This window comes from Mucilaginibacter sp. P5_A6 (genome assembly GCF_056400585.1).
In genome coordinates this window covers 173,014-230,684 of record NZ_JBFUKZ010000005.1, presented here as the reverse complement: position 1 = coordinate 230,684, position 57,671 = coordinate 173,014, and the positions used below count along the sequence as shown (strand labels likewise).

General features: G+C 42.4%; 33 protein-coding genes (2 of these 33 only partly in view). 17 read left to right on the top strand and 16 right to left on the bottom strand.

From position 1 onward, the window contains the following. From AC1DO4_RS07575 to AC1DO4_RS07560, 4 genes are all read right to left on the bottom strand, one after another. On the bottom strand, positions 1–896 hold the 5' portion of the coding sequence (locus AC1DO4_RS07575; protein ID WP_477414445.1) for a M20/M25/M40 family metallo-hydrolase. Its footprint begins 664 nt before the window's first position; only the first 896 of its 1,560 coding nucleotides appear in the window; the start codon lies at positions 894–896; the stop codon falls past the left edge of the window. Positions 897–1,109: 213 nt separating this feature from the next. Next, positions 1,110–1,493: a LiaF domain-containing protein gene (locus AC1DO4_RS07570; RefSeq protein WP_477414443.1), complete on the bottom strand. Its 384-nt coding sequence runs from the start codon at positions 1,491–1,493 to the stop codon at positions 1,110–1,112. A gap of 157 nt (positions 1,494–1,650) precedes the next feature. Continuing rightward, positions 1,651–2,601 (bottom strand): GNAT family N-acetyltransferase, encoded by a 951-nt coding sequence (locus AC1DO4_RS07565; protein WP_477414441.1) that lies wholly within the window; start codon positions 2,599–2,601, stop codon positions 1,651–1,653. Beyond that, on the bottom strand, positions 2,588–3,595 hold the full coding sequence (locus AC1DO4_RS07560) for a polysaccharide deacetylase family protein (protein ID WP_477414439.1): 1,008 nt from the start codon (positions 3,593–3,595) through the stop codon (positions 2,588–2,590). Before AC1DO4_RS07560 ends, AC1DO4_RS07565 begins: the two co-directional genes overlap by 14 nt. A 229-nt stretch (positions 3,596–3,824) precedes the next feature. On the opposite strand from AC1DO4_RS07560, the gene AC1DO4_RS07555 reads away from it, so the two are divergent. Then, entirely contained in the window at positions 3,825–6,191 is a 2,367-nt protein-coding gene (locus AC1DO4_RS07555) for an ABC transporter permease (RefSeq protein WP_477414437.1), read from the top strand. A 460-nt stretch (positions 6,192–6,651) separates the two neighbouring features. Here the strand turns inward: AC1DO4_RS07555 and AC1DO4_RS07550 are convergent, their stop codons facing one another. The 3 genes from AC1DO4_RS07550 to AC1DO4_RS07540 all read right to left on the bottom strand — a co-directional run bounded on the left by AC1DO4_RS07550 (position 6,652) and on the right by AC1DO4_RS07540 (position 10,624). Further along, positions 6,652–7,380, bottom strand: a complete 729-nt coding sequence (locus AC1DO4_RS07550) for an MIP/aquaporin family protein (RefSeq protein ID WP_477414435.1) — start codon at positions 7,378–7,380, stop codon at positions 6,652–6,654. 117 nt (positions 7,381–7,497) lie between these two features. Then, entirely contained in the window at positions 7,498–9,012 is a 1,515-nt protein-coding gene (gene glpK / locus AC1DO4_RS07545; RefSeq protein WP_477414433.1) for a glycerol kinase GlpK, read from the bottom strand. A 31-nt stretch (positions 9,013–9,043) separates the two neighbouring features. Then, a complete protein-coding gene (locus AC1DO4_RS07540; protein ID WP_477414431.1) occupies positions 9,044–10,624 on the bottom strand; it encodes a glycerol-3-phosphate dehydrogenase/oxidase in 1,581 nt (526 codons plus the stop codon). A gap of 123 nt (positions 10,625–10,747) precedes the next feature. Between AC1DO4_RS07540 and AC1DO4_RS07535 the strand changes: the two genes are divergently transcribed. Further along, positions 10,748–11,515 (top strand): DeoR/GlpR family DNA-binding transcription regulator, encoded by a 768-nt coding sequence (locus AC1DO4_RS07535; RefSeq protein WP_477414429.1) that lies wholly within the window; start codon positions 10,748–10,750, stop codon positions 11,513–11,515. Positions 11,516–11,565: 50 nt separating this feature from the next. Here AC1DO4_RS07535 and AC1DO4_RS07530 read toward each other — a convergent pair whose 3' ends face one another. The 9 genes from AC1DO4_RS07530 to AC1DO4_RS07490 all read right to left on the bottom strand — a co-directional run bounded on the left by AC1DO4_RS07530 (position 11,566) and on the right by AC1DO4_RS07490 (position 25,671). Further along, positions 11,566–13,203: an amidohydrolase gene (locus AC1DO4_RS07530; protein ID WP_477414427.1), complete on the bottom strand. Its 1,638-nt coding sequence runs from the start codon at positions 13,201–13,203 to the stop codon at positions 11,566–11,568. Next, on the bottom strand, positions 13,204–14,547 hold the full coding sequence (locus tag AC1DO4_RS07525) for an aspartate aminotransferase family protein (RefSeq protein ID WP_477414425.1): 1,344 nt from the start codon (positions 14,545–14,547) through the stop codon (positions 13,204–13,206). A gap of 25 nt (positions 14,548–14,572) precedes the next feature. After that, positions 14,573–15,232, bottom strand: a complete 660-nt coding sequence (locus tag AC1DO4_RS07520) for a GNAT family N-acetyltransferase (protein ID WP_477414423.1) — start codon at positions 15,230–15,232, stop codon at positions 14,573–14,575. A gap of 12 nt (positions 15,233–15,244) precedes the next feature. After that, the gene (locus tag AC1DO4_RS07515) at positions 15,245–16,615 is read right to left on the bottom strand and encodes a Na+/H+ antiporter NhaC family protein (RefSeq protein WP_477414421.1); all 1,371 of its coding nucleotides are present in this window, start codon (positions 16,613–16,615) and stop codon (positions 15,245–15,247) included. 173 nt (positions 16,616–16,788) lie between these two features. Next, complete coding sequence (locus AC1DO4_RS07510) at positions 16,789–18,219, bottom strand: NAD-dependent succinate-semialdehyde dehydrogenase (protein ID WP_477414419.1); 1,431 nt, start codon at positions 18,217–18,219, stop codon at positions 16,789–16,791. Between the two features lie 100 nt (positions 18,220–18,319). Further along, positions 18,320–19,618 (bottom strand): aspartate aminotransferase family protein, encoded by a 1,299-nt coding sequence (locus tag AC1DO4_RS07505; RefSeq protein WP_477414417.1) that lies wholly within the window; start codon positions 19,616–19,618, stop codon positions 18,320–18,322. 10 nt (positions 19,619–19,628) lie between these two features. Continuing rightward, a complete protein-coding gene (locus AC1DO4_RS07500) occupies positions 19,629–21,200 on the bottom strand; it encodes a flavin monoamine oxidase family protein (protein ID WP_477414415.1) in 1,572 nt (523 codons plus the stop codon). 15 nt (positions 21,201–21,215) lie between these two features. Continuing rightward, entirely contained in the window at positions 21,216–22,583 is a 1,368-nt protein-coding gene (locus AC1DO4_RS07495) for a RagB/SusD family nutrient uptake outer membrane protein (RefSeq protein ID WP_477414413.1), read from the bottom strand. Between the two features lie 10 nt (positions 22,584–22,593). Next, positions 22,594–25,671 (bottom strand): SusC/RagA family TonB-linked outer membrane protein, encoded by a 3,078-nt coding sequence (locus AC1DO4_RS07490; protein WP_477414411.1) that lies wholly within the window; start codon positions 25,669–25,671, stop codon positions 22,594–22,596. Between the two features lie 329 nt (positions 25,672–26,000). On the opposite strand from AC1DO4_RS07490, the gene AC1DO4_RS07485 reads away from it, so the two are divergent. The 15 genes from AC1DO4_RS07485 to AC1DO4_RS07415 form a co-directional block, all read left to right on the top strand. Further along, on the top strand, positions 26,001–27,023 hold the full coding sequence (locus AC1DO4_RS07485; protein WP_477414409.1) for a hypothetical protein: 1,023 nt from the start codon (positions 26,001–26,003) through the stop codon (positions 27,021–27,023). Positions 27,024–28,067: 1,044 nt separating this feature from the next. Next, positions 28,068–30,896: an FAD-binding and (Fe-S)-binding domain-containing protein gene (locus AC1DO4_RS07480; protein ID WP_477414407.1), complete on the top strand. Its 2,829-nt coding sequence runs from the start codon at positions 28,068–28,070 to the stop codon at positions 30,894–30,896. Positions 30,897–30,978: 82 nt separating this feature from the next. Beyond that, positions 30,979–32,694, top strand: coding sequence for an IlvD/Edd family dehydratase (locus AC1DO4_RS07475; protein ID WP_477414405.1), 1,716 nt, complete (start codon positions 30,979–30,981; stop codon positions 32,692–32,694). Between the two features lie 6 nt (positions 32,695–32,700). Next, a complete protein-coding gene (locus AC1DO4_RS07470; RefSeq protein WP_477414403.1) occupies positions 32,701–33,474 on the top strand; it encodes an SDR family NAD(P)-dependent oxidoreductase in 774 nt (257 codons plus the stop codon). Between the two features lie 287 nt (positions 33,475–33,761). Then, entirely contained in the window at positions 33,762–37,943 is a 4,182-nt protein-coding gene (locus AC1DO4_RS07465) for a hybrid sensor histidine kinase/response regulator transcription factor (protein WP_477414400.1), read from the top strand. A gap of 533 nt (positions 37,944–38,476) precedes the next feature. Further along, entirely contained in the window at positions 38,477–41,620 is a 3,144-nt protein-coding gene (locus AC1DO4_RS07460) for a SusC/RagA family TonB-linked outer membrane protein (RefSeq protein ID WP_477414398.1), read from the top strand. A gap of 17 nt (positions 41,621–41,637) precedes the next feature. Further along, a complete protein-coding gene (locus AC1DO4_RS07455) occupies positions 41,638–43,260 on the top strand; it encodes a RagB/SusD family nutrient uptake outer membrane protein (protein WP_477414396.1) in 1,623 nt (540 codons plus the stop codon). Between the two features lie 31 nt (positions 43,261–43,291). Continuing rightward, positions 43,292–44,536 carry a glycan-binding surface protein gene (locus AC1DO4_RS07450; protein ID WP_477414394.1) on the top strand — a complete coding sequence of 415 codons (1,245 nt, stop codon included), beginning with the start codon at positions 43,292–43,294 and terminating at the stop codon, positions 44,534–44,536. A gap of 180 nt (positions 44,537–44,716) precedes the next feature. Further along, entirely contained in the window at positions 44,717–46,456 is a 1,740-nt protein-coding gene (locus tag AC1DO4_RS07445; RefSeq protein ID WP_477414392.1) for an alpha-L-arabinofuranosidase, read from the top strand. A 383-nt stretch (positions 46,457–46,839) separates the two neighbouring features. Then, a complete protein-coding gene (locus AC1DO4_RS07440; RefSeq protein ID WP_477414390.1) occupies positions 46,840–47,439 on the top strand; it encodes an RNA polymerase sigma factor in 600 nt (199 codons plus the stop codon). A 65-nt stretch (positions 47,440–47,504) separates the two neighbouring features. After that, positions 47,505–48,701, top strand: coding sequence for a FecR family protein (locus AC1DO4_RS07435; protein ID WP_477414388.1), 1,197 nt, complete (start codon positions 47,505–47,507; stop codon positions 48,699–48,701). Positions 48,702–48,875: 174 nt separating this feature from the next. Further along, on the top strand, positions 48,876–52,214 hold the full coding sequence (locus AC1DO4_RS07430) for a TonB-dependent receptor (RefSeq protein ID WP_477414386.1): 3,339 nt from the start codon (positions 48,876–48,878) through the stop codon (positions 52,212–52,214). A gap of 21 nt (positions 52,215–52,235) precedes the next feature. After that, positions 52,236–53,828, top strand: a complete 1,593-nt coding sequence (locus AC1DO4_RS07425; RefSeq protein WP_477414383.1) for a RagB/SusD family nutrient uptake outer membrane protein — start codon at positions 52,236–52,238, stop codon at positions 53,826–53,828. Between the two features lie 85 nt (positions 53,829–53,913). Then, complete coding sequence (locus AC1DO4_RS07420; RefSeq protein WP_477414381.1) at positions 53,914–55,443, top strand: glycoside hydrolase family 28 protein; 1,530 nt, start codon at positions 53,914–53,916, stop codon at positions 55,441–55,443. Between the two features lie 55 nt (positions 55,444–55,498). Further along, positions 55,499–57,671 carry the 5' portion of an alpha-N-acetylglucosaminidase gene (locus AC1DO4_RS07415; RefSeq protein ID WP_477414379.1) on the top strand. It continues 38 nt past the right edge of the window, so only the first 2,173 of its 2,211 coding nucleotides appear in the window; its start codon is at positions 55,499–55,501; its stop codon lies beyond the right edge, outside the window.

Below are 57,671 nucleotides of genomic sequence, written 5' to 3'. Positions count from 1 at the left end.
TCGGTGCCTTTTATTTCGGCAATGGTGTTAAAAGTTGGCACCACGCCAAGTTCTTTTGATTCGGTATGCATACTGATCTTCGGCTTACCGCCCGATTCACTTAAGCGGTAAAGCATGCCGTAATCTTCCAGCGCTATGTCAACTGTTGGTACTATTTTAGTATAAGCGCCAAAGATCTTGTCAACCCCAAAACCTGCCGACCAATTATTGGTGATGATGCCGGCAGCGCCAGCGTTTTCGAGCGCAACAGGTAGTGTTTTGTTGGTAAAGCCGGTTTTGCTGATACGTTTTTTCCAGGCATCTGTTTGCGCGGTACGCGAGGCTTTCATTTTATCGAACGATTCCTTTGTGGCAAATTCCGTCCAGTTATAATCGGTTCTGCCGGTTGGCTGACACATAGAGATCATCACAAATTTACCCTTAACATTGGGCAGCCATTGCTGAAAAGCAAGGGAATCGGCCACATCAGGCAGAATAATTACTTCGGCGGTAACTGTTTTTTTGCCCATACCCGGGCTCCAGGCCAGTTGAGTGCCTTCTAATGATTTTACACGCGGCGAAACCATATCTATATGTGAGATACCGCGTTCCCAGCCACGCCACTCGCCCCATTTTTCGTTATGAGCCGGGATATCCCAGCTTTTATATTTGGTTACTGCCCAGTCGTTAGCCTGTTTCATTTGCGGTGTGCCTACCAGCCTTGGCCCAATACCATCAAAAAGCTCATGCGCCAGTTTTTTCAGCTGCGAGTTGTTGGTTTCCTCGGTCATGATATTATTAATAACAGGATTTGTTGATTGCGCATTGGCAAGGCAGCTGCAGAGCATTGCACTTAAAATAAATGGCCTTGCCTTGTGCCACATATTCAGGTTAAAATTTGTGTTAAAGTTTTTCATGAACCTAATTTATGGAAAAGCAGGGAGGTTGAGGCTAAACAGGTTGCAGGTAGAATAATTGTTACAGAACGAGGAAGTTTTAAGAGATATTTTGGATATCCCACAGCAGAAAGTCCAGGTTAACTTTTAGGAAAGAAAACCCATGTCGGGATATAGCTCTTTATTGAATTTATAGCGTTGTAGTTTTATAACGAGGCTTATTTAGCAAGTACCTTATTCATCCAGTTTATGCACAATATCAACAGCGGCAAAAACAGAAAGTCCTTTAAGCACCAGTATTTTATCTGATTGTCTTGTCCGGGCTAAATAACTCCTGTCATCATCCATTTCCGAAGCGATGTGCGTAATATCTGTCACAATCCGCCAATCAGCAGGTATAGCTATCGTTACCTGGCCAAATGCCTGTGAAATATTAAGGAGAGCTGTCCCGGTAAGGCCGGCATTGGTAAAATCCAGCTCTGTATCGCCAAAAACATTTCTGACATTGCCACCCTTAAAATCTTTTGAAAGTACAGTTCTTTTTATTCCGCCAAAAATAGTTGTTGTATTGATGCTGTCATCGGCGTTTTGTGCGATTGTTCCTGATAAAATGTTCATAGGTTTGATTGTATTGGTACTCAAAAATAAGTATTTGATAACCAGGAAGAAATAAATTTCTACAAAATATTAAAAATTATCGGTAAAAGCAGGGATTATGTCGGTAAAATAAAAACGCTCCATGTTTATCGAACGATTTTATGAAGAGGGTAACCGTTTAAAAAATATCAATATCAGCAAACGTAAACTTTATCCTACCTGTAGGTACCCCGCTGCCCAGGTCCTTAAATATAACCGGGAACGAATCACCCGCCTTATAATGAAGGGCAAATAGCCGATGGGTTGGCGTACCCCTGCTTGTATGAAACTGAACCTGGCTTAAACCCAGTTTGCGGGCAATGTTTACCAGTTGGTCAACAACCAGGATAAATTTTTCTGCAGTTACCAATATATCACCTATCAGTAAGCCATTATTTATTTTAATCCAAATATCGGTCCCATTAATTGATATTACCCGGGTGGCCGAGTATGTTTTATTTTGTAGGTAACCCTGGTTACGTAACAGTCCATCGTACCCGGTGGTTAAAGCGGAGCTGGAAATTCCGGGCAGGGGCGTAAGGTACTTTTTAAGTACCCGGTTGGTGTACCAGGAATATAGTTTTTTCAGCGAAGGGAATTTTATAGCAAGTTTTTCGGCAGGTAAGGTTTTTACGGGGATAACAAAGCGATCCATCCGCTCGGCCATTTGCCAGCCAAGCTTATTAATAAAACCGGGTAATGAGTTTTGATTAGGAAAACCAAAAAGGAGTTTAATGCCAGCCTGGCTGCATAGCTTGAAAGTGCGGCTGGCTAATTCAACAAACAAACCCCTATTCCTGTAATCCGGATGGGTCATGGTATCGGCAGATTGTGCAGTTAATACCTGTTCGCCATTACATTGCATAAAGCACGGTATTACGCCATAAAAAGCTATGGGTAACTTTTGATTATTATATGCTATAAAGCCCGTATGCTCAACATTGGTATAGGCCGTATTGTATTTGCGTTCAAAATAACCGGGTAACGGTACCCTGTTATAAACGGCGGTATGCAACTTTGCTAAATCGCGCAGGTTAGCGGTGCTTAGCCTGTGTATGCTGTAGTCGCCGCTTGGGTCAGTGTTGCTCATACCTGCGGGTTATGGTTGCATGCATCTGGTTAATTGGCGTTATAAACGGGTTTACCGTAAAACGTTCGCGCAGGGTATGGTCATGCTGATCTTCCGGTGATTGAAAATCCATCAGGAGCAACTGAGTGTATCCGGTTTCTTTTGCAACTTCAATTGCCGGCTGGTTATAAGTACCGTAAGGGTATGCCAGGCTATTTACCGGCTTTTGGATCAGTTTTTCGAGGAAGTTTTTTGATGCTGTTAATTCCCATGCTACGTCTTTGGCGCTAATCCGGGCAAGGTCGTTATGGTAGTAGCCATGGGCACCAATATTAACCAATGGCGATGCTGCTAATTTTCTGATTTCGTCTGCAGTCATCTGCAGCCAGTAATCTCTTTCGGCAAGGTTGTTTTTAAATGGAACCATCGGGTATAGCGCGTCCATCATTTCTGCCTTTTCGGTAAATCCTGCGGATCTTAGTTGTTCTACAAGACTGATGCCGTTTGCTGCCGAGATATATTTATCGTATTGTCCTTTATGGTACTGCTCGTCTTTGTAGATAATGGATTCGGGGCCATATTTGCTTACAATCCCTAAAAAATCGTTCCACAAAATATCATAGCCGGCATCACGAATGCCTGTTATAAAAAAAGTGGCAGGTAACTGGTATTTCTCCAATAATGGTAAGGCATATTTGTAGTTATTGGCAAAGCCATCATCAAAAGTGATACAGATATTAAACTTATCCTTGCTGAAATTTTGCGCGTAATAATCATCAAGCGAAACAACATTACAGTGCTTTTTATACAATACCAGGTGCGCTTCAAAAACCTGTTTCGTTAAAAATATAGGATTGAAACGGGTATGATCGTGCATGCAAATGCCATGATAGATCATGATGCGGCTACCCCTTGCATTTTTTAAAAATTGCTCATAAAAACCAAAGGCATAACCAATATCCCTGCTTAGGTATTTGGCTTCCCTGTAAAGTTTTGAACGGATTTTGGTGATCATATAAAGTGACACTGCGCGTTATACCATATAATACGCCCAATATTTGTAATGGTTGCCTAAAGCAAATTTTTAACAAAGTGTAATACAATAAAAACGAACGAAAGCTGTTCGTTTTCGATACAGTAAGAAATAAGAAAATGGGTTTAATTTATTAATAATCAAATATTTATAAATAAGGCATGGTTTTTACTCCTGACGTGTAATATTGTAATTACTTACACCTAAAGCCATGATAAAGAATTACTTAAAGATCGCTTTGCGCAACCTCAGGAAGGATAAACAGTTTACTTTTCTTAATATGCTGGGCCTCTCGGCCGGGTTAGCCTGTACTTTATTAATTTATTTATGGGTGCATGATGAACTAAGCTATGATAAGTTTTTTGAACACGACAACCAGGTTTACCAGATTATGGAAAACCGAAAAAGCGGAAGTCAGCAGCTTACCGACGAGTCATCGGGGCTTGTTAGCGAGGTTTTAAAGGTCCAGGTTCCCGAGGACGTTGTATATGCCGCAGCAGTTGCTCCTGCAGATTGGTGGCAAAAATTTACCCTTACAGCCGGAGAAAAAAATATTAAAGCTACAGGGCAGTATGCAGGCAAAGATTATTTTAATATTTTTTCATTTAAGATGATCCGGGGCGAACGCGGGAAAGTACTTGCAGCTAAAAATAATGTAGTTATTTCTGATGAGCTTGCAAAAAAACTTTTTGGTAGCGTAGATAATGCAATAGGTAAGCTTATAAAATTTCAGCACGACAAGGATTTTGCTGTTTCGGGTGTATTTGAGAAACTGCCCGCACATTCTTCACAGCAATTTGATTTTGTATTATCTTTTGATTACCTGGCAGATGTGCAGGGCTGGGTTAAAACCTGGAATAATGGTGGTCCGCACAATTTTGTGATGCTGAAAAAAGGTACCAATATTGAAGCATTCAATAAAAAAATCAGCAACCTGGTAACAAAAAACAGCGGCGACACCACAAGAACAGCTTTTGCCATGCGGTTTTCAGAAAATTACCTGCATAATACTTTTAATCATGGGGCAAGGGTAGGCGGCAGGGAAGAATATGTAAGGCTGTTTTCCCTTATAGCTATATTTATACTCCTGATAGCCTGTATCAATTTTATGAACCTTTCAACAGCTAAAGCTTCGGGCCGGATGAAGGAGGTGGGGATCAAGAAAGTTGTTGGCGCGGCACGCAGCCAGTTGATCATCCAGTTTCTGTCAGAATCATTACTGATGGCGGTATTTACAATGATACTTGCAATTATAATTGCCTGGTCATTACTACCACAGTTTAATCTATTAACAGGGAAGGAGATCCAATTAAATTTCGACTTCCGGCTTATCATGATCTTAATTGGCATTACGCTATTTACGGGCCTGATTTCCGGGAGTTACCCGGCTTTATACCTGTCGAAGTTTAATCCTTTAGCAATCCTGAAAGGCAAGCTCAACTCTTCTTTTGGGGAGCTCATTGCACGTAAGGGACTTGTGGTTTTTCAATTTACGCTTTCGGTTATGCTGATTGTAGCGGTACTGGTAGTTTATAAACAGATTGAGTTTATTCAAAATACTACACCTGGTTACAATAAGGATAACATGATCAGGTTTGATTCGGAGGGGAAACTTGCAGGTAATGAGGAAACATTTGCTGCCGAACTGAAGAACATCCCCGGCGTTGTAAATGCCAGTTTTACACAGCATAATATAGTAGGGCGTAATTACGGCACAGCCGGCCTTAGCTGGGATGGTAAAGAGGCTAACCGGGATGTTTATTTTGAAGGCTTTTTTGGCGGGTTTAATTTTATAGAAACCATGGCTATGAAAATGGCTGCCGGCCGGGCTTTTTCAAAAAACTATGGAGCCGAAGGCAACAAGGTTATATTAAACCAAACGGCTGTAAATGCAATGCATTTGCAAAACCCTGTTGGTAAAAATGTTAAAATATTAGGTAATAACTTCCAGGTTATCGGGATAGTAAAAGATTTTCACTTCGAATCATTACATGAAACGGTAAGGCCTTCATTCATACTGCTTGCCCAGGGCGCCAGCCCTTATTATAAAATGATGATCAGGATTAAAGGCGCACAGCAAAAAGAAACCATTGCGCAAATACAGCGCCTTTATGAATCCTATAATCCGGGTTTTCCATTTACTTATAGTTTTTTGGATCAGGCATATCAAAAACAATATGAAACCGAGGTAAGGGTTTCAACTTTAACCAAATATTTCTCCTTCCTTGCAATACTTATTTCATGCCTGGGCTTGTTTGGGCTGGTTGCATTTACTGCACAAAAACGACAAAAAGAAATAGGTGTACGTAAAGTAATTGGCGCGTCTGTTAACAGCATCACGCTTATGCTTACCAGGGATTTCCTGAGGCTGGTATGTATTGCCGTAGTTATAGCTTTTCCGCTGGCCTGGTGGGGAATGAATAAGTGGCTGCAAGGTTTTGTATACCGTATTGATATTGGCCCCGGCGTATTTTTCATTGCAGGTGCATCCGTCATTTTAATAACCCTGCTAACTGTAAGTTTCCAGGCCATAAAAGCAGCCATGGCAAATCCGGTGAAAAGTTTAAGGAGCGAGTGATTTGGTCAGTAGTTATTCGTCTGTAGTCATTTGCTTCACTTTGTATGCCGATGTATTTCGAATGGGAGATGGTACTTTAATTGGAAATTCGTTGCATTTTTTGTAAATTTGTGTGTAACCGCCATTGTTTTATTTTGCCGGGATCATCTGCCTGTCTGTTCACAAAAAAAGCATGGCTTGAATCTAACATTATCTAACTAATGTACTGATTATTAGTAAATTATATCTTGATTAATGGGTCGTGGTAAGGTGTTAAAAGGTACGTGGCAGGGGCCGGTAAAGTGCTCCTAAGGTATACGAAAGGTGTTTCGAAGGGTGTCTCAACGCTATCATTTTAAATTGACAAAAGCATAGTTTAAATACTGCTTTTTTGAACAAAAAAACGCGGTATAATAACAATAATGTTGTTATACCGCGCCTGATGACGACCGGAGGCCAGTGTCTGAATTGGGTGAAGGGTTTACTTAATAAGCAGGTATAAACCCGCGGCCATAGCTGCACCTGCAATTGGCCCCAAAACCGGGATCCACGCATAAGTCCAGTCGCTGGTGCCTTTGTTTTTGATAGGCAATATCATATGCATGAAACGCGGCCCCAGGTCGCGGCAGGGATTAATGGCGTACCCGGTTGTGCCGCCCAGCGATAAACCTATTACCCAAACCAAAAGAGCTACCGGTATAGCGCCAACGGAGCCAAGGCCAACGGGCATTTTTGTTGGTGTTATCTCGGCCCCCGAAATGTAAAATATAGTAAACAACAGTACAAAAGCGCCGATAATTTCGCTTGTAATGTTTGATATATAGTTGCGTACTGCCGGGCCGGTGCAAAAAACAGCCAATATTAAAGCGGGTTCATTGGTGCGTTTAAAATGATCATAATACATAGCCCATACCAGGAATGAACCTATCATAGCGCCTAAAAATTGCGCTGCGATGTAGAGCGGAACATTGGCCCATGGAAATTTACCTGCTATTGCCAATGCTATTGTAACAGCAGGATTAAGGTGCGCGCCGCTATAAGGGCCCGCCACTACAACGCCTACAAACACAGCCAGGCCCCAGGCTGTAGTGATTACTATCCAGCCGCTGTTATTTCCCTTGGTGTCTTTCAATACTACGTTGGCTACCACGCCATCGCCTAAAAGTATAAGTAACATGGTGCCAATCAGCTCGGCAATAAATGGAGACATGATAATGGAATTTATAGGTTTGACTAATTATATTAAATAATTTCACATACGGCAATCTATCACAATTGATACAGGGACTTAGCTTTTGCTTTTTGCTTTCTGCCTTCTGCTTTTAGCTTAGATCACCTGAACAGGTTGCTGACTATCAGACCAGCACCGGGCAGTATGGATTGCTCTTTTCCAGCCTTCAATATCTGTTTTAATATCCTGCAGGTTATCCCCGGGGATAAATTCCTTTTCAGATTGCCATAGCTGCTGTATCTCGGCTATGTCTTTCCAAAAACCTACCGCTAAACCGGCAAGGTATGCGGCACCTAAAGCGGTTGTTTCTACAATGCTTGGTCTTATAACCTTACAATTTAAAACATCAGCCTGAAACTGCATCAGCAAATCATTTGCGGTAGCGCCGCCATCCACGCGCAATTCTTTTATTTGCATGCCTGCATCAGCTTCCATAGCATTCAATACATCCATTGTTTGATATGCTATAGATGCCAGCGCCGCCCGGGCCAAATGCCCGGCTGTAGTGCCCCGTGTTAGGCCAACTATGGTGCCCCGGGCTTCAGGATCCCAATAGGGGGCTCCTAACCCTGCAAAGGCTGGTACAAAAAATACGCCGCCTGTATCCTTAACGCCCATGGCCAATTGTTCAACATCAGCCGAGGTTTTGATGATGCCAAGTCCGTCCCTGAGCCATTGTACTACGGCCCCGCCAATAAATATACTGCCTTCAAAAGCGTATTGGATTTCGCCGTTAATTTTCCAGGCAATGGTGGTTAGCAGGTTATTTTTTGATTCAATAAATTCATTGCCAATATTCATTAGCATAAAGCAGCCTGTTCCGTAAGTGTTTTTAACCATGGCCTTATCAATACACATCTGCCCAAAAAGCGCAGCATGCTGATCGCCTGCTATACCGGCAATGGGGATTTTGCTGGCAAATATGGTGGTAGTAGTTTCACCATAGATCTCGCTGGATTGTTTCACTTCGGGCAGCATGCTTTTGGGTATATTAAGCAGTTGCAGTAACTCGTCGTCCCATTGCTGGGTACGGATATTAAATAACATGGTACGGCTTGCATTGGTCACATCGGTTACATGCACCGTACCGCGGGTAAATTTCCATACCAACCAGCTATCAACAGTACCAAAAGCCAGTTTGCCGGCTTCTGCCTGTGCCCGTGCGCCTTCTACATTATCCAGGATCCATTTAATTTTGGAGCCCGAAAAATAGGCATCTATTACCAGGCCGGTTTTTGAGCGGATCATATCGCTATGCCCGTCCTGTTTTAATTTATCGCAATAAGCAGCGGTACGCCTGTCTTGCCAAACTATGGCGTTATAAATAGCTTCACCGGTTTCACGGTTCCAAACAATAGTGGTTTCGCGCTGGTTGGTGATGCCTATAGCTTTAATGTTTTTACCATTGAGCCCGGCCTTAACAGTAGCTTCGGCTGCAACGCCCGCCTGGCTCGACCAGATTTCGTTCGGATCATGTTCAACCCAGCCAGGTTTAGGGAAATATTGTTTAAATTCTTTTTGCGAAAGCGATTTGATTTGCCCCGCATGATCAAATATTATCGCCCTTGAACTTGTTGTCCCCTGGTCGAGGGCTAAGATGTACTCTTCCATATTCCGGTTTTTATAATTATTGGTTTATTGGTTATGCTAATATATAGTTTCTGGCCACTTTATTAAAGGCGCTTACCTGTTCTGCCTGCCATTCAATATCTTTATTTAATTCCCCGGCCATAAGGCGTGCTACCTCCGGGGCCATGGCTATTGCTAAACGGGCATTTAAAAATAATACGCGGGTACGGCGGGCCAGTATATCTTCAACGGTACGCGCCATCTCGTGCCGAATCGACCAGATCACCTCGCCTTTAGTATAATCATCATCCGGGTGAACCCGGTTTTTCCAGTCGGTATGCTCGTTTGCCAGGGCTAATACCTTTTCAATATCAGCGCCATAGACGTACAGATGATTACTCCTGTCGGGGTTTGGCCTGCTGCCATGTATCGGCAAACCCGCAGTATGGCAAACCTTGTTTTTTAATTTACCTACTTCTATCGCTTTGTCGATTGTATCCTCGCCCATTTTTCGATAGGTAGTCCATTTACCGCCGGTTATAGTGATCAGCCCTGATTTAGAAACAATGAGTTTATGGCTGCGCGATATCTCTTTTGTTTTTGATGAATCGTCCTGTGGGGCAGCTAATGGCCTCAACCCGGCAAAAACACTTAAAACATCCTTACGGGTGGGTGCTTTTTTTAGGTATTTGGCAACAGTACGCATAATAAAATCAATTTCGGCTTCAAGGGCTACCGGCTCCAGGCTATGTTTGTCAATAGGAGTATCAGTAGTGCCAACCAACAGCTTATTATGCCATGGAACAACAAAAAGGACCCGGCCATCTTCGGTCTTGGGGATCATGATCGCATCGTCACCGGGCATAAACGATCTATCCAAAACAAGGTGTACCCCCTGGCTTGGCCTTACCAGGGGCTTTTTATCGGGCACATCCATTTTAAGCACATCATCAACGAAAACTCCGGTTGCATTGATAACGGTTTTGGCTTTTAGTTGGTAAGTAACGCCCGTCTCTGCCTCAGTAGCCTTAACGCCCATGATTTTATTGTTGCTATCTTTTATCAGCCCGGTAACCTTGAAATAATTTAAAACGGTAGCACCTTGCTCCAAAGCTGTTTGCGCCAGGTTGATAGCCAGCCTTGAATCATCAAACTGGCCATCATGGTATACCACGCCTCCATATAGTCCTTTATCTTCAATTCCGGGCAGCCTTTTTATCGTTTCTTTTTTTGAGATATGCTTTGCCCTGCCAAAACCCAGCTTGCCTGCCAGCAGATCATATATTGTTAAACCAATGGTGTAAAATATCCCATCAAACCAACTGTAGTTAGGGATGATAAAACTTTCGTTTTTTACCAGGTGCGGGGCGTTCTTTAACAGTAAGCCACGTTCATGCAGGGCCTCACGTACTAAGCCTATATCGCCTTGGGCAAGGTAGCGCACACCGCCATGTACCAGTTTGGTTGCCCGGCTTGATGTTCCTTTGGCAAAGTCGGCTTGTTCAAATAGTAAGGTAGATAAGCCTCTTGAAGCTGCATCAACCGCAGCGCCAAGGCCGGTTGCACCGCCACCAATTATAAGTATGTCCCAAATCTTATCCTTATCCTTATCTTTTATGGATTGCAAAATTGAATCCCTTTTGAAAATACTCATTTTGTTATTTTGTATTTCGTTTACATTGTAAATGTACAATAATGAAATGTAAACGAAATAAATCGAAACTTATTTTTTGTTTCAGTTTACCCTGTATCGGTTTTTTACTTAATTTTGGTTGTTATGAATAAAAATACCGACAGGCATAAGATCATCCTACAGAAACTGGATGATGATGGCTTTGTAAACGTACAGGAGTTGGGTAAGGAATTAAATGTTTCTGAAGTTACCATCCGGAAGGACCTGAAGCTTTTGGAGGATAAAAAATTATTATTCAGAACGCACGGCGGTGCTACAAAAAGCAACCCATATGCCAATGACAGGCCTGTAGCCGAAAAGGAAAAACTAAACGCACCAGAAAAACAGCAGATAGGGATAGCAGCAGCTGAGTTAATAGGGCATAATGATTCTATTATTATTGCATCAGGTACTACTATGCTGGCTCTTGCACGGTCAATTAATCCGGGCAAACATCTCACGGTAATCACATCAGCCCTGAATGTAGCGCTCGAGTTATCGCAGCATCCCAATGTAGAAGTAGTTCAATTGGGCGGGCAACTGCGCACTTCATCATCGTCCGTAACAGGGGCATACCCCGAGGCGATGTTACAGGATATGGCATGCAGCATGCTTTTTTTAGGTGTTGATGGAATAGACCCCGAGATTGGCTTAACAACCACTAATTTAATGGAGGCCAGGTTAAATCAAAAAATGATTGATACAGCGCAAACGGTAGTTGTACTGGCCGATAGTACAAAATTTGGAAAACGTGGCTTAGGAAAAATTTGCCCTTTAGACCAGGTTCAGCATATAATTACCGATAGTGGAATAAGCGCCGGCATGCTGAAAATATTACAGGAAAAAGGAATTGAGGTTACTGTTGTGAAATAACCACAATAACACGCTTAACCGTCCAAAACGGGCAATCGACCTATAATTACCTACAATTGTTTCTTATAAACGCATTTGCCATCAATAAACGTTTGCTCAACATTGAGGATGCTTAGCTCGTTCGGAGATATTTTTAATGGGTTTTTATCTGTGATAATAAAATCTGCCAGGTTGCCCTTTTCTAATGAGCCTATTTGTAGCGTTTTACCGATCTCGGCTGCACTATATGTATAAGCCTTAAGCGCCGATGCCATGCTAATGCCTTCATGTGCGGCTATTACGTTCCCTTCATTATCTGTACGGGTAACAGCAGCCTGCATGCCTTTAAAAGGGTTAAGCTCTTTTACCACCGGCGCATCTGATGATAAGGCCAGTAAAATATTGTGTTTTAAAACCGATTTTACAGGATAGCATTGGTTAAGATAATCATCATCAAGGTATTTGATAAAGTTTTTACCCAACTCGCTTATAAAAATGGTTTGCATGGAGGTAGCTATATTATATTGCTGCATATCCAGCAAGTGCTTTTCCTCGGGTAAACCCAGGTGTTCAATTCTGTTAACCATAGCTGGGAACTGATGATGAAGATTTTTATAAACATCAATTACAAATTCAATGGCAGCATCGCCAATGGCATGTGTAGCTATGGCCAGTCCTTTTTGTAAGGCTTGTATTGATAATGATGTATACTGATCACGTTTCAGCCGCAATACCCCCTGATCGGACGAGTTTTTATAATGCCTTTTTAGTGCTGCTGTTTTACCGCTTAAGCCCCCATCAGAAAAGAATTTAACCGTATTCACGTTAAAATTGTCCGTGCCGAAATAGTCAGGAACAGGATAGGGGGCATCGCCGCCATCAGGAAGAAGTATAGGGATAGCATTCAGCCTGAAACCTAACTGATCCTGTTGGTACATTTCGTAATATGCTTCAAGCAGCAGTGGGTCAACCGCCGGGTCTGTTGCCGCGGTAATGCCGTATTTATAGAGCTCCTCCCGTGCAGAAAGTACCATTAACTTTAACTCGTCTTTTGTGTAAGGAGGGATGTTTTTGGTGATTAAGCCCAGCGCTGTTTCAGAGAATATACCGTTGGGCTTGCCATCGTCGCCTATATAAATAACACCTCCATCGGGTACTATCGTGTTCGAAGTAATATTACAAACCTCCAGGGCTTTTGAATTGCAAACAGCAATATGCGCGCAGGTACGGATCACATAAACCGGTCGGTCTTTTATCACTTTATCTAAATCGGCCTTAGTAGGGATTTGCCCGCTATGCCATGCAGCTTCATTGAACCCTCTGGCGGTTATCCACGCTGCGTTGGGGTATTCGCGGGCGTAATCTTCCAGCATTTGCAGCATATGGTGGAGGCTTTGGGCGCCACGGACATCCAGCATAAAGGTTTTAAGGTTGCCAACCTTCCACAGATGGATGTGGCTGTCGTTTAAACCCGGCATCAGTGTTTTACCCAACGCATCAATTACCTGTGTGCCGGGTTGAATGAAGGACTGCAATTCATCGCACCGTCCGACAGCCTTAATGCGGTTGCCTTCAATCACAATAGCATCGGAAGCACTATTGTCAAATCCATTATGAAAAGAAAGAATACTGGCATTATGAATCAACAAGCTACCAAACCCATTTTGAAAATAAGGGAATCCTGCAGATCCACTATCGTTTATGCCCATTTATTTTCTTTTGATATCTGCTCGTTGAATTGCTTCTTCCAAAACGCTCAGCGCCTCTGTTAATTGCTCATTAGTTATTACAATGGGCGGCAGTAACCGCAGGCAATTGCTGAACATACCCGCGCGGATCATGATCAATCCGTGGCTTACCGCATCCCTGATAATCTCCAATGTAACATCCATATCCGGGTCTTTACTGTCGCGATCTTTAACAAACTCAACCAGCTGCATAGCACCTAAACCGCGCACATCACCAATTATCCGGTATTTTTCTTTCCAGCTTTCAAGGGTGGTGCGCATAAGTTCACCAACCTCGTTAACACGGTTTAAAAAGCTTTCGCTTTTTAAAATTTTAATAGCTTCAATAGCTGCAACACAAGCCACCGGGCTACCGCCGTAAGTACCGCCAACCCCGCCCGGATGTGGGGCATCCATAATCTCGGCCCTGCCCGTGGTAGCGCTGATAGGCATGCCTGCACCTATTGATTTGGCGCTTACCACCACATCTGGCACTATATCAAAATGCTCAACAGCGAAGAATTTACCTGTACGACCGGCCCCGCATTGAATCTCATCAACAATCATTACGATGCCATATTGATCGCACACCTCGCGGATCTTTTGCAGGTAGGCCTTAGGCATCGGTATAAATCCGCCTTCACCCATCACTGGCTCAATAATAATGGCAGCTAATGATTCGGGATCCACTTGTGATATAAACGCAATATCCAATTGTTTAATAAAGTACCGGATGTATTCCTCGTCGCTCATTCCTTGTATCTTACGATAGAGGTTGGGGGCTGGGATGCGGTATATATCGGATACAAATGGCCCCATTCCTTTTTTAAACAGGGAATATTTACTGGTTAAACTAAGCGTTAGCAAGGTACGCCCATGATAAGCGCCCTCAAAACATAATATCGAATTACGTTTGGTATAATACTTGGCAACGTTGATAGCATTTTCAACCGCTTCGGACCCGGAATTGGCCAGGAGGGTTTTCTTTTTAAAATCGCCGGGTGTAATCTCGTTTAGCAGTTCAGCCAACTCAACATACGGCTCCATGGTGGTGACCAGTGTGCAAGTGTGAATATATTTATCAACTTGTTTTTTTATCGCATCAACTACCTTTTGATTGCTATGGCCTACATTGATCATGCCTATACCACCGGCAAGGTCAATCAGTTGGTTACCGTCCACATCCCAAACCAAAGCGCCAGAGGCACGTTCAACAACTACTTCTGTTGATTTGGCCAAACCTGCGGGCAGGGCGTTTTTTCTCCTCTCCAATATTTCCTGGCTTTTAGGGCCCGGTAATGGGGTTTTTAACTGTATATATTTCATTATCTTATGATTTCACCAATTTGTTTCAGACCTCTTTACTTATATCTAATTTTATCAATACCCCGTAATTTCCACATACAGGGTCGTTTACATGTTCGGGCATCAGGGCTATGGGTTCAAAGCCTATTTTCATTTGTTTGGTTAGTGTGGGATCTTTGCGCTTGCCGGTGAGCAGTTCCTCGTAGTAGGTTTCGCCGCTCATTTGGTCGCTTACCGCGCCATAGCCGCTCATCATACCTACGGTTAGTTGTCCTTTTAAGCCCAGCGTTTTGGCCATTTCATGCCTGGCCCTGTAAAGGATCCTGGCCAGGCCCATGCCGCGGTACGCGGGCAATATACCCATATCAAGTCCGTAAAGCCAGTCGCCATTTGGGTTGTGGTTGGTAAGCCAGCCGCCTGCTATGGTTTCGGCAAACGTATGCTCATAGTTGGCAAAATCAAAGTTGGTACGCATGGTGGTGGTCATGCCTATAACATGATCCTTATCGGTTATTACAAACTGCCCCTCAGGAAAAACTTCCAGGTGCCGTAAATAATGTACCGCCCTGATATGCTCCTCACTTGATAGCGTGGGGAATATGATTTTTTGAAGCTCCTCCAGTTGTTCTACATGCTCGGTCCTTGTGTTTTGAACAACCAGGCCGTTAGGCATCAACTTATAATATGCAGGTTTTTCTGTTATCATAATCTTAAAAAACTAAGCAATGGTATAGCCCATTACGATATAAATAAGCGATGAAAACATAAATGCGATCAACGCGTATGGTAATTGTGAAAAGGAATGTTTGAGGTTGCTTACATCGGTACTTTGTGATGTTAATATGGTTGCATCACTATAAAGGCAGGCATTTGAGCCAAACACGCCGGTACTTACAACGGCTCCGATGCTCATTAATACGTTTGCACCCAAAGTGTGTGCCAGTGGGATCACTATAGGTATAACCACCGCGTAAACTCCCCATGACGAGCCGGTAGAATAAGTGATAAGCGATATGGATACAAAAATAATAACCGGTAACAGCTCTTTATTGATATAAGGTTTTACGCCATTGATCACATAACCTGTCAATCCCATTTTATCACCAACATCCTTTAAAACATAGCTCATGATAACGAGGGCCAGGGCATATATCATGCTATTAAAGCCAGAAAAAACAGTTTCGCTCAATTGCTGAAAGGTGCCAAGCTTTATAATGAGATAATAAACAAAGGTGAACGCAACACCAACCATTATACCCTTAAGGGCATCGTAATTCATTAAAAAAGTACAAACCAGGGTAACGGCAAGTGGTAGGATAAAAAATAAAGAACTCGGCTTTTTTTTGGTTTCAAAGCCTGATGACTGGATGATAATCTCTTCGGGTTCTGCCGGCAGGGCTATAATGTGGTTGGCTGAAAGTAATTCGGCATTTTTCATCCGGCCAATTATGGGTATTGCCCCTATAATTACCAGTGGGATAAGCAGCACAGATACCCAGCCATAAGCCACATAAGGAATAACAGACAAGTATACATGATTACCCTGCCCCTGGGCTGCAAACTTGCATTTTTCCAATATCGACCCAATAAAAACTGTCCATGTGGAAAGCGGGACAATAACACACCACGGGGCCGATGTGGTGTTAACGATATAAGCCAGGTACTCCCGCGATATTTTAAAATGATCTGTTATCTTTTTCATGGTGACACCTACCGTAAGCGCGCTTAAATAATCATCCAGGAAAATAAACAGCCCTAATGCCCATGTGCCAAATAAGGCGGTCTTTTTTGTTTTGATATATTTAAGGGCATCCTCACCAAACTTCATGGCACCCCCGCTTTTAACCATAAGACCGATGAGGGAGCCATATAAACCACAAACCAGTATCACCCATACTGTACTTTCATCCTCCATTACCTTGTAAAAACTGGCAATAAAACCGGTGAAGAAATTGGTGTGGTCATGAAAGCCAATGATGATAAAGCCGGCAATACAGCCCAGTAGCAACGCCTCAAAGGATGCCCTTAATGCGATAGCCAGTACAATTACTACCAGTGGCGGAATTAATGCAAGTGCCCCGTAACCCATGTGTTTAGTTTGTTATTTTATTTGTTAATTCACGATGTTATTTTGAGCGCAGCGCGGCAACGGCGATTTGTGTAAGTTCGTCGTGCATGGTCCGCGATTGCTTCGTCGTTTATCTTAGTGATGACAAGTTGTAGAAATCCAGACTTACGAAGTTTTTAAAACTTCGTAAGTCTTTATAATCCCCCTGTACTTATCAGTTTCTTCTCCATGTATTCATACAATCCCTCGCTGCCGCTCTCGTGGCCCTGGCCGCTGTATTTCCATCCGCCAAAGGGTGATTCTGTTCCGTGAGGCGCCCATTCGTTGATCCCCACTATGCCAAATTCCAATCGTTCAGAGGCGTAAATGGATGTTTTTAAATTATTGGTGAATATGTAGGACGCAAGACCATACTCGGTATCATTGGCCTTGGTAATGGCGTCATCCAGGTCGTCAAAAACAAACAATGGCAGTACCGGTCCGAAGATCTCTTTCTGCGCCAATACTGATGTTTGTTTGAGGTTGCCAATAACCGCTGGTTGTAAAAAATAGCCGTGTTGCAAATGGGAGGGGACTATACCACCCGTCATGATCTCCGCGTTTTCTGTTTTGGTTTTATTTACCAGGTCAAGTACACTTTCCCGTTGTTTTTTGGTGATGAGGGGGCCTACATTCACACCCTCATCAAATCCGTTACCCACTTTTAATTTACTTACATAGCCTGTAACTGCTTCGGCGAACTGCTCATAAATATTTTTATGTACATAAAACCGCTGTGGCGAAGTACAAACCTGCCCGTTATTGCGGAAACGGGCTATTGCTGTTACCTTAGCTAAGCCATCAACATCTACATCATCAAATATCAACACAGGCGCATTGCCCCCAAGCTCAAGCGAGAGTTTGGTATGCGTACGCGATGCGCCATCCATTAATATTTTACCCACGCGGGTGCTGCCCGTAAAGCTTATTTTTTTAAGCAGGCGATTGTTAAGCATTTCATCCCCTATAGCCGCGGCATCGCCTATAACCACATTCAGCACGCCATTTGGTAACCCGGCTTTTACCAAAGCATCAACCATGTTAAAAGCCGACAGGGGAGTTTCTTCTGAGGGTTTGGCTACAACAGTGCAGCCGGCCGCTAAAGCTGCAGCCCAGGCCCGTGCCGGGTTATAGGCCGGGAAATTCCACGCGGTAATAACACCTACAACCCCCATCGGCTGGTAAATTACCGAACTGCGTTTATCCGGGCGGTTGGTTGGTATAACGCGGCCATAGCTGCGCTTGGCTTCTTCGGCATACCACTCAAACAGGTTTGCTGCAACAGCCCATTCTCCCTTAGCCTCGGGCAGGGGTTTGCCGCTTTCCATTACCATGTCATGTGCAATGATCTCCAGGTTCTCCCGCAAATAGTTAGCGGCTTTTTTTAAGATCTCGGCCCGCTGATAGGGTGTTGTTTTACTCCACGATGCAAAAGCTTTATGTGCTGCATCAATAGCTGCCCGGCAATCATTGGCATTGCCTGAACTTAGCCTGTCAATTACATTTTCGGTAGCCGGATCGATCAAATCCATCTCCTGTTTATCAATCGCAGCTACCCATTCCCCGTTGATGAATTGTTGTTTCATAGTCGATCTGTTTAAGCTTGCCGTAAACAGACTTGTGAAGTTTTAAAACTTCGTAAGCCTTTAGCGACATAATAATTTTATAATTGGTTTATAATTTAGTTTATGCCGATAATTCAGCTAAGCCATTTTCAATAATATCAAGGCCTCTGTTTAATAAAGCCTCATCAATAACCAGCGGACTCAGTATCCTGATCACATTGCCATTTACCCCTGCGTTGATTACGATCAAACCATTATCGGCACAATAGCCGATTAGCTTTTTGCATAATCCATCGTCAGGTTTAAAAGGGTCATTATCCTTTACCAGCTCAAATGCCATCATAGCGCCCAGACCGCGTACATCGCCAATTGCGCTGAACTTTGATTTGAGGTCATTAAAGCGGCTGCGTACAATATCGCCTACTTTTGTACCAAGCGCATTGATATCTATCTCCTCCATATATTTCAGCGTAGCCAGTGAAGCTGCACAGCAAACCGGGTTGCCGGGGTAGGTGCCGCCAAGGGTTGATGGTTTACAGCTATCCATAATATGCGCCTTGCCAATAACACAACCTATTGGCATACCACTGCCCATTGATTTTGCCCAGGTGGATATATCGGGCGTTACACCGTAATGCTCATAAGCGGCCCATTTTCCGGTACGGCCAAAACCGCTTTGCACTTCGTCGAGTATCAGCATAATGCCATACTTGTCACAAACCTCACGCAAACCCCGAAGGTATTTTGGGGGTACAACATTGAAACCACCTTCGCCTTGCACAGGTTCAATGATGATGCCTGCAACCTGCTCGGCCGGCACATTGGTATGGAAAAATGTTTCCAGCTCGCGCAGGTGAACATCAGAAAACTCATCAAGGCTTAAACCATTCCCATAGCGGTAATGATCTGGGAAGGGAATTCGGTAAACCTCAGGCGCGAAGGGGCCGCAACCCAGTTTATAGCCCACTTTTGATGTAAGTGTCATGGCCATCATGGTACGCCCATGGAAACCACACTCGTAACTTATTATTGCCGGGCGACCGGTTGCCTGCCTTGCAATTTTTATAGCGTTCTCCACACTCTCTGCACCCGAATTGGTGAGCATTACCTTAGTGTTTTCACCATGCGGTAACAGGGTAGCCAGTTTCTCGGCCAATTGCAGGTAAAGATCATAGGTGGCCACGTTAAAGCTGCAATGGATCATTTTGGCCGCCTGTTCTGCAATGGCAGCTACAACCGGAGGGGGGCAATGCCCGGCGTTTACTACACCAATACCGCCGGCAAAATCAATCATTTCGTTACCATTGGCATCAATAATAATAGCCCCGCTGGCACTTACCGCTGTTGAGGGGTTAAAGATCCCAATGGCGTTAGGCACCCATTTTTTTCTTCTCTCTAATAATTCCTGCGAATTGTCCATGGTTGTAATTTTATACTTCTTTCATAATCAGCTTATTTTTAAAGCTTCTTTTGCTTGCTTTGGCTACCATTTCTGCAGCCATCCTGCCGGTTTGGGCTGCACCGTTCATATAGCCCTGGCAGGTAAGGCTTACATGCTCGCCCGCAAAATAAATATTGCCTACTGGTATTGCTTCCCAACCGGCAATAGTGCTCCACTGGCCCTTTTTAAAGGTACTGTATCCGGCCATTGTATATGGATGTTGGCTCCAGCAAAACTTAACAGTTTTACCGTTGTAGTCTTTTAGTACACCAGGATAAACTTTGTCCAATTGTGGTACTATCCGGGCTGCCAGTACCTCATTTTTTTCATTACAAAGGGTATTGATGATATGGCCGCCGCCAAAAAGGGTAAAGCTGCCTTCTGTTTCTGACTGCATCTGGCTGCTGTCCCATCCGCAGCCAAATTCAAGATCGGTAAATGTATAGCCGGCTTTACCCGCTTTGCGCCAGGGTTTAGTGTTTACGCCCATAATAAACTTGCCGCTGTTGCCATAACCTAACTCATCAATGCTTTTTCGTTTTTCAGGGGGCATGGGTATATCAAATTTTATCTTTCGGAGTATGCTGAATGGGATAGTTATGATCACATAATCAGCTGTTAATCTTTTTATTATACCTTTCTGATCAAAACTGAGTAGATATTTTTTTGTTTTAGTTTGGCTGATGGCGGTAAGCTTATACCCCAATAAAACGCGGTCATTTACCTGTTGGTATATTTTATCGGTTAAGTGCTGACTGCCGCCTTTTATTTTAAATACCTCATGCTCATCACCAAACAATTCATACTCTTTTTCGGCAGATATGGGTTCGGTAAACATGATGAGGAAGTTGATAGCAGATTGCTCCGAAGTTTCCATGCCATACTCCATTGTGAGCACTACGTTTAACAATTTGTTTAGCCAACCTGTTATGCCAATGCTGTTTATGTATTCGGAGATAGAAAGGTTATCGAAGTGTTGAAACGAGGTTGCCGTGGTAAAATTTATTTGCCTGGGTAATGATTTTACATCTTTTTCTATCAGCCGGACAAACGGGTGGATGGCTCTTTTAAGATCTTCGCCATTGAGGTGTTTTCCTTCAAAAAAAAAGGTTTTTGGATCAAGTTTATCGAGTTTTAGATTATAAAAATCGACATTTAACTCATTTGCGAGCTGAATTATCTCGGTATGGTCTGTATCAACAAATTCGCCGCCCAGATCGGTAGTGATGTCCTTGCCAAATTTATCTTTAATGGTAAACATCCGCCCGCCGGTGCGTGATGATGCTTCGTATACCGTGCTTTTTAAACCCATTTTTTTTAACTGGTAAGCCGCGTTTAAACCTGCCATACCTGCACCAACTATGGCTATGCTGGTATGCTGGGTATCGCCTAAAGTGAGGGCATCTGCAAAGGCCGGCAGCAAGGCCATGCCGCCAGCCATTAAACCTGCATCGCGCAAAAACTTTCGGCGGCTATCGTCCATTTGCTCATGGCTAATTTCATCCTCCTTAAGGGACGAAAAAAAGGCTTTTCTTAACAGGTGAATAAATGGACTATGCATTTCCTGGTTAGCGAATTAGTATCCTTTGTTTTGTACCACCACACCGCCTGTTGAACTGATCTCGCTTTGCGGGATAGGCAGTACAGGGTTTACCTCATCACCTAAAACTTCGGCTACTTTTTGGGTGCGGGCCAGGTCAAAAAGGCGGTGGCCTTCAAAGTTGAGCTCGGCACGGCGTTCGTTTAAAACAGCGTTTAGGTAGGTTGCATCGCTGGGCACATTGGCAGCGGTTAGTTTGGCCATGCCCCGGTGCTGCCGAATAGTGTTCAGATCGGCCAGGCCGTTAACCCTGCCTAAAGCTTCGGCCCTGATAAGGTAAACCTCGGCCAGGCGGATAACGTAAGCCGAGTTGTCTTTGGTGGTTTCGCCCCGGTATTTTCCGGTCCGGCCGTCGGGTTGAATGCTTTGATCAACATTTACAAAATCAACCAGGCTGGAGCGATCGTCGGTTGGGCGGCTGGTGAAAAAGGTGTTCAGGTCTTCGGCGGCTAAAAATGCCACATCTGTTCTTAAGGCATCATCACGCACATAGGTAAGTCCGTTGTAAGCGCTGTTATTTTGTTGATCGAAAACCAGTTCAAATACACTTTCGGATGTGTTTTTTTGTGTATAGATCTTGCTCAGATCGGCGGCCGGTAACAACGCATAGGCGCTGTTGTTGATTACCAGCGAAGCGGCTGTAGCAGCACCTGCTTTATTTCCCTGGTATAAATACACCCTTGCCAACAACGCGTTTGCAGCGGCTTGCGATGCATATTTGCTGCCGTTATCCGTGTTTAGCAATTTAACGGCTTGTTGTGCGTCGGCTATTATTTGTTTGTATGAATCGGCAACGCTGCTGCGCTTAACGGGGGTAGCCGGGTTGGCTGTAGAAGTAACTATTGAAATGCCATAGGCTGATGTATTATCCCAGTGCTCGCCAAACATGCGCAGCAGATCAAACAAGGCCAGGCTGCGTACAAAATAAGCTTCGCCTTTTATGTTTGATAGCTCAGTAGCATCAGTCCCGGGAACCTTGTCTGCGTTTTCGATGATCTTGTTGGCTGCATAAATGGAGTTATATACCTGGATATAAATTGCCGATGTGTAAATATTACTTGGTGATACAGCCTTGTTAGCAATGTCTGTAAGGTCAATCACGTCATAACCACCTGTAGTGCCGTTGTCCGAATAGCATTCGGCCAGCAGCGGGTAATAGCCGCCATAGTAGCTTTTGTTTTGCAGTGTGCTGTACATGCCTATACGTGCACTATGCAAACCGGCTACATTTTTAAATACGGTACCATCGGCTACTTCATTTGGCGATGTAACATCCAATACCTTTTTGCACGAAGATTGGATGATGGCAACCAGGAGAAGAACAACTGTTATATATTTTCGCATAATAGTAGAATTAAAATTTAAAGTTTACACCCAATAAAACCGTGCGTGCCTGCGGATAGGCAGCATAATCAACCCCGGCAGTACTGGGCGAGCTGCCGCCGTTTGAGCTAACCTCGGGATCAAAACCATAGTATTTGGTAAACGTGCAAAGGTTTTGTGCCTCAACATAAATCCGCAGGGATGAAAAGACTTTGCTGCTTTTTGGTTTGATGGTATAACCAAGGTTTACCGTCCTGATCCTTAAAAAAGAGGCATTTTCAATAAACTGCGATGAGTTTTGCACGTAATTCTGGAAAACCATAGATGCCCTTGGGATATCGGTTACATCGCCTGGTTTTTCCCAGCGCTTGTTCACAATGGTGGCATTGTTGGCGTATACCTGGTAAAGGTACTGGTCGTCATAACCGCCATCGCTCCAGCCAAGGGTTTGGTAGGTTGAGCGGATAAGGTTATATACTTTGTTGCCAATACTAAACTGGGTTGAAATATTAAGGTCAAAATCATTATACCTGAAACTGTTGCTCCAGCCGCCAAAATAATCAGGGGTGGCTTTACCCAATACCTGCTGGTCATCGCTGAATTTAGGACTGCCTGTTTGCGGATCGACGCCTAAATATTTATACCCATAAAAAGAGCCTACTGCCTCGCCAACCTTTAAGATATGTGTTGGAAACAAATCGCTGTAGGCAGAAAGTAATTGGTTATCTGACGATAGTGCGAGGATCTTGCTTTTAATAAAACTTATATTAAAGGCGGTTGTCCAGGTAAAGTTTGTGGTTTTTACAGGGTAAGCGTTTACAGAAAACTCGACACCGGTATTCTGAATATTACCCGCGTTTATCGTTTGTGTTGCAAAACCAGAGGTAGCCGGGAGCGGGGCCTCGCTTAACAGTTCGGTACGGTTGCCTTTGTATGCCTCTAACGAGCCGCCTATTTTGCCGCCGAATAATTCAAAATCCAAACCGGCGTTAATCATTTTGTTGCGTTGCCAGGTCAGATCGGGGTTGCCGATGTTTCGTGGTTTTAAGCCCGATACACCATCATAGCGGGATGGCTGATAATAGCTCTGGTATTGAAAATCGCCTATCTCCTGGTCGCCGCTTAAGCCGTAGCTAAACCTCAGTTTAAGGTTGGTAAGCCATTTGGAGTCGCTCAGGAATTTTTCTTTGCTGATTACCCAGCCGGCAGAAACCGCGGGGAATAATCCCCAGCGTTTATTGGGGTCGAATCTTGATGAGCCGTCATAACGGGCGCTGGCCGATAACAGGTACTTATCATCATAAGCATAATTGGCCCTGAACAGGAATGAAAGCAAGCCCCAACCCGAATGCAGATCGGTAGCCCCGGTAACGGTTGACGCACTGGAGATGTTGGTAAGCCCGGTTCCCTCTGGAAAACCCTGCGCGTTGATCGATGAGTTTTCGGTACGGGTTGATTGGGCTGTAAAGCCACCTAACAGGTTGAGGCTATGCTTTTCGGCAAATGTATTTTGATAGGTTAAGGTGTTTTCGTTAATCAGGGTGGTATTGGAGTAGTTGCCTTTTATAGCTTTACCCCCAACAGCAGAGGCATCTGAGGTAATGGCATCAAAAAACTGGTCGTCGTTAAGGCTGGTATAATCGGTACTGAACGATGCCCGGAACTTCAGGTTTTTAAGCACTTCAATATCAGTAAAAACACTACCCAAAAAGCGGTAATTGGTGGTGAACGCCTGGATCTCTTTTGCTGATTTTACCGGGTTATCACTTAACCAGCTGGCTTCATACTGGGTGTAATCTGAATAACTGCCATCTTTATTATAAACCGGCATTAAGGGCGATGCACCTAAAGCATTGGTTACAATACCGGTGTAAGTGTCATCATTAAAACTACGCCTGTTTTTGCCGTAGGTAAAGGAGGTATTTGTACCAATGGTTACCCTATCGCTCACCTTATTATCAAGATTGAAACGGAAGGATGCGCGTTTGTAGTAATTCTCTATCACAATACCCTGCTGATCAAAGTAATTGCCCGAGATAAAGAACTTTGTTTTTTCGCTGCCGCCGCGGGCTGATAGTTGAATGGAACTGATAGGGGCTGTTTTCAGGATTTGGTCGAGCCAGTTGGTATTTACTTTTGTTTTCCAGTTAGCAGGCAGCGGATTGGTTAAAACCGCGGGGTCAAATCCGTCCGGAAACTGGGTAGGGTCATCCTGGTAAAGTTTCAGGTCCTGTTTGCGGGCATCTTCTTCCAAAGCAACAAACCCCTTGCTATCTAAAAATGGAATGGTATGCGCAACATGCTGAACGCCGGTATAGCTATCAAAGCTAAACTCCGTTTTTCCGTTTTTACCGTGTTTTGTGGTTATCAGCACAACACCATTGGCGGCCCTGGCTCCATAAATGGCGGCGGCCGAGGCATCTTTTAAAATCTGTATGGATTCGATATCATCCGGGTTAATATCGGCTATCGAACTGATGTTCTGGCCCTGGCCAACCACCGTACCATCGGTTGTGTATGATGTGGAAAGGGAGGAGTTACTTTCGCTGATCATGGGGATCCCGTCGACCACATATAAAGGATTGCTGGCGCCGCGAACGCTCACCAATAACCCGGCACCTGGTGTGCCCGATGGCGTGGTTACCAAAATTCCGGGTACTTTGCCTTCAATACTCTGGGCAAGGTTTGATACGGGCTGGTCTTTAAAATCCTTATTGCTGATGGAGCTGATGGCCGATGTAAGGCTGGATTTTTTTTGCGTACCATAACCAACTACAATTACATCGTTAAGCTGGCTTTTGGTTTCTTCCATCACTATGTTAAGCAAGGTTTTACTGCCAACATCAGCGGTATAGGTTTTAAAACCTATATAGGATATAACTAATTGTTGATTGCTGCCATTAACCTGGATAGAAAACATACCATCGGCATTGGTAACAGTTCCCTGTTTGGTGCCCTTTATAAAAACAGACGCACCAACAATGGTTTGTCCCAGGCCATCTTTTACGGTGCCTTTAACAGTACGGTCTTGTGCCGAGGCAATAGGAGGGGCTGTTAAGCAAAGCCACATGGTTAAAACAGCAAATAATAAGCGTATGGTTTGTTTCATAGTGTGGATTTAGGAGATTATTAAAAATTTTATTTAAAATTTATCCGTATTAGTTTGTTTTATAAATATCATCAAGTCAAATGAGGAAAAATATAAGTCAAAATATTTTTTTGAAATAAATTTTTTGAATTGATTTACAGTGGGTTGTATTTGGTCAAAATTAAGTCTAATTTTAAGTCATAAATTTTACCTGTGTTTTGGTCAAAAGGCAATAAAGTAATTAATCCATTTTGGTACTTAGTGTAGCAGGTATTAATTATTATTTGCAAAAAAAATATTGAAAACTGATCTTTAAAACAGGGACTATTTTATTAAGAACCACCTATTTCATGCATTTATCCCATAAAATACAAAAAGCAATAGCCGAGCATCCTAAAGTTTTAGCTGCATTAAAGATAAAAGGGAAGGAAAATACCTGGGAAGAGTTTACACGAACCCAGTTTAACCTGGTTGCCCGGGTAATAAATAAACAAATAAGCCTGGAAGTACAGGCCAATCCCGACCTGGTTGAAATGGGGTTGATTATAGGCCGTCAGCAGATTAACAATCAGCTGGAAACACTGCGTTGCCAAAACGTATATGATTTTATAAAGTACCTTGGCAATATGGGCGAATACCGCGTTTATAACTGGATAAGCGGTAAAACCCTGCAAAGCTACTGGAACGGCGGCGAGGCAAAATATATTAAGGTAAACGCGCTGCTGGTTTTTTTACAGGTGCCTTTCAACAATTGGGATGCCTGGCAAAAAGAAACGGGCAAAAGTACCAGCACCTACAGGCATAACCTTGCCAAGGCGCCGGTTGCAGGGCTTAGCTTAAGCAAGTCGTCTATATCGGTTATTAAAAGCTATTTTTTGGGTAATTATTTTTTGTACTATCAAAAAACGGATGGCAGCAAAAATGTAATTAAAACCCCCTTTGTTTTAAAGGAGCACGAAAGCGGGCAGGTGATTGTAAAATCGGTATCCGAAGGGCACCGGTATAGTGGTAAGGTTGTTGGTATAAGAGATGGCTGCCTGTACATCAATTGCCAGAATCTTGATTTTGAAGAAATGGAACAGTATATTTTTAACCTGGGCCTCGAAACAAAACCCGAAGTGCTGTTTGGTGTAAGCAACACCGTAAGTGTAAAAAACCGGCAGGCGGTAGCGCTTAAAAATATCCTCGTTAAGCAAAAAAACAACCATCCCGATTTTGAAAATATCCCCGAAGCGGAGATCCCCTTTAATAAACATTATGAAACCAATACCGAGGAAGCTATAATTGTTAATTACCTTAAGCAATCGGCCAATAATATTATTACCACGTTTACATGCTGTAACCTTAATGATGTTGCCGGGTTAGTTGTATAAAGGGTTGGCTCGTTTATAACCATGCAGAGCGGATTTTCACAGCAAATCTGTAGGTAGGGGATCGCTTTGTGCGTTATAATGACATTATTTTAAGTTATTGATTATCAAGTATATTTTGTTATCTATAGCATGAGTGGCAAATTTCGCTGAACTGAAATGATGTTTCAGCATGGCGGCGAGTCGACTCACCCCGACGATCCGTTAGCTAACGGACGTCTGCCCCTCTCTCCGACTGCGTCGCATAGAGGGGCAGAGAAATATATAAAAAAAACGAGCTCCACCCTCTTTGCGGCGCGGCCGGAGAGAGGGTCGGCCAGCGAAGCGTAGCCGGGGTGAGTCGATGCCAGCATGCAAAGCCGATTGCTTGGTTTAAAGCCAGCACGTCATCCCTCTTTTTTTCAGGATTATCCTGGTGGTTACTCGACGCTTGGATATGTGCTTCATTAGAAGTGTAAAATTTCCTCAGGGGCGTAGCCCCGAAACATTTTGTAACAACGGGTTTCAACCCGTTGAATCTGGGCGATGAAAAACGGAGAACCATAGGTTCGGCACATATAACGATAAATGGGCCGTTCCTACGGAACTGTTAATAGGAGCAGTTATCGTCCACGGGTTAAAACCCGTGGTTACAATACGATTCGTCCGCTATGCGGACTATTGTTAAGTCAACAGTACTAAGTCTTAAGTTATAAGCCGGATTTGCTCTTTTTTGACTTCGAACTTAAGACTTTCGACTAAAGGTTAATGTCAGTTCAAGGTCGACCCGACCCGTTGTTACAATATGATTCGTCCGCTTTGCGGACTATATTAAAAAGGCTTACTGATACAATCTGTCGTAGAGCCATAATTAAAACGTAATAAATGTATCATAACAGCAAAAACTATGTTTTTATCTGTACTCATTGATGTATACATTTGAATATTCAATTACAGACCAAAAATTTAGACGCTTAAAGCGAACCGACAGTAACAATAAACCGGGGCTGCCGCATTTATGGAGTTTAAAAGCATATAATTGGATAAATTACACGCCTAATTATTGTGATGAAGATTGAGGAAGAATTAAACAGGATACTGCCTGCTACCCGTATCAAAACCCGTTATATCGACCTGGTATCATTTGCATCAGATGCCGGCTTTTATTATTTAGTGCCAAAGGCGGTAGTTCAACCCATAGGTGAGGACGAAATTGTTGCCTTATTTAAGTTTTCTCATCAGTATAACATCCCGCTGGTTTTTCGTACCGGGGGTACAAGTCTTTCCGGCCAGTCTATTACAGATGGTATCCTGGTAGACCTGAGCCAGTTTTGGGATAAGATAACGATTGAAGAATCCGGAAACCTGGTACGGGTGCAGCCTGGCATTACCGGGCAAATGGTTAATACTTTCTTAAAAAAACACAAAAAAAAGATAGGTCCCGATCCTTCAAGTATCAGCGCGGCTATGATGGGGGGTATTTTATCAAACAACGCCAGCGGTATGTGTTGCGGCGTTAAACTCAACTCCTATCACACCACCAAATTCATCAGGTTTGTATTACCCAATGGGAAAGTTTTTATTACCGAAGATAAAAACGACTATCCCCGGTTTCAGAATGAATGTATTGAGCTCTATCAGCTATTAAAAGATCTAAAGGTTCGTATTGAATCAAATGAGGCCTTGTATCATAAGATCAGAGATAAATATCAAACCAAAAATACGGTTGGTTATTCGTTAAATGCTTTTATTGATCATACCCACCCATTGGATATATTGGCGCATTTGTTAATTGGGGCCGAAGGTACGCTGGCATTTATTGCTGAAGCGGTATTGGAAACCGTTCCCGATTATCCATGCAAATCAACCGCGTTGCTTTATTTCCCCGATATCTATTCGGCTTGCCAGGCAATTATCCCGCTTACCGACGCCGGGGCTTTGATGGTGGAACTGATGGACAGGGCATCGTTAAAATCGGTGGAGAATATGATTGGGATGCCTGCAATTGTAAAGGAATTGCCGCCAGCTGCCGCCGCTTTGCTGATTGAGTTCCAGGAAAATACTTATGAGGAACTGGAATCTAAGGTTAATGGATTTTTACAGTCGATAGCGCAGTTGTCATTACTCAATGCCCCTGTTTTTACGAGTGAGCCTGCTGAGCAGGATTTTTTATGGAAAGTTAGAAAAGGGCTTTTCCCGGCTGTGGGAGCAGTACGCGCAAGCGGAACAACCGTAATTTTAGAAGACCTTACTTTCCCGGTGGGTAAACTGGGCGATGCTATTTTAGATTTGCAGGACCTGTTTGTAAAATACAATTACAACAATGCTATCATTTTTGGGCATGCAAAGGATGGCAATATTCATTTTGTAGTTACACAATCATTTGATACGCCCGGAGAGGTAAAAAGGTACGATTTGTTTTTACGGGAAGTTGTGGCTTTAGTGGTAGACAAATACAACGGCAGCTTAAAGGCCGAGCATGGTACCGGGCGCAATATGGCGCCGTTTGTTGAAACAGAATGGGGTGGCGAAGCTTACGATATTATGAAAGTAATAAAGCAGGCTATCGACCCAAACAGGCTCCTAAACCCGGGAGTGATCATTAACGACGATGCTGAAGCGCACCTGAAGCATTTGAAAGAACTGCCATCTGTAGAAGCAGAAGTTGATAAATGTATTGAATGCGGGTATTGTGAACATAAATGCCCGAGCCGTAATTTAACTACTACGCCAAGGCGGCGTATTGTGATCAGGAGGGTGCTAAAGAAGTTGCAAAAGGCAGGCAATGAGCAGGAATATAAGCTCCTGCTTGATCAGTATCAATATGATGGTTTGGAAACCTGTGCCGTAGATGGTCTTTGCGCTACAGCCTGCCCGGTTGATATTAATACCGGCGACCTGGTAAAACGTTTACGAAGAGAAAATCATTCTGCCTTTCAAAACAGCGTGGCGTTGTTTGTGGCTAAAAACTTTAAAACGGCAGAGTGGGGAATCCGTGCCGGGATAAAAGCCGGTTTTGCCCTAAATAAGGTTTTTGGTAACAAGGCGATGTATAAGTTCACCAAATTAGGGAAGCGAATTGTGCCGGCAATGCCCTTATGGACAGATCAGCTCACTTACCCACCTCGTTTATCCTTTAAATCAGCGGATAATGTTGGTAATGTGTATACAGGTAATTCTATTGTATATTTTCCGGCCTGTATCTCAAGAATGTTGGGTACTTACAAGGGGAAAGAAAAGAATATTATAGACACCTTTTTGAGCGTGTGCGCAAAATCGGGCGTTAAGGTGCGTGTAATGGAAAATTTAAGCGGGAGTTGCTGCAGCCAGATATATTCTTCTAAAGGATTTAAGGACGCATATGAATATACCGCTAACGACATTGTGCAAAGGTTATGGTTATCAAGTAACAAAGGACAGCTACCGATAGTAACTGACGTAAGCTCATGTGCCTATACCTTGTATAACATAAGGGGCGTACTTACACCGGGTAACCAGGTTAAATTTGATACGCTTAAAATTTTGGATAGCGTAGATTTTTTTCATGATTATGTTAAGCCTGTTGTTACTATAAAGCAGAAAAAAGGCATCATAACCGTACACACCGTTTGCTCATTGGAGAAAATGAAAACTGTAAATAAGTTTGTGGAGTTAGCTAAGCATTTTGCAGATGAAGTAACCGTTCCTAAACACGGCGGATGTTGTGGAATGGCCGGAGACCGGGGCTTTTTATTTCCCGAACTGACCGATTCTGCTACCATGGCCGAGGCGCTGGAAGTTAAACAAGGTAACTACGAGGGATATTATTCCTCAACCAAAACCTGTGAAATGGCCATGTCGAAAGCTGTTTCTGAAAATTATGAATCTATCCTTTACCTGATGGATGAAACTACTTAACCATAAAAGTAAAAGGCAGAATGTACAAAGCTAAAAGCCAATACATTGGTTTAGCAGGTATAAAACAATAAATATTAAACGCATGGCGCAAAAAGAATTAAGAAGCAGGGCATGGTTTGGCCGTAAAGGCAAGGATGGTTTTATATACCGGGCCTGGATGAAAAACCAGGGCATTCCTGATTATGAATTTGAGAACAAACCGGTAATAGGAATTTGTAATACCTGGAGCGAACTAACCCCATGTAATGCTCATTTTCGTGAACTTGCCGAATCGGTTAAACGGGGTATTTTAGAAGCCGGTGGTTTCCCGGTGGAATTTCCGGTAATGTCGTTGGGCGAAACCTTAATGAAACCTACCGCGATGCTGTACCGCAACCTGGCCAGCATGGATGTGGAAGAATCCATCAGGGCAAATCCTTTGGATGGGGTGGTGCTGTTATGTGGTTGCGATAAAACTACGCCATCGTTGGTAATGGGGGCATGCAGTGTTAATATTCCCACTATTGTGGTATCTGGCGGGCCAATGCTTACCGGCAACCACAGGGGCAACCAAATTGGTACCAGCGATGTGTGGCGATACCATGATGATGTACGTGCAGGCAAAATAATGGAAGAGGAATTGTTAACCATTGAATCGGCCATGTGCCGTAGCCAGGGGCATTGCGCGGTAATGGGTACAGCGTCATCAATGGCTTGTATGGTTGAATCTTTGGGGCTGTCGTTACCGGGAAATGCCGCTATTCCTGCTGCGGATTCACGACGGAAGGTTTTGGCCCAACTCTCGGGTTTACGTATAGTTGAAATGGTAAAAGAGGATCTGAAGCTATCGGATATATTAACCAGGAATGCATTTGAGAACGCCATAAAAGTAAATGCTGCCATTGGAGGCTCAACAAATTTTGTGATCCACCTGTTAGCCATCGCCGGCAGAGTGGGAGTGGAACTCGAATTGAAAGATTTCGATCACCTCTCCAAAAATATTCCACTGATAGCAAATCTTCAGCCTTCGGGTAAATATTTTATGGAAGACCTGTTTTATGCAGGCGGCTTACCGGTTGTATTAAAAGCTTTGGATAACATTCTCCACCGCGATTGTATTACCGTAAACGGAAAAACCATTGCTGACAATTACAGCAAGGCAACAGGTTACAATAGCGATGTAATAACTACCGTTGATGCCCCTTTTAATACAGCTACCGGGCTTGCCATTTTAACGGGTAACTTATGCGAAGCCGGGGCGGTTATTAAGCCATCGGCTGCAAGTCCGCATTTAATGCAGCATACCGGTAAAGCGGTTGTTTTTGAAAATATTGAGGATTTTAAGGCACGTATTGATACGGATGAATTAGAGGTAGACGAAAACAGTGTGTTGGTATTAAAAAATGTTGGTCCAAAAGGCTATCCCGGCATGCCCGAAGTTGGCAATATGGGTATCCCTAAAAAGTTACTGGATAAAGGTATTAAAGATATGGTGCGCATATCCGACGGCAGAATGAGTGGAACCGGTTTTGGAACTGTTGTATTACATGTATCTCCGGAAGCGCATACCGGCGGCAGTTTTGCCATGATTAAAACCGGCGATATGATAACGCTTGACGTTCCGAACAGGTTATTAAACGTTGATATAAGTGTAGCGGAATTTGCTGAAAGAAAGAAGCAGTATTTAGCACCCGCACCGGTTACAGACAGGGGGTATGTAAAGCTTTATATAGATCATGTTCAGCAGGCGCATTTAGGGGCCGACATGGATTTTTTAGTCGGCGGATCTGGCGGTAAGGTATTAAGAGATTCCCATTAATTATATATGATGAGTTTTAACAATAAAGTTGCCATAGTAACAGGAGCAGGCCAGGGTATTGGTTATGAGATATGCAGAATGCTTGCCGAAAAGGGAGCAAAAGTGATCCTAAATGATATAGAAGCCGAGCTGGCTGATAATGCAGCAATCCTGATCAACCAAAGCAAGGGCAGTAATTGTTTAGCTATGGCCGGAGATTCCGGTGATCTTGCCTTTATAAACAGGATGGTTGATACCGCGGTTGAGCTTTACGGACGATTGGATATTGTAATAGCCAACGCAGGGATTACTTTATATGGTGATTTTTTTACCTATACCAAGGAATCATTTTCTAAGGTAATGGATGTAAATCTTGGCGGCTCATTTTTCCTGGCGCAGGCGGCGGCAAAACAAATGAAGCAGCAGGATAATGGCGGGGCTATCCTGTTTACCTCGTCGGTTGTTGGTCACCAGGCGCTTAAAAGCCTTGCAGCCTACGCCATGACCAAGGCTGCCTTAGAAATGCTGGCCAAAAACCTGGTGATCGAACTTTCGCAATATAAGATCAACGTAAATACGGTAGCGCCGGGAGCAACACTAACCGAACGCACTACCGGGGAGGCCGACTATGAACGCATCTGGTCGAACATAACCCCGATGGGGCGTCCGGCTTACGTTTCGGATATAGCTAATACAGCTTTGTTTTTAGTATCAGATGAGGCCAAGCATATCACAGGTCAGAGCTTAATTGTTGATGGGGGATGGACATCTGTAAGTGCTTTACCCAACGGACTTAAGTAAAAGTAATTAAGCAAAGGGCCCCCTTTTGCAAAAAAAAAACCTTTTTGTCATCCTGAACGGAGTGAAGGATCTATTATTCGCCATGCTTCTTCGCCCTGTACAGTCTGCGAATAGATCCTTCACTCCGTTCAGGATGACCAACCTTTTAAAACCGCATTTCCCCTTCGCCGTTTCGCGAAATTTTACCACTCGTATTATAGTTAAAAGCCCTGCGTGTACATTTGCATCCCACCTAAATGTTAAGTAAATTTAGAGGTTATAAATCAATTGACCGATCTCCCCATTTCATGCGTTTAAAGATATTTATAGGTTTAATTTTAGGTTGTGCTATATGTTTTACTTCTATAGCGCAGGAAAATAAATATCAGTTTTCGCACCTGGATATAAATGATGGTCTATCACATAACCAAATTAACTGTGTCTACAAAGATTCGGAAGGGTTTATGTGGTTTGGTACCTCGTCGGGTTTAAACAGGTACGATGGTTATACCTTTAAAGTATTTAAGCATAGTTCAAAAAATAAAAACTCTCTTGTTGATGATTACATTGTAAATATTTTTGAGGGGCCAGGGCAGAAATTTTGGCTTGAAACCCGTGGTGGATTTTGTATATATGATCCTGTAAACGAACAGTTTAGAGGTGCTGTGTATAATGTGCTAAGGGAATGGAAACTGCCGGAATACGATATCACCAAAATAAAAAAAGACAATACAGGAAATTACTGGTTTGTACACAGAACTTCAGGTGTGTACAAATATAACGCCCAAAACAGGCAAACCCATCATTACGGCTATTTGGTAAACTCCGCCTCCTCTTTGCATTCTCCTTATGTGGTTGACATGGCGGTTGATACCAGGAACAACATTTGGTTTGTTCACCAGGATGGTTTCATAGAAATGCTGGATAGTAAACTGGATAAAATTACCTATCGCACAAATGTTTTAAGTAAGGCGGTTGATGGTAAAATAAGAAAGTATTCATTAACAATTGACCGCGATAATGAGTTGTGGTTCTACGCATCCTCCGTTAACCTGGGGGTTTATTATTTTAACCCGGTAACCAAGGCAATTAAGCATTTAGATAAGGATACAGCGCCGTCAAAATTAAAGTCAAATATTGTCAATACTATAGTTCAGGCCGATGACGGTTTAATATGGATAGCTACAGATCATGGTGGAATAAGTGTATTGGATAAAAAAGATTTTAAGATCACTTATTTATTAAACCGGGAGGATGATGCCAAATCGCTTAAACAAAACAGCGTAATACTGTATAAAGATTATTCGGGTATTATGTGGGCCGGAACTTTTAAAGAAGGGATAAGCTACTATCATAAAAATATTATCAGGTTTCCGTTGTACAGGCATTTCGCGTCAGATCCGAATAGTTTGAGTTTTGAGGATGTAGACAAATTTGCAGAAGATAAAAACGGCAATTTATGGATAGGAACAAACGGTGGTGGCTTAATATATTTTAATCGTAAAACCGGGAAATATACTCAATATAAATACGATCCTAATAACAGTAATAGCTTGTGTAATGATATCATTGTAAGCTTATGTATCGATCACGACCAGAAATTGTGGATAGGTACTTACTTCGGGGGGCTTGATTGTTTTGACGGAAAAACCTTTACCCATTACCGGCACAATGATAAGATTGCCACCAGCGTAGCCGACGACAGGATCTGGAGTATAATGGAAGACTCATCGCATCGCTTATGGGTAGGTACATTTGCCGGTGGTTTGGATCTTTTTGATCAATCGAAAAAAATATTTTACCACCCCTTTAAGCTAAGCGAAATACAATCGCCATATGTTTCTTCCATTTGTGAGGATAAGGATGGTAATATTTGGGTTGGGGGATACGCGGGTGTAAATGTAATTATCAACCACACCAAAAAAATCATGCATTATGTGCGTAATACCCGGGTGCCCAACAGCCTTTTAGCCGATAATGTAAACAGCATTACACAGGATAGCCGGGGATTGATGTGGATAGCTACCAAAGATGGTGTGAGTATATTAAATTTTAAAACAGGCAGGTTTACCTCGCTTGTAAAAGAAAATGGATTGCCCGACAATTTGATTTTAAATATCCTCGAAGATAATGACGGAAGGATGTGGCTAAGCACTTCCAATGGTCTTTGCCGCGTTACTTTATCAGCTGCCGGCGGCAAATACAATTTTCAGTTTAAAAACTTTGATGAAACTGATGGCTTGCAGGCAAGGGAGTTTAATGTAAATGCCGCATTAAAAACCAGTAAAGGCGAAATGGTTTTTGGCGGAGGGCACGGGTTTAATATATTTAATCCGCAGAACATTCAGTCCAACGTAAATAAGCCGAAGCTGGTTTTTACCAATTTTCAGCTGTTTAATAAAAATGTATCGGCAAATGATACAGTTAATGGCCATGTTATTTTGAGCAAGGCTATTTCGGTAACCAAATCTATAACGCTTAACCACAGCGAAAACGTTTTTACTATTGAGTTTGCTGCACTCAACTTTTTTAATCCCAACAAGGTGAAATATAAGTACATGCTGGAGGGCTTTGATAAAGGCTGGCTTACCGCGGCAACACGCAAGGCAACCTATACCAACCTTGATGGCGGAGACTATATATTTAAAGTGCTGGTTTCAAACGCGGATGGGGTATGGAACCCCGATTACATCACCCTGAAGATAAAAGTAAAGCCTCCGTTCTGGAAATCGCCGCTGGCGTATTTGATTTATACACTACTGATTGTTGGGGTACTTTTTCTCATCCGTCGTCGCGGAATTCAAAAAATCAGGAGAGAGTTTACTGCCGAGCAGGAGAAGAATGAAATAAAAAGCATGATTGAGCGCGAAAGGCAGGAGCTTGAACGCATGCAGGAAATTGACAAGCTGAAAACCAAGTTCCTGACCAATGTAAGCCACGAATTCAGAACACCGCTATCGTTGATCATGGCGCCGGTTGATAAAATGCTCCATCATACGGCGGATGCTGATCAAAAGCAACAATTAAACATGGTGAAGAAAAATGCCAGGCGCTTGTTAAACCTGGTAAATCAACTGCTCGACTTCCGTAAAATGGAAGTACATGAATTGAAGCTGCATTCTAAACCGGGAGACATCGTTAAATTTATTAAAGAGATCTCGCTATCATTTACAGATATAGCAGATGAAAAAAGAATTGGCTATGTGTTTGATACGGAGATAGAGACGCTGAAAACGAGTTTCGATCATGATAAAATAGAAAGGATATTGTTTAACCTACTTTCAAACGCATTTAAATTTACCCCGTCAGGCGGGCATGTAAGTGTACTACTTAGCTTAGTTGAAGAAAAATCGGCTCATCCATTGAAGTTATTGGAAATTAAGGTAATGGATACAGGCATAGGGATTGGCAAGGATAAACTGGCTCGGATCTTCGACCGTTTTTTCCAGAATGACCTCCCCGGCTCTATGCTTAACCAGGGAAGTGGCATTGGCTTATCTATCACCAAAGAATTTGTTAACATGCACCAGGGCAAAATTTTTGTAGAGAGCGAGCCTGAGCGTGGCAGTAGTTTTATTATTCATTTACCGATGATGGCAAGCGGTGATTTAAGCGCCGAAACACCATTGGATGATACGCACCTGGTGGAAAGTGCTGTTCAGGGAAATAAAAGTAGTAACAAAAACCCATCCGAGGGTAGTTCAAAACAAACCGTATTGATAGTTGAAGATAATGACGATTTTCGCTTCTATCTCAAAGATAATCTTAAGGATACTTTTCATATTATAGAGGCATTAAATGGTAAGGAAGGCTGGCAAAAGGCACTGGCTTTACACCCTGATATTATGGTAAGTGATATCAGTATGCCCGAAATGAATGGGAGAGACCTTTGCCGCAAAATTAAAAGCGATAGCCGTACATCACATATCCCCATAATTTTACTTACCGCGTTAATAAGTGAAGAGGAGGAATTAAAAGGTTTGGAAATTGGTGCAAATGATTATATGACCAAACCTTTCAATTTCGAAATACTCATTTCTAAAATCAAAAACCTGCTCAGGTTACAGGCTACATTTAAAAAAACGTATATCCGGCAATTAGATTTTCAGATAAATGAACCGGCTATACTCTCCACCGACGAAGTATTTGTAAAAGATGTTATAAATTTCATCGAACAAAACCTGCTTAACCCTTCCCTTTCAGTTAATGAACTGAGTAAACATATGGGAATGAACCGTAATACACTTTATAAAAAGCTATTAATGATTACCGGCAAATCTCCGGTTGAATATATCAGATCGTTAAGATTAAGAAAAGCCGCTCATTTATTAGAACATAGCCAGATGAACATTGCAGAAGTATCGTACGAGGTTGGTTTTAACACACCTCAATATTTTGCAAAATCATTTAAGGACGAGTTTAACATGCTTCCATCGGAGTTTGTTCTCCAAAAACGTAAGCCGGGCCAGGAAAAAATTGATGTTTCCTGAATTTATTCCAATTACATATTAAAGATTATTTGCTTGAAAGGCCTCAAATTGACATCAATACAGGCCTAAATGTTTTTAAAATTCGTATTGTTTAATATAATATATTGATAATCAGCTTCTTGATTTGTATGTAAACATTTGTTACATCAATAATTACAAATGTTACACCCTTGTAAAATCTTCATTTCTACCTTCATCTCTCATAAATGTGTCTTATACAATGGTCCCGATCATTGTGCGTACACTTTTTAACCAATTGTAAACTTATGCCCGCTGAATGCGGGATAAAAATTTTCTTGTTTTGATGGAAACGTTACTTACATATTGTATTAAGCTATCTGCTAGCCGATATTTTGCAATCGATTGCGGAATTAGTTTATATAAAATTTCAACCCTTAATTAAAATTCACATACCCCTAATTAAATTTCAAATCACCAATTATTAACGAAGCCAGTAAATTATGAATGAACATCAAAACTGAATAGCCCCCATCAAACCACCAATTATTAATCAATTATGAACCAATATTAACATGGAAAAAAATTTACGAAAAAAATTAAGATGTAGTGTTTCGCTATTTATGGCAATGCTGCTGCTGTGCCTTTCAGGCTATGCGCAAACCATAAAGGTTAGCGGAAAAATAACCAATGCCGACGATTCTGAGCCACTACCTGGCGTAACCGTTAAAATAAAGAATACAGCAACAGGTACCTTATCGGGTATTGATGGTAGTTATACAATCAATGCAAAAGCCGGTGATGTGTTGGTGTTTAGTTACCTGGGCTTTACCACGCAACAAATATCCGTTAAGCAAAACAACACAATTAATGTTAAGCTATTGCCAGGCAATAAAGCGCTTGATGAGGTTATTGTTGTGGGCTACGGTAAAATGAAAAAGACCGATTTAAGCAGTTCGCAGGTAACAATAACCGCTGCCGATATCACCAAAACGGTTAATACTACCTTTGACCAGGCCTTACAGGGCCGCGCTGCAAACGTTAACGTTACGGCAAACAGCGGTCAGCCCGGTGCCGCTCCCACGGTTATTATCAGGGGCTTAAATTCGCTTACCGGCTCAAACCAGCCTTTGTATGTTATAGACGGAGTACAGTTTAAACCGGCCGATCAAACTTCGGGCGCCGGTGTTGGTGCAAATTACCTGTCGAGCCTTAACCCGGATGATATTGAAACCCTGAATGTTTTGCAAGGCCCTTCTGCCACATCAATATATGGAGCAGCGGGCGCCAATGGCGTTATTATGGTTACTACCAAAAGAGGTAAAGCCGGCGAAACCAAAATTAATTTTAACAGCCTGTTTACCCTACAGGACCTGCCAAAGTTTGCCGATGTAATGAACTTAAGAGAGTGGGCTACCTATCGCAATGCATATGCTGCCGCAGGCGCAGCTGCATCACAGCCCGAATTTGCAGATCCATCGGTATTGGGTAATGGCACAAATTGGCAAAAAGAATTGTTTCGTAGAACGCTGTTGCAAAAACAGCAGCTTTCATTAAGCGGCGGTAACGAGAAAACAACATTTTATTTTTCGGGCGAACACTTCAGCCAGAATGGGGTTGCTGTCGGCTCTGGATTTACCCGTAATTCGGTACGTTTAAACCTCGATAACCAAACACGCTCGTGGTTAAAAATTGGTACCAATTTAAATGTAAGCCAGTCCAAAGAAATTGTTAATACTTCAAACTCCGATATTTTAAATATTGCTATCGGGCAAAATCCGAGTATCCCGGTTAAAAATCCCGATGGTAGCTGGGGTGGGCCTGTAAATACACAATTCCAGTATACCAATCCTGTGGCTTTAGCTTCGGTAAATGACAATCATAACCAAAACATTACATTTAACGGCGGCGGGTATGTGGATATTAATATTTTAAAGGGATTGGTTTTCCATACAGAAACCAATACTTATGTTCAAAATTATAATCAATACGTTTTTAATCCATCCTATACTTTTGGTGGCTACAACAATACCACTACAGTATCAACCAGAACCAGGGGACAAAGTTACTGGTGGGGCGTTAATGAGAGGTTGCAGTACGATACCAAAATCAAAAAACACTATTTTAAAATAATGGCTGGCCACGAGGCCCAGAAAAACGGTTACGAGTCATTATTTGGCCAAAGAAACGGCTATTTAGTAAATACCATTACCGAATTAAGTGCCGGAAGCACCGTTAACGAGATTAACAGCAGCTCAAAGGGCGCATCAACCAAAGAGTCATATTTTGGCAGGGTTAATTATGTGTTTGATGATAAGTACATACTGCAGGGTACTTACAGGGGCGATGCCTCATCTAATTTCGGACCGAATTATAAATGGGGATATTTTCCTTCTGTATCGGCAGCGTGGAGAATAACCCAGGAAAAGTTCATGCATAAAATTGAGTTTATTAACGATTTGAAGCTAAGGGCAGAGTACGGAATCTCGGGTAACGAAAACGCAGGCGGTTATTACGCTACATTAACAGCAATACCAACTCCTTTTGGCGGTGGCACCGGGTTTTTACCTGATGTGTTTTCAAACACAAATCTGCACTGGGAAAAAGATAAAACTTATAACCTGGGTTTTGATCTGAGCATGTTTAATAACCGGGTAGAGGTTATTGCAGATTTCTACAAAAAAGAAATGTCTGACCTGCTTATAAAAAACGACCATTCTATTTATTTAGGAGGAGCTGTTAACTGGGATGTAGGTTCAATGCAATGGCCTTATACCAATGTTGGTAAAATGCAGGATAAAGGTTTTGGTATTACCATAAACACCGTTAATGTAAACAAGCCATTTGCCTGGAAAACAAGTGCGAATTTCTCTTTAGACAGGAATAAAATAACCCATTTAGATCAGAACACACCCATCAATACCATCTATAAAACTTCATCCTTTGCTACTTTGTCGCAGGTGGGGCAGCCGGCAGCGATGTTTACAGGGTATATAGCCGAAGGGATCTTTAAAGATATCGCGGATATTCAAAATCACGCGGTACAAACATCTACAAGCGGCGTTATGACCATTAATCCAAGTACCGGTACCTGGGTAGGTGATATTAAATTCAAAGATTTAAATAACGATGGCGTAATTGATGAAAAAGACCGTACAGTAATAGGCAATCCATGGCCTAAATTTACAGCGGGGTTAAATAACTCTTTTTCGTACAAAAATTTCGATCTGAATATATTCTTATATGCCAGCTATGGTAACCAGGTTTTAAATTACATGCGTTTTAGAAACGAACAAACCGGGGGTACTGCCGTATATAGCAACCTTTACAGGTCTGTAGCCAATTTTGCGCGACCAAGCAATGCAGATGCATCCCTCACAACAGCCGTATTAACCAACCCGGGATATCAAATTGCCCGTATTGCTCCCGGCGACCCTAATGGTAATGCCCGTGCAAGTCAATGGTATATTGAAGACGGATCATATTTAAGGTGTAAAAACATTTCCTTATCGTACAATATACCGCATAAAGCACTTACAAAAGTGGGCTTTATAAAAGGACTGAAGGTTTCGGTTAATGTGCAAAATGCGTTTACTATAACCGGTTATAAAGGGTTAGATCCGGAAGTAGGTCAAAACGGTCCATTGATGTATGGCGTTGATGACGGACGTTATCCAAACACAAGGATGTATTCGTTCAATTTACTGGCCGATTTTTAACCGATAAAAATTTCAAGATGAAAAATTTTCTTAAAACACTCATAACTATTGCCGCTCTTGCTTCAATACAGAGCTGCAAAAAAGACTTTACCAACCAGGCCCCCCAGGATAAGCTTACAGCAGGTACATTTTACAAATCAGCCGATCAGTTGCTGGCGGCCACAGCGCCGCTGTACAATATTGTTTGGTTTGAGTATAATGATAAAGGATCCATTGGTATAGGCGACGCACGTGGCGGCGATATGCAAACAAACGATTATGCACCATTTTATAAGTTTGCTGTACCAAGTACAGATGTAAATACCTTGCTTACCGCTTATAAAGCATTTTATAAAACAATTGCACAGGCCAATACGCTGATAACCAATGTAAAAACGTATGCAACCGGCGTTGCCGATGCAGATAAAAACGCAGCCATAGCCGAAGCAAGGTTTATGCGGGGCCTGGCTTATTCATACCTGGTAAAAAACTGGGGGCCGGTTCCAATTATTTATGATAACGTTGCGCAGCTTGAAGACCGGAATATTAAACGCAATAATATTGCCGATGTATGGAAATTCATTATCAAGGATTTTGCATATGCAGTTAAGTATCTGCCCACTGTGGCGCCGCAAAATGGCAGGTTAACAAAGTATAGTGCCGAAGGTATGCTTGCCAAAATGTACCTCAACCGTGCCGGGGTAAATTCTTCAGGTGGTTCACGCAATCAAACTGACCTGGATAGCGCAAAATTTTATGCTGCCGATGTTATCCACAACGGGCCTTATACACTCCAGGCCAACTATGGGGATTTATTTAAAAGCGCTAACAATAGCGGTGGTAATAATAACCCCGAGAGCCTTTTCTCACTGCAATGGGTCCCGTCTACCGCTGTTTGGGGTACTAATAACAGTTTTCAGGCATATATGGCCAAGGATGGTACTATCACCGGGAGCTGGGATGGCTGGGGAGCAGCACATGGTGCTTCTGCCGATCTGATTAAATATTATATAGCACATCCGGAAGATTCACTGCGAAGAAAAGCCACATTTATGTTCGATGGTGATTCTTATCCCGAGATAGACCAAAAGGACGGCGGGTATAAATACTCATCAAACAGTATCGCCAACGTAAAAAAATACATTATTGGTTCAGCGGCCGATAATGGCGGTAAAGGGGTTGAAATGGGCGCGAATATTAATACCTATATGATGCGCCTGGCCGAAGTGTACTTAATTTATGCCGAAACTATTTTGGGCGATGCGGCTTCAACAAATAACAGCGATGCGATTACATACTTTAATAAGGTGCGTACACGTGCAGGTTTATCAACAAAAACATCAATTACTTTTGATGATATTTTCCAGGAAAAAAGGATTGAATTTGCTATGGAAGGTGTAAACTGGGGCGAGTACCAAAGGGTGTATTATTACAACCCTACTAAAGCCCTTGATATGATTGCCAAGCAGGACAAAGGGAGTTATACCATCAAGTATAACACCGGTACCAACAATCCCAGAACGTACACAGTTACTTATTCCAGCGCTTATTGGCCTGCAACTGCTCAAACTATTTACCTGCCTTTCCCTGAAAGCGAAATGGTAAAATCGCCGGGCTTAGCTGATCCGGCCGTTGCGTTTGACTTTAGCTTGTTGAAATAAATTATTGTTTACACTATCAATTAATGTAATTATGAATCAGATATATATAAATATCACCAAAAAGCTGGTTTTTCTTATTTTGGTTACAGCAACCTTGTTACAGGTTGCCTGTAAAAAAGAAAGCAGTTCGGGTGCAGGTAAAGATAAAGGAGCTCCAACCATTAAGGGATTAAGAGCCATTTCACCAAAACCTAATGACAGCACCCTACATGTAGCCGGTCCCGGCCAATATGTGGTTATACGCGGTACCAACCTGGCTTATACAAAAGCCATTTATTTTAACGGTTATCAGGCCACATTTAATGCTGCGCTTTTTTCTGATACAACAATGGTTGTACAAATACCTGCAGATATGCCATTTGCTTCGCTTGATCAGGCTAAGCTGAATACCATTGAGGTAGTAACAACATCAGGAGATGTAGTTTTTAAATTCCCTATAGTTCCGCCTCCTCCAATTATTTCGGCAATGAGTAATGAAAGTGCAGTAGCAGGAACAAGCGTTACTATTTATGGTAATAATTTCTTTTATATTGATAAAGTTGTTTTCCCAGGCGGAGTAGCAGCATCATCGGGCATAGTAAGCAATACCTCCGGTACTACATTAACCGTAACTGTACCCAGCGGGGTTACAACGGGGGGGACTATCAAGGTAGTTAACCGTTATGGCACAGGTACATCAGTTTTATTATTTAACGATTTTATAACGGGAGTACTGTTAAACTATGATAATGTTAACAATTTTGCATGGGGTGCAGGGTCGTCAAACAGTTCAACCGCTTATCCGGGTAACAGGGGTACATATGGTGTTATGTCGGCATCTGCCGTTGGCGCCAGTGATCTTGGCTGGTGGAATGGCAACCGCAGTATCAATACAAATTCTGCCCAATGGGTATCATCAGCAAATTTGAGCAGCAGCCTTGATACTTATGCACTTAAGTTTGAAATATCTGTTACAAAAGCATGGTCAGGCGGATCAATCTATATTGTAAAAGATTATGATTGGACTTACCTGGCTGTTTATAACCCGTGGAAAAATACCGATGGAACGGTTACCAACTTTACTACAAATGGTTGGCTAACAGTAACAATACCATTGTCGAGCTTTAAAACAAAGGCCAATAATTTAGATGGTACAGGCGATTCTGCTCCTTCGTTATCAAAGTTGCTGGGTAGTGGTTCAGGAGGTATTAATTTCATGTTTGTAAATAACGGCATAACGGCTGTAAGTAGCTTTGAAGCCGCTATTGACAACATAAGGATCGAAAAAGTAAAATAAGACAGTTTTTAGTTGGTTAATTAATGTGATGCTAAGGGCCCTTTAAACGTGGGGCCCTGGCATTTTTTATAAAAGCTGTTAAAAACTTTACGCAGGTATCATATAAAAGCTAAAAGCAGAATGCATAAGGCAAAAAGCTAATATTTTGACTACTAATCAATTTGCACAAAAAATAAATATATGACGTTGACCATTCCTTTTAAATATTATCCGCTTTGTTTGTTTGCTTTAGTTGCGTGCAAAGGAAGCAGTAAAACCGAGGTGAAACCCGTAACCACCGATACTGCCACTACTAAGGTTATTACCCCGCAAACAGACCCGGCGGTTGCCAAATCAACCGGTTTCTTTTTAGATGATTGGGCAGCAAAAACGTTTACCTTACCTGCCTCTGCTGATTTGGCTAAACCAACCGGTAATACAACAGTAACTATTAATGTTGATTACAGTAAAGTAATTACAAAGGTTTCTAAATACCTGTTTGGTAATAATACCAACCCGTATATGACCCAAATTGTAACCGAGCCGGTTCTGCTGGGAAATATTAAAACACTTTCGCCAAATATTCTCCGGTTTCCGGGGGGTAATGTAAGCAGCGTTTACTTTTGGGATGGCATAATACCAGCCGATGCACCTGCCAGCTTATATGATTCAAACGGAAATAGTGTTGCCCCCGGTTACTGGCTGGGTAATAATACGGCAGGCTGGACACTAACTTTAGATAATTATTACAGCGCTTTGCAACAAACAAACAGCACCGGTATAATTACCGTAAATTATAGTTATGCACGCTATGGTACAAGCGCCCACCCCGACCAGGTTGCCGCGCATTTGGCTGCCCAATGGGTGCGTTATGATAAGGGGCGTACAAAATACTGGGAAATAGGGAATGAAAGTGGCGGCCCATGGCAGGCGGGCTGGCAAATTGATGTTTCAAAAAACCAGGATGGCCAGCCAAAAATAATTACAGGCGAATTGTATGGCAAGCATTTTAAAGTATTTGCCGATTCAATGCGGAAAGCAGCTACTGAAGTTGGTTCGCAAATTAAAATTGGCGCCCAGTTGGTACAAACCGATCCTGTAAATGCATGGAATGTAGTTGACAAAACCTGGAACTCGGGCTTATTTGCTTCTGCAGGTGGCACCGCTGCCGATTTTTACATTGTGCATGATTATTTTACCGGATCTGATAATGAAAACGCGGCAACCATTCTTGCTTCTCCGGTAACGGAGTCTAAATTGATAATGGATTGGATGAATACCACCACAACACAAGGGGGCGTTCCTTTAAAGCCCATTGCTTTAACAGAGTGGAACCTGTTTGCTACAGGATCAAAACAAATGGTATCATATATTTCGGGTATGCATGCTACTATGGTTTTAGGCGAGTTGATTAAAAATCAGTTTGGTATGGCATCCCGGTGGGACCTGGCAAACGGCTGGGGGCCGAACGGCGATGATCATGGCATGTTTAACCAGGGCGATGAACCGGATGGGGTAAGCAAATGGAATCCAAGGCCTTCCTTTTACTACATGTATTTTTTTCAGAAATATTTTGGCGATAGAATGGTTAGTTCTACAGTAACAAGCAGCAGCGATGTGCTGAGTTATGCGTCCTCGTTCTCCTCCGGAGAAGCAGGGGTAGTGGTGGTTAACAAAGGCTCATCAGCACAAACAGTAAGCATCAATATAAACAACTTCGCAGCAGGCAGCCGGTATTACTATTATACATTTACCGGCGGTACAGATAACGGCGAGTTTTCGCGCAAGGTTTATATTAACGGCAACGGACCTACCGGTGCGGCCGGCGGGCCTRCAAACTTTTTAACGCTTGCAGCCAGTTCAGCAACAATCTCGGGAGGTATAAAAGTGTCCGTACCGGCAAAGTCTGTTATATTTTTAGTTGCCCAGGGAAAAAAATAACCTGGTAAGGTTAAATTAAAATCAATAAACAAGCCGCCGCTTCAGGCCGCGAACAAATAGATAATTAATGTGGGCCGCCTGGCCTTCCAACTAAATTATTTATTGCAGTTATTAGAAGAACGAAAGCCGGGTTTTTCGTTCTTCTAACTGTAAAGTCTTTTTTATAAATTGCAACCTTGTTTCGGGTATAACAATCATATACTTTGCTTTTTATGCTTCATTATATCAATGGATTTACCATAACCGGTATTGGTCCATTACGCGTTTGTTTTTTTAAGCGGCGCTTAAACTATGTGAACGTTTTTTTAAGATGAAGCTATTTAGGTGTGTATAATTTTTATAACCTTGTTTTTTTTACATAAATTTAGAAGTAATTATTAAAAATGGCCATTAAACCAATTCCTAATGAAAGTGAGCTTATACAGCAAGTGACTTTAGGCAGCGAAAAGGCCTTTACAAAATTATTTGATGGCTATTACAAACCTTTAGGCGAATTTGTGTTTAGGTTAACCGAATCCATAGAACTGGCTGAAGAGATTGTTCAGGATGTTTTTATAAAGATCTGGACTAACAGAGGATCCTTAATAGAAATTGACAGTTTTAGTAATTACATCTTCATCATCAGTCGCAATCAAACTTATAATTGTCTTCGTAAAAAGGCTAATGAAAAAATCAGGCAATTAAAATGGGAAAAAGATTTAGAGCATAGTTTAAGCCAGCCAAATGACGCTGAACAGGAAGATTCTTACCGGGCATTGTTAGAAAAAGCGATTGAAAAGCTCCCCCCGCAGCAAAAAAAAGTTTATTTACTAAGCCGGAATGAGCGGCTAAAGCAGGAAGAAATTGCTAAACAACTCAATATCTCGGCCGAAACGGTTAAAAAACACCTGAAACTGGCTACCCGCTTTATAAAAAACAACGTCATTATTGAAAATAACGACCTTGTGGTCATGATTTTGCTTACCCCGCTGTTTCTTAAATAAAAAAAATGCATTTTTTTTTATCAAACGTTACCCCTTTTTTATTCTTTTTGGGTCTTTAGTGGTATATGACCAAAGTGCAACCCGAAAGATTAAATTATTTATTCCTCAGATATTTTCATAAAACTGCTACTGAAGAAGAGCGGAATGATTTGATGCAGATCATAAATGATCCGTCTAATGAGGATGCGCTTATTGGGCTGATGGAGGAAACCTATACGTCGCACATTCCCGAAAATGATCCGTTCGCTGAAGGGAAACGGGAAAAAATATTAAATGCGGTGTTTGCAGCTGCGCCCCTGACTACCAATAGTGCAAATAAAAAATCAAACGCCAGGATATTAACTTTATGGGCTAAGTACGCTGCAACAGCTATTTTGCTTTTGGCTGTTGGCTTATATTTTTATAACACTAAGAAGCCTTCAGGCAAGCTTGTCGCTGTAAAAACTTTTAATGATTTTAAACCAGGCGGAAACAAAGCTGTATTAACTCTTTCTAATGGTTCAAAGATTGTATTAAATGATGCAAAAAATGGGAAGCTGGCAGTTCAGGGTAGTGCAGCTGTTGTAAAGCTTACCAACGGGGAACTCTGGTACAATCAAAGCGGAGCTTCTGAGGCATCACCTGTTTATAATACAATGTCGACCCCGCGCGGAGGGCAATATAAGTTACAACTTCCGGATGGTACAGTAGTAATGCTTAACTCCGAGTCATCAATTACTTTTCCTATTGCGTTTGCAGGTAAAGAAAGAAATGTTTCTATTACCGGAGAAGCATATTTTGAAGTGACTAAAAATAAAAAAATGCCATTCCACGTAAGCTTCGGCGATCAGAAAGTTGAAGTATTAGGCACTCATTTCAATATAAATGCATACAATGATCAGCCGGACTATAAAACTACGCTTTTAGAAGGCTCTGTGAGAATTTCAAGAGGGGAAGAAAATCATTTACTGGTACCCGGACAACAGGCCGTTTATGAGCAGGGTAGTAAAGTGTTCGTGGTTAAAGAGGTTGACACCGAAGACGTTGTGTCATGGAAAAACGGGTTATTCCACTTTGATAATACAGAATTGGACCAGGTTATGCGCCAGCTATCAAGATGGTATAATATTGAAATTGAATACGAGGGCCCTAAACCTGTTTTGAATTTTACAGGGGAGATAAAAAGAGACAATAACCTATCGAGAGTAATTAAAATACTGGAATCAACAGGCGGAATAAAGTTCACCCTCAATCAAAATAAAATAATCGTTCACAAAAAATAATTAACTTTAATAACCTAATCAGAAAATTATGGAGAAATAAATTACGAAACCAACCAATTAAGGTATCTGAATTAATACCTCCCCGGATTGCGGCCGGGAAGGCAATTGCCCGGATTAACCTGTTAATAACCAATTTACTGCACCAATTATAACTTAACCCAAACATTCAAATGTATGAAACAACTTCTGCATTCTAAAATTCCTGCGCCTTTTTGTCAGGAACGAAAACCAATTAGTCAATATGACAATTATTTAAAACAGGTACTTAGGATTATGAAAATAACGGGTATCCTTTTATTTGTATTCACGCTTCACATCAGTGCAAATACATTGGCGCAAAAGGTTAGCCTTTCCAATGATAAAGCTGATTTAAAGTCGGTTTTAAAGCAATTAAAAAAGCAAACCGGTTTTTTGTTTATGTACAATAACCAGGTTTTCAAAAAAGCTAAACCTGTTACTATACATGCATCAGACATTGAACTTGGCGAAGCCCTGAACCAGATCTTTAAATCGCAGCCCCTTACTTATGAGCTGGATGAAAATACCATTATTATTAAGGAATTAAACCCTGAAGGGACGACCGATAACAGTGGTAAAGCGGTTCCCCGACGTATTACAGGAAAGGTTACAGATAAGGGTGGGCTTGCCATACCGGGTGTTACCGTGCAAATAAAGGGTTCTGCAACTCTTACCACTACAGCACTCGACGGTACATTTTCTATAATGGCTGAAAAGGGAAACACGTTACAATTTCGCTTTATAGGATTTGAAACAAAAGAGGTGTTGATTGAAGACCAAACTTCATTAACCATTACACTTGTCGAAGAAAAAAGAGGCCTCAATGAAGTAGTGGTTATAGGTTATGGCAGCAGTACCAAAAGGGAGCTTACCAGCGCCATTTCAACCGTTAAGGCCGAGCAATTTAACGCCGGGGTAGTATCAAGCCCCGCCGATTTGCTGGAAGGTAAAGTGGCCGGTTTAAATATTACCAGTGACGGTAACCCCAATAGCAAAGCTTCTGTTACGCTCCGCGGACCATCGTCTATACGTGCAGGCGAAGCTTCTGTGCCATTTTATGTAATAGACGGCGTACCCGGAGCCGATTTTAATTTGATTGCTCCTTCGGATATTGCTTCAATAGATGTATTAAAAGATGCCTCTGCCGCGGCGATCTATGGGGTTAGGGCTACCAATGGAGTAATTATTGTTACCACCAAAAAAGCAAAAGCAGGCCAGATGAGGATGACTTACAATGGTTACGGAGCCTTTGAAAAAGTATCTAACCAGTTTGATGTGGCCAGCGCCGACCAGCTTAGGGCCTATGTAAAAGCTAACGGGCAAAGTTTTACGCCCGTGAATGACAACGGCGGAAATACCGATTGGCAAAAAGCCGTTGAACGCAATACCGGCTTTTCGCAAAACCATAACCTTTCGTTTGGCGGCGGTACCGATAAAACTACTTATAACGGAAGTTTAAACTACCTGGATAACCAGGGGATTGTTAAAAGCAGTGGTTTAAAACGTGTTATCGGCAGGCTTAATATTACCCAAAAAGCGCTGAATGATAAATTGAAACTTGATTTTTCCCTAAGTAATGCGGTTACCAACTCCAACCTGCTGGTTAACGATATACCCTTATATTCCGCGAATGGCCAAAGCCCCGGATTATTTAAGTCAATAGTTCAATATTTACCCACCCGTACTATCTATAATGCCGATGGTACATTTTATAACGACCCTACCTTAAAACTGGGTTATAACCCGGTTGGTCTTATTACCAATGATACCTACAAACAAAAAGTTAACCTGTTATTGGGTAACGTTCGTGGCGAGTTGATATTACCTGCTGGTTTACTTTACAATTTTAACTTAGCTTACCAGGAAACCAATACCAATAACAACACTTATTATAATTCGGCATCTGAGCTTGCTCCAAGCCTTAACGGTAAAGCCATCCGGTCAACTTATCAAGACACTAAAAAGTTGTTTGAAAACTATTTAACTTATGCTCATAACTGGAGTGATATCCACAACTTTAAAGTGTTATTTGGTTATTCAATAGATCAGACTACTACTGGAAACGGTTTTCAGTCAACTAATCAAAATTTTATTTCTGATGCCACCGGCTACAGTAACCTGGCACTGGGTACGCCGGCTGCCGGCTACCGGGTTGATTATGGTGGAGTTAACGAAGTAACATTACGTTTGATATCATTTTATTCGCGCCTCAATTACAGTTACAAAGGCAAATATCTTTTGCAGGCTTCATTACGCCGCGATGGCTCAAACGCTTTTGGTATCAACAATCGTTGGGGATATTTCCCTGCTGCATCAGCTGCGTGGCGCGTGATTGACGAGGGTTTCATGAAATCACAATCGTTGTTTGATGATCTGAAACTAAGGATTGGGTATGGTAAAACTGGTAATTCGTTAGGTTTCTCACCTTATACGCCAATAACACTTTATGGTACAACCGGTAGCTTTTATTATAACGGTGGCTATATCGGCGCTATTGGTGTAACCCAAAACCCAAATCCGGATTTGAAGTGGGAAAGTACCGGCACACTAAATGGCGGTATTGATTTCTCTATATTAAAAGGACGTTTGGGCGGTTCGGTTGATGTCTACAATAAAAAAACAACCAACATGATCACTACCGTTCCGGTATCGCTGATTAATAACTTCGTACCAACCAAAGTAGAAAACGTAGGCAGCATGACCAACAAAGGTGTGGAGATAGCACTTAACGGAACTCCTTTAAAATTAAAGGACTTTACCTGGAGCAGCTATGGCAACATTTCGTTTAATAAAAACAAAATCACAGCCCTTGCGCCAAACCTGTCTAAAATATACGCTGGCGACCCCGAAGGACCAGGGCAAAGCGGTATAAAGGTATCAATCATTGAAGCCGGCTATCCGCTGGGCGAGTTTTATACGCTGAAATATCTTGGCCGAACCAATGGCGTATCTACCTTTTTGGGGGCCAATGGCCAGCCAACTACAACGCCTACAAGTGCCGATCAAACTTACGCGGGTAGCGCGCAGCCAACCTATACATTTGGTTTTGGTAACGATTTTACTTATAAAAACTTTAGCCTAAATTTCTTTTTCAGAGGGCAGGGCGGTAATAAAATCATGAACGCATCATTGGCCAGCTTTAATCAGCCAACCCAGGCTTCGGCACACGGCGTGCCTACCCTCACGTTAAGTGAGCCGGGCACCGATGTTAATGCCAACTTGTATTCAACCCGTTATTTGGAAAGCGGCGCGTTTATTAGGTTAAGTAACGCCACACTTGCATACAAAATAAATGTTTCGGGTAATTATGTACATGGCATCCGCTTGTATGTTACCGGTACCAACTTATTTATTATTACCAAATACAAAGGGGTTGATCCTGAATTGAATTTGAACATCGATAACCAGGCCAGCGGCCAGTTTATTGGAGTTGATAGTAATAATTTTTACCCAAAAACAAGGAGTTTCCTTGCCGGTATCCAAGTTGATTTATAATAACCATTAACCTAACAAGAGATGAACAATTTAAAAAGATATATAAAACCGGGCCTTGTTGCCGTGGTTATGGCGGCAATTTACCTTTCGGGTTGTACAAAATTAGATATAACTCCTAAATCGGCGCTTACTCCCTCTATTTTTCCAACTACTCCTGCGCAGTACGTAGCTGCTACAGGGCCTATTTATACCTCGTTTCGGGGGGCGCCGGGCAGGCAGTATTGGTTATTACAAAATTTAAGTACAGACGAAAATGTGCTGGTAGCGCGTGGAGGTAACTGGCTTGACGGTGGCACCTATTCAACCGTCAACCTGCACACCGTAACACCCGATAACGGTATGACAGAAACCTGCTGGCAGTGGGGTTACGGAACAATAAGTTTATGTAACCAGGTATTATCATTATTTGATGCTACACCTGCAAGCGACGCCAAAAAACAAACCCTTGCCGAAATTAAAACCATGAGGGCATTGTCCTACTTTTATTTGATGGACCTTTTTGGAAATGTGCCCATCAGTAAAAAGTTTGGTGATACCACCAACCTGGGCACCCAGCCAAGAGCGGCGGTGTTTGCATTTATCGAAAGCGAATTATTGGCGCAAATTCCAGACCTGAGCGCTACTGCAGGGGTTACAACGTATGGCAGGCCAACCAAAGGTTTAGCGTACGCAATCCTTGCAAAAATGTATCTTAATGCGCAATACTACATTGGCACGCCAAGATATCAGGACGCGGTTACCATGTGCGATAATGTTATACAGACCGGTCAATACGCGTTGGATGCAGATTATTTGGGTATGTTTAAGCCTAATAACGGCCCTGGCATTAAAGATTTTATTTTTGCAGTACCTTTTGATGGTGTACTGGCGCAAGGACAATATTATGCCCGCTGGACACTTAACCCTAACCTTAAAGACAAGTATAAAATGCCATATACTCCGGATGGTCCGGTTTATACCTACAAAGAGTATTATGCTTTGTTTAACGATGCAAATGACATTCGCAAAAAACAATACCTTGTTGGTAAGCAATACAATAATGATGGTACGCCAATAAACATTACTACTACAAATATTGGCCTTGACGCAAGTTATTCGGGTCCTAATCCAACCGGGGTTGTCGTACATCAATTGGAGTTTACACCTGATATTGTTTGGAAAAACCCCGCGACGTTTGATATTGGCAATGATGAATTGGCCAACGAAGAAGGCTACAGGAACAATAAATTTTATCCGGACAGCTTAAATACAGATCGTAACCAAGGTAATGATGTGCCGATGTTTAGGTATGCCGATGTTTTGTTAGAGAAAGCCGAAGCCATTTTAAGAGGAGCCACTGCAACCAACGGCGATTCGCCATTGTCATTGGTTAACCAGGTAAGGGCGCGTGCCAAAGCATCGCCATTGGCTGCTGTAACCTTGCAGGATATTTTAGATGAGCGCGGCAGGGAACTGGCTATGGAAACGTGGCGCCGTAATGATATGATCCGCTTTGGACAGTTTGAAAAATCCTGGGGCATTAAAACAGATGCCAACCCCGCCAAGCGGATTTTTCCAATACCAAGACCCGAAATGCAGTTAAACCCCAAGCTGACACAAAACCCTGGGTACTAACAACCAATATTTTTAATCCCCCAGTCTTGTAAAGATTGGGGGATTTTATCTTACCTATTGGCTTTGAATCTTCACTAATCAAAAGATGAGATCAATACTATTAATTATTTTTTCGGCGCTGCTGATTAATTTAGCAGAAGCAAAAAACACTATCATCAACATTAAAAAGCTTGGTGCAGTTGCAGATGGTAAAACAGATAATTCGGTAGCTATCCAGAAAGCCATTGATATGGCCAATAAGGCTGGCGGAGGTACAGTACTTGTACCGGCGGGTAAATTTATTACTGGTGTAATTTATCTAAAATCAAATGTAGACCTGCATCTTGGCACAGGTGCTGTATTGCTGGCATCCGCTAAACGGATTGCCTACGGGCCCGGGAAAGCTTCTCCTTTAATTTGTGCTGATGGGCAGCAAAACGTATCAATTACAGGCAAAGGTATTATAGACGGAAACGGTGATGAACTGTTAAAGGACATCTATAAAATGCTAAAAGATGGCACATTAAAAGATTCGGAATGGCAAACTTATAACGACTGGCACCAGATGCGGCCCGAAGAAAATAACCGGCCAAAACTGATCATGTTTAAAAACTGCAGCCACATCGCCATAAAAAACATTACTATCAAAAACGGGTTATGCTGGATTCAGGACTACAGGAGCTGTACCGATATGATTATTGAAGGTATCAGCGTAATAAGCAATACTTTCTTAAATAACGATGGCATCGACTTGGTTGATTGTAAAAATGTAAGGCTTACCAATAGCTTTTTTAATGTCGCCGATGATGGCATTTGCCTTAAATCGCATGATCCGCAAGGTGCCTGCGAAAACATATATATAGCTAATTGTAAAATACGCTCAAGCGCCAGCGCTTTTAAAATGGGGACCGCATCGTTTGGAGGATTTAAGAAGATAACTGTTCGCAACATCTATGTATATGATACGTTCCGGTCGGCCATTGCCATTGAATCTGTAGATGGCGCCATAATCCAGGATATTGATATCCGCAATATAACTGCAAAAAACACGGGTAATGCCATATTCATTCGCCTGGGTAAGCGCAATAAAAAAAGCCTCCCGGGTAAAATCAGCAATGTATTTATAGCAAATGTGAAAGTTGATATCCCTGCCGGAAAACCGGATGCTGGTTATCATATGGAAGGACCGGAGGAGTTGTTCCCTCATAACGCTTTCCCTTCTTCTATTATGGGCTTGCCAGGGTACAATGTTACCGGTGTAACCCTTCAGGACATTGACATCAGTTACCGGGGCCACGCCAAAAAAAATGTAGCTTATTTCAACGCAGATACCCTGGTTAAAGTGCCGGAAAAAGCCGGGGCTTATCCGGAATTCTCAATGTTTGGGGAATTGCCAGCGTCTGGTCTTTACGTACGACATGCCGAGGGTATAACAATTAAAAATATGCGGATGAATTATGCCGGCGAAGATTTCAGGAGCCCATTCATTTTTGATGATGTAGATAAGCTAAATCTTAGTAAAATAAGTGTTATCAACTCAAAGGTGGTTCCTGTAATTATTTTAAACAATGTAAGGCACCCATTGCTAAACGACCGGTTTATGACAGATGCTAAAAACACGCTAAAAATACAATAACCCGGCCCCAAAGATTATATCTTGATATATTGCCAATAAAAAATTGCCTATTACCATGAAAAAAATATACAGGCTTAAATATTTACTTGTTGCGCTTATTTGCATTATTGCAGTAAAAACAAAGGCACAGCTAAATATTGAATCATCCCACGCGCTCATCAACAGGGTTGTTCCCGCTCATGCAAAAATGTTTGTGGTTGAAGCATTGGAAAACAATAATTCCAAAGATGCTTTTGAGGTTGAAGGCGCAAACGGGAAAATAGTTTTACGTGGTAATAATGGTGTTGCTGTAGCTTCAGCCCTGTATTATTATTTAACGGAATATACTCATTGCCAGGTCACCTGGAATGGTACAAATTTAAATTTGCCACAACAGCTCCCTGTTCCTGATCATAAAACAAGAAAAAATAGCCCTTATGGTTACCGGTACTATTTAAACTATTGCACTTACAGCTATAGCATGAGCTGGTGGGATTGGAAACGGTGGGAAAAAGAAATAGACTGGATGGCGATGCACGGCATCAATATGCCGTTGGCCATTACCGGGCAGGAGTATGTTTGGAATAAGGTTTATACCGACATGGGCTTTAGCAGGGCAGATATGCAGAACTTTTTTACCGGTCCGGCTTACTTTGGCTGGTTTTACATGGGTAACGTAGATAAATGGGAAGGACCATTACCACAAAGCTGGATAACCAATCATAAAGACCTGCAGCTAAAAATATTAAAAAGAGAACGGGAATTAGGTATCAAACCGGTATTGCCTGCATTTACAGGCCATGTGCCGGCATCATTTAAAACACGGTTCCCCAAGGCAAAGCTTAAAAAAACCAACTGGAAAAACGGTTTTGAGGATACTTATATACTGGACGCCAAAGATCCTCTTTTTGCCGAAATTGGTAAAAAATTTATAGAAGAACAAACCAGGATCTATGGAACTGATCACCTGTATTCGGCAGATACATTTAATGAGAATGAACCGCCTTCCAATGACTCTACCTTCCTGTCAGAATTAAGTGCGCGTGTGTACGATGGCATGAAGGGGGCCGACCCTAAAGCCGTTTGGGTAATGCAGGGCTGGCTATTTTACAGCGACAGGGAGTTTTGGCACGATCAGCAGATCAAGGCTTTGCTGAGCGCCGTGCCAAATGAGCATATGATCATCCTGGATCTGAATACTGATTTCGAACCGATCTGGAAGCGTACGAGTGCTTTCTTCGGTAAACCCTGGATCTGGAACATGCTTCATAATTATGGCGGTAATAATAGCTTGTTTGGCAGGATGGATGCCGTTGCTACAGAACCCGCCACGGCTCTGCATGATCCGGCTTCCGGTAAAATGGTTGGTATAGGTTTAACTATGGAGGCTATTGAACAAACGCCTGTACTGTACGAGTTAATGATGCAGAACACATGGCAGGATAAGCCTGTTAACCTGGATGAATGGTTACCCCAATATATTTATAATCGATACGGTGTTAAAAATACCGACGCATTGGATGCCTGGAAAACCCTGAGGTTAACTGTGTTTAACGGAAAAGCTATTCGTGATGGTGCCGAGTCGATTATTACCGGGCGGCCCACGCTTGATTCCGCTGCAGTATGGACCCGGACAAAACTAAATTATAACCGTGCAGATCTGCTGCCGGCCTGGGATAAATTAATCTCTGCAGCGCCGGCTTGCCGTAAAAGTAGTGGTTTTAATTATGACCTGGTTGACTTAACGCGCCAGGTACTGGCAAATTACGGCCGCCCATTACAGGTAAAGTGGATAAATGCCTACCGGGATAAAGATATTAATGCATTCAATAAAGCAGCGGCTGATTACCTGGAGTTGATTACAGACATGGATAAGTTACTGGCAACCCGTAAGGATTTTTTATTGGGCCCCTGGATAGCGGATGCCAGGAGTTGGGGTACAAATCTGGCAGAGAAAAAACTTTACGAACGTAATGCACGAAACCTGGTTACCCTATGGGGAGATAAAAACAGTCCATTGCATGAATACTCCTGCCGGCAGTGGAGTGGGTTGCTGAATGATTTTTACAAAGTAAGGTGGCAACGATTTTTTGAGGTGCTTAGCAAGTCAATAATTGATAAGCAGGAGCCGGACCTTAAAGCGTTTGACAAAAACATAAGCGAATGGGAGTGGACCTGGGTTAACACCAGCAAAAGTTATCCCGTTGTTACTTCCGGTAATAGTGTGGATACAGCGGTGCAGCTCTATA

Coding starts and splice junctions, on each gene's coding strand:
- AC1DO4_RS07570 (WP_477414443.1), bottom strand. CDS start 1,493: ATGAACATTTTATCAGGAACAATCGCACAAAACGCCGATGACAGCATC.
- AC1DO4_RS07565 (WP_477414441.1), bottom strand. CDS start 2,601: ATGAGCAACACTGACCCAAGCGGCGACTACAGCATACACAGGCTAAGC.
- AC1DO4_RS07560 (WP_477414439.1), bottom strand. CDS start 3,595: ATGATCACCAAAATCCGTTCAAAACTTTACAGGGAAGCCAAATACCTA.
- AC1DO4_RS07555 (WP_477414437.1), top strand. CDS start 3,825: ATGATAAAGAATTACTTAAAGATCGCTTTGCGCAACCTCAGGAAGGAT.
- AC1DO4_RS07550 (WP_477414435.1), bottom strand. CDS start 7,380: ATGTCTCCATTTATTGCCGAGCTGATTGGCACCATGTTACTTATACTT.
- glpK (WP_477414433.1), bottom strand. CDS start 9,012: ATGGAAGAGTACATCTTAGCCCTCGACCAGGGGACAACAAGTTCAAGG.
- AC1DO4_RS07540 (WP_477414431.1), bottom strand. CDS start 10,624: ATGAGTATTTTCAAAAGGGATTCAATTTTGCAATCCATAAAAGATAAG.
- AC1DO4_RS07535 (WP_477414429.1), top strand. CDS start 10,748: ATGAATAAAAATACCGACAGGCATAAGATCATCCTACAGAAACTGGAT.
- AC1DO4_RS07530 (WP_477414427.1), bottom strand. CDS start 13,203: ATGGGCATAAACGATAGTGGATCTGCAGGATTCCCTTATTTTCAAAAT.
- AC1DO4_RS07525 (WP_477414425.1), bottom strand. CDS start 14,547: ATGAAATATATACAGTTAAAAACCCCATTACCGGGCCCTAAAAGCCAG.
- AC1DO4_RS07520 (WP_477414423.1), bottom strand. CDS start 15,232: ATGATAACAGAAAAACCTGCATATTATAAGTTGATGCCTAACGGCCTG.
- AC1DO4_RS07515 (WP_477414421.1), bottom strand. CDS start 16,615: ATGGGTTACGGGGCACTTGCATTAATTCCGCCACTGGTAGTAATTGTA.
- AC1DO4_RS07510 (WP_477414419.1), bottom strand. CDS start 18,219: ATGAAACAACAATTCATCAACGGGGAATGGGTAGCTGCGATTGATAAA.
- AC1DO4_RS07505 (WP_477414417.1), bottom strand. CDS start 19,618: ATGGACAATTCGCAGGAATTATTAGAGAGAAGAAAAAAATGGGTGCCT.
- AC1DO4_RS07500 (WP_477414415.1), bottom strand. CDS start 21,200: ATGCATAGTCCATTTATTCACCTGTTAAGAAAAGCCTTTTTTTCGTCC.
- AC1DO4_RS07495 (WP_477414413.1), bottom strand. CDS start 22,583: ATGCGAAAATATATAACAGTTGTTCTTCTCCTGGTTGCCATCATCCAA.
- AC1DO4_RS07490 (WP_477414411.1), bottom strand. CDS start 25,671: ATGAAACAAACCATACGCTTATTATTTGCTGTTTTAACCATGTGGCTT.
- AC1DO4_RS07485 (WP_477414409.1), top strand. CDS start 26,001: ATGCATTTATCCCATAAAATACAAAAAGCAATAGCCGAGCATCCTAAA.
- AC1DO4_RS07480 (WP_477414407.1), top strand. CDS start 28,068: ATGAAGATTGAGGAAGAATTAAACAGGATACTGCCTGCTACCCGTATC.
- AC1DO4_RS07475 (WP_477414405.1), top strand. CDS start 30,979: ATGGCGCAAAAAGAATTAAGAAGCAGGGCATGGTTTGGCCGTAAAGGC.
- AC1DO4_RS07470 (WP_477414403.1), top strand. CDS start 32,701: ATGATGAGTTTTAACAATAAAGTTGCCATAGTAACAGGAGCAGGCCAG.
- AC1DO4_RS07465 (WP_477414400.1), top strand. CDS start 33,762: ATGCGTTTAAAGATATTTATAGGTTTAATTTTAGGTTGTGCTATATGT.
- AC1DO4_RS07460 (WP_477414398.1), top strand. CDS start 38,477: ATGGAAAAAAATTTACGAAAAAAATTAAGATGTAGTGTTTCGCTATTT.
- AC1DO4_RS07455 (WP_477414396.1), top strand. CDS start 41,638: ATGAAAAATTTTCTTAAAACACTCATAACTATTGCCGCTCTTGCTTCA.
- AC1DO4_RS07450 (WP_477414394.1), top strand. CDS start 43,292: ATGAATCAGATATATATAAATATCACCAAAAAGCTGGTTTTTCTTATT.
- AC1DO4_RS07440 (WP_477414390.1), top strand. CDS start 46,840: ATGGCCATTAAACCAATTCCTAATGAAAGTGAGCTTATACAGCAAGTG.
- AC1DO4_RS07435 (WP_477414388.1), top strand. CDS start 47,505: ATGACCAAAGTGCAACCCGAAAGATTAAATTATTTATTCCTCAGATAT.
- AC1DO4_RS07430 (WP_477414386.1), top strand. CDS start 48,876: ATGAAACAACTTCTGCATTCTAAAATTCCTGCGCCTTTTTGTCAGGAA.
- AC1DO4_RS07425 (WP_477414383.1), top strand. CDS start 52,236: ATGAACAATTTAAAAAGATATATAAAACCGGGCCTTGTTGCCGTGGTT.
- AC1DO4_RS07420 (WP_477414381.1), top strand. CDS start 53,914: ATGAGATCAATACTATTAATTATTTTTTCGGCGCTGCTGATTAATTTA.